General features: G+C 65.2%; 54 protein-coding genes and 1 tRNA gene (1 of these 55 cut by a window edge). 14 read left to right on the forward strand and 41 right to left on the reverse strand.

The features are described 5' to 3' along the window. The 10 genes from ABE546_RS15100 to ABE546_RS15145 all read right to left on the reverse strand — a co-directional run. On the reverse strand, positions 1–180 hold a 180-nt coding region (locus ABE546_RS15100), incomplete at its 3' end, for a transaldolase family protein (protein WP_346464316.1). A gap of 16 nt (positions 181–196) precedes the next feature. Continuing rightward, positions 197–1,387, reverse strand: a complete 1,191-nt coding sequence (locus tag ABE546_RS15105; RefSeq protein ID WP_102789147.1) for a CoA transferase — start codon at positions 1,385–1,387, stop codon at positions 197–199. A 137-nt stretch (positions 1,388–1,524) separates the two neighbouring features. Next, a complete protein-coding gene (locus tag ABE546_RS15110) occupies positions 1,525–3,390 on the reverse strand; it encodes a beta-L-arabinofuranosidase domain-containing protein (RefSeq protein WP_313217649.1) in 1,866 nt (621 codons plus the stop codon). Next, complete coding sequence (locus ABE546_RS15115) at positions 3,387–5,576, reverse strand: formylglycine-generating enzyme family protein (protein WP_346464317.1); 2,190 nt, start codon at positions 5,574–5,576, stop codon at positions 3,387–3,389. The genes ABE546_RS15110 and ABE546_RS15115 overlap by 4 nt, the downstream gene beginning before the upstream one ends. A 37-nt stretch (positions 5,577–5,613) precedes the next feature. After that, on the reverse strand, positions 5,614–6,567 hold the full coding sequence (locus tag ABE546_RS15120) for a ribokinase (RefSeq protein ID WP_346464318.1): 954 nt from the start codon (positions 6,565–6,567) through the stop codon (positions 5,614–5,616). After that, a complete protein-coding gene (locus tag ABE546_RS15125; RefSeq protein ID WP_346464319.1) occupies positions 6,564–7,883 on the reverse strand; it encodes a serine hydrolase domain-containing protein in 1,320 nt (439 codons plus the stop codon). Before ABE546_RS15125 ends, ABE546_RS15120 begins: the two co-directional genes overlap by 4 nt. Positions 7,884–7,982: 99 nt before the next feature. Further along, on the reverse strand, positions 7,983–10,157 hold the full coding sequence (locus ABE546_RS15130) for a TonB-dependent receptor (protein WP_313211116.1): 2,175 nt from the start codon (positions 10,155–10,157) through the stop codon (positions 7,983–7,985). A 245-nt stretch (positions 10,158–10,402) separates the two neighbouring features. Continuing rightward, positions 10,403–11,284, reverse strand: coding sequence for a LysR family transcriptional regulator (locus tag ABE546_RS15135; RefSeq protein ID WP_102789143.1), 882 nt, complete (start codon positions 11,282–11,284; stop codon positions 10,403–10,405). Between the two features lie 93 nt (positions 11,285–11,377). After that, complete coding sequence (locus ABE546_RS15140; protein WP_346464321.1) at positions 11,378–13,825, reverse strand: sodium:solute symporter; 2,448 nt, start codon at positions 13,823–13,825, stop codon at positions 11,378–11,380. Positions 13,826–13,910: 85 nt separating this feature from the next. Next, complete coding sequence (locus tag ABE546_RS15145) at positions 13,911–14,768, reverse strand: CoA ester lyase (RefSeq protein WP_346464323.1); 858 nt, start codon at positions 14,766–14,768, stop codon at positions 13,911–13,913. 311 nt (positions 14,769–15,079) lie between these two features. Here ABE546_RS15145 and ABE546_RS15150 point away from each other — a divergent pair, with 311 nt between their 5' ends. Continuing rightward, positions 15,080–15,475, forward strand: a complete 396-nt coding sequence (locus tag ABE546_RS15150) for a ribonuclease inhibitor (protein ID WP_346464324.1) — start codon at positions 15,080–15,082, stop codon at positions 15,473–15,475. 632 nt (positions 15,476–16,107) lie between these two features. On the opposite strand, the gene ABE546_RS15155 is transcribed toward ABE546_RS15150, so the two are convergent. Continuing rightward, positions 16,108–16,395, reverse strand: a complete 288-nt coding sequence (locus tag ABE546_RS15155; protein WP_313217637.1) for a hypothetical protein — start codon at positions 16,393–16,395, stop codon at positions 16,108–16,110. Between the two features lie 458 nt (positions 16,396–16,853). On the opposite strand from ABE546_RS15155, the gene mutS reads away from it, so the two are divergent. The 3 genes from mutS to katG all read left to right on the forward strand — a co-directional run bounded on the left by mutS (position 16,854) and on the right by katG (position 22,728). Further along, positions 16,854–19,475: a DNA mismatch repair protein MutS gene (mutS, locus tag ABE546_RS15160; RefSeq protein ID WP_313211111.1), complete on the forward strand. Its 2,622-nt coding sequence runs from the start codon at positions 16,854–16,856 to the stop codon at positions 19,473–19,475. A 203-nt stretch (positions 19,476–19,678) separates the two neighbouring features. Then, positions 19,679–20,293, forward strand: coding sequence for a DUF937 domain-containing protein (locus tag ABE546_RS15165; RefSeq protein WP_313211110.1), 615 nt, complete (start codon positions 19,679–19,681; stop codon positions 20,291–20,293). Positions 20,294–20,493: 200 nt separating this feature from the next. Continuing rightward, entirely contained in the window at positions 20,494–22,728 is a 2,235-nt protein-coding gene (katG, locus tag ABE546_RS15170; RefSeq protein ID WP_346464326.1) for a catalase/peroxidase HPI, read from the forward strand. 69 nt (positions 22,729–22,797) lie between these two features. Here the strand turns inward: katG and ABE546_RS15175 are convergent, their stop codons facing one another. Both ABE546_RS15175 and ABE546_RS15180 read right to left on the reverse strand, forming a co-directional pair. Beyond that, a complete protein-coding gene (locus ABE546_RS15175; RefSeq protein WP_313211108.1) occupies positions 22,798–23,202 on the reverse strand; it encodes a S4 domain-containing protein in 405 nt (134 codons plus the stop codon). Positions 23,203–23,211: 9 nt separating this feature from the next. Next, positions 23,212–23,460: a hypothetical protein gene (locus tag ABE546_RS15180; RefSeq protein ID WP_313211123.1), complete on the reverse strand. Its 249-nt coding sequence runs from the start codon at positions 23,458–23,460 to the stop codon at positions 23,212–23,214. 139 nt (positions 23,461–23,599) lie between these two features. On the opposite strand from ABE546_RS15180, the gene ABE546_RS15185 reads away from it, so the two are divergent. After that, the gene (locus ABE546_RS15185) at positions 23,600–25,087 is read left to right on the forward strand and encodes an MATE family efflux transporter (RefSeq protein ID WP_346464327.1); all 1,488 of its coding nucleotides are present in this window, start codon (positions 23,600–23,602) and stop codon (positions 25,085–25,087) included. On the opposite strand, the gene ABE546_RS15190 is transcribed toward ABE546_RS15185, so the two are convergent. The 8 genes from ABE546_RS15190 to ffh all read right to left on the reverse strand — a co-directional run bounded on the left by ABE546_RS15190 (position 25,084) and on the right by ffh (position 31,134). Beyond that, positions 25,084–25,461 (reverse strand): DUF6404 family protein, encoded by a 378-nt coding sequence (locus ABE546_RS15190; RefSeq protein ID WP_346464328.1) that lies wholly within the window; start codon positions 25,459–25,461, stop codon positions 25,084–25,086. The two genes, ABE546_RS15185 and ABE546_RS15190, sit on opposite strands and share 4 nt — an antisense overlap. Before the next feature lie 85 nt (positions 25,462–25,546). Further along, entirely contained in the window at positions 25,547–25,954 is a 408-nt protein-coding gene (gene rplS, locus ABE546_RS15195; RefSeq protein WP_019184486.1) for a 50S ribosomal protein L19, read from the reverse strand. Between the two features lie 155 nt (positions 25,955–26,109). Continuing rightward, on the reverse strand, positions 26,110–26,868 hold the full coding sequence (gene trmD, locus ABE546_RS15200; protein ID WP_346464331.1) for a tRNA (guanosine(37)-N1)-methyltransferase TrmD: 759 nt from the start codon (positions 26,866–26,868) through the stop codon (positions 26,110–26,112). A 5-nt stretch (positions 26,869–26,873) separates the two neighbouring features. Beyond that, positions 26,874–27,386: a ribosome maturation factor RimM gene (gene rimM / locus ABE546_RS15205; RefSeq protein ID WP_121043481.1), complete on the reverse strand. Its 513-nt coding sequence runs from the start codon at positions 27,384–27,386 to the stop codon at positions 26,874–26,876. A 42-nt stretch (positions 27,387–27,428) separates the two neighbouring features. After that, positions 27,429–27,689, reverse strand: a complete 261-nt coding sequence (rpsP, locus tag ABE546_RS15210; RefSeq protein ID WP_017356068.1) for a 30S ribosomal protein S16 — start codon at positions 27,687–27,689, stop codon at positions 27,429–27,431. 127 nt (positions 27,690–27,816) lie between these two features. After that, complete coding sequence (locus ABE546_RS15215; protein WP_346464333.1) at positions 27,817–28,605, reverse strand: aminotransferase class IV; 789 nt, start codon at positions 28,603–28,605, stop codon at positions 27,817–27,819. Then, a complete protein-coding gene (locus ABE546_RS15220) occupies positions 28,602–29,678 on the reverse strand; it encodes a nitronate monooxygenase (protein WP_313211103.1) in 1,077 nt (358 codons plus the stop codon). The genes ABE546_RS15215 and ABE546_RS15220 overlap by 4 nt, the downstream gene beginning before the upstream one ends. A gap of 76 nt (positions 29,679–29,754) precedes the next feature. Further along, a complete protein-coding gene (gene ffh, locus ABE546_RS15225) occupies positions 29,755–31,134 on the reverse strand; it encodes a signal recognition particle protein (RefSeq protein ID WP_265309386.1) in 1,380 nt (459 codons plus the stop codon). 130 nt (positions 31,135–31,264) lie between these two features. Between ffh and ccsA the strand changes: the two genes are divergently transcribed. Next, on the forward strand, positions 31,265–32,059 hold the full coding sequence (gene ccsA / locus ABE546_RS15230; protein WP_121043472.1) for a cytochrome c biogenesis protein CcsA: 795 nt from the start codon (positions 31,265–31,267) through the stop codon (positions 32,057–32,059). A 219-nt stretch (positions 32,060–32,278) separates the two neighbouring features. On the opposite strand, the gene radA is transcribed toward ccsA, so the two are convergent. Next, the gene (gene radA, locus ABE546_RS15235) at positions 32,279–33,658 is read right to left on the reverse strand and encodes a DNA repair protein RadA (RefSeq protein ID WP_121043463.1); all 1,380 of its coding nucleotides are present in this window, start codon (positions 33,656–33,658) and stop codon (positions 32,279–32,281) included. A gap of 148 nt (positions 33,659–33,806) precedes the next feature. On the opposite strand from radA, the gene ABE546_RS15240 reads away from it, so the two are divergent. Continuing rightward, positions 33,807–35,870 (forward strand): bifunctional diguanylate cyclase/phosphodiesterase, encoded by a 2,064-nt coding sequence (locus ABE546_RS15240; RefSeq protein WP_346464334.1) that lies wholly within the window; start codon positions 33,807–33,809, stop codon positions 35,868–35,870. Between the two features lie 84 nt (positions 35,871–35,954). Here the strand turns inward: ABE546_RS15240 and cyoD are convergent, their stop codons facing one another. The 5 genes from cyoD to ABE546_RS15265 all read right to left on the reverse strand — a co-directional run bounded on the left by cyoD (position 35,955) and on the right by ABE546_RS15265 (position 41,320). Next, positions 35,955–36,305 (reverse strand): cytochrome o ubiquinol oxidase subunit IV, encoded by a 351-nt coding sequence (cyoD, locus tag ABE546_RS15245; protein ID WP_121043457.1) that lies wholly within the window; start codon positions 36,303–36,305, stop codon positions 35,955–35,957. Then, positions 36,305–36,946: a cytochrome o ubiquinol oxidase subunit III gene (gene cyoC, locus ABE546_RS15250; RefSeq protein ID WP_183073819.1), complete on the reverse strand. Its 642-nt coding sequence runs from the start codon at positions 36,944–36,946 to the stop codon at positions 36,305–36,307. The genes cyoD and cyoC overlap by 1 nt, the downstream gene beginning before the upstream one ends. Next, entirely contained in the window at positions 36,943–38,940 is a 1,998-nt protein-coding gene (gene cyoB, locus ABE546_RS15255; protein ID WP_313211122.1) for a cytochrome o ubiquinol oxidase subunit I, read from the reverse strand. Before cyoB ends, cyoC begins: the two co-directional genes overlap by 4 nt. An 8-nt stretch (positions 38,941–38,948) precedes the next feature. Continuing rightward, a complete protein-coding gene (gene cyoA / locus ABE546_RS15260) occupies positions 38,949–40,013 on the reverse strand; it encodes a ubiquinol oxidase subunit II (RefSeq protein ID WP_313211101.1) in 1,065 nt (354 codons plus the stop codon). Positions 40,014–40,315: 302 nt separating this feature from the next. Continuing rightward, positions 40,316–41,320, reverse strand: a complete 1,005-nt coding sequence (locus ABE546_RS15265) for a 2-hydroxyacid dehydrogenase (protein WP_346464336.1) — start codon at positions 41,318–41,320, stop codon at positions 40,316–40,318. Between the two features lie 70 nt (positions 41,321–41,390). Here ABE546_RS15265 and ABE546_RS15270 point away from each other — a divergent pair, with 70 nt between their 5' ends. From ABE546_RS15270 to ABE546_RS15295, 6 genes are all read left to right on the forward strand, one after another. Next, positions 41,391–41,735 carry a hypothetical protein gene (locus ABE546_RS15270; RefSeq protein ID WP_346464337.1) on the forward strand — a complete coding sequence of 115 codons (345 nt, stop codon included), beginning with the start codon at positions 41,391–41,393 and terminating at the stop codon, positions 41,733–41,735. A 35-nt stretch (positions 41,736–41,770) separates the two neighbouring features. After that, positions 41,771–42,577, forward strand: a complete 807-nt coding sequence (locus ABE546_RS15275; protein WP_313211098.1) for an alpha/beta hydrolase — start codon at positions 41,771–41,773, stop codon at positions 42,575–42,577. After that, the gene (locus ABE546_RS15280) at positions 42,574–43,908 is read left to right on the forward strand and encodes a sensor domain-containing diguanylate cyclase (RefSeq protein WP_346464339.1); all 1,335 of its coding nucleotides are present in this window, start codon (positions 42,574–42,576) and stop codon (positions 43,906–43,908) included. The genes ABE546_RS15275 and ABE546_RS15280 overlap by 4 nt, the downstream gene beginning before the upstream one ends. A gap of 156 nt (positions 43,909–44,064) precedes the next feature. Next, entirely contained in the window at positions 44,065–44,697 is a 633-nt protein-coding gene (locus ABE546_RS15285; RefSeq protein ID WP_019184505.1) for a TetR/AcrR family transcriptional regulator C-terminal domain-containing protein, read from the forward strand. A gap of 49 nt (positions 44,698–44,746) precedes the next feature. Then, positions 44,747–45,847: an efflux RND transporter periplasmic adaptor subunit gene (locus tag ABE546_RS15290; protein ID WP_346464341.1), complete on the forward strand. Its 1,101-nt coding sequence runs from the start codon at positions 44,747–44,749 to the stop codon at positions 45,845–45,847. Continuing rightward, positions 45,844–48,921 (forward strand): efflux RND transporter permease subunit, encoded by a 3,078-nt coding sequence (locus tag ABE546_RS15295; protein ID WP_346464343.1) that lies wholly within the window; start codon positions 45,844–45,846, stop codon positions 48,919–48,921. Before ABE546_RS15290 ends, ABE546_RS15295 begins: the two co-directional genes overlap by 4 nt. Before the next feature lie 221 nt (positions 48,922–49,142). Here the strand turns inward: ABE546_RS15295 and ABE546_RS15300 are convergent, their stop codons facing one another. The 14 genes from ABE546_RS15300 to ABE546_RS15365 all read right to left on the reverse strand — a co-directional run bounded on the left by ABE546_RS15300 (position 49,143) and on the right by ABE546_RS15365 (position 57,047). Continuing rightward, positions 49,143–49,667 carry a hypothetical protein gene (locus ABE546_RS15300; RefSeq protein ID WP_346464345.1) on the reverse strand — a complete coding sequence of 175 codons (525 nt, stop codon included), beginning with the start codon at positions 49,665–49,667 and terminating at the stop codon, positions 49,143–49,145. A 315-nt stretch (positions 49,668–49,982) separates the two neighbouring features. Continuing rightward, positions 49,983–50,315 carry a hypothetical protein gene (locus ABE546_RS15305; protein ID WP_313211092.1) on the reverse strand — a complete coding sequence of 111 codons (333 nt, stop codon included), beginning with the start codon at positions 50,313–50,315 and terminating at the stop codon, positions 49,983–49,985. Positions 50,316–50,543: 228 nt separating this feature from the next. After that, complete coding sequence (locus ABE546_RS15310; protein ID WP_346464347.1) at positions 50,544–50,981, reverse strand: RHS repeat-associated core domain-containing protein; 438 nt, start codon at positions 50,979–50,981, stop codon at positions 50,544–50,546. Positions 50,982–51,145: 164 nt separating this feature from the next. Beyond that, positions 51,146–51,730 carry a hypothetical protein gene (locus ABE546_RS15315; protein ID WP_346464349.1) on the reverse strand — a complete coding sequence of 195 codons (585 nt, stop codon included), beginning with the start codon at positions 51,728–51,730 and terminating at the stop codon, positions 51,146–51,148. Beyond that, the gene (locus ABE546_RS15320) at positions 51,727–52,167 is read right to left on the reverse strand and encodes a D-Ala-D-Ala carboxypeptidase family metallohydrolase (RefSeq protein WP_346464351.1); all 441 of its coding nucleotides are present in this window, start codon (positions 52,165–52,167) and stop codon (positions 51,727–51,729) included. Before ABE546_RS15320 ends, ABE546_RS15315 begins: the two co-directional genes overlap by 4 nt. Before the next feature lie 286 nt (positions 52,168–52,453). Beyond that, positions 52,454–52,771, reverse strand: a complete 318-nt coding sequence (locus ABE546_RS15325) for a hypothetical protein (RefSeq protein WP_137188916.1) — start codon at positions 52,769–52,771, stop codon at positions 52,454–52,456. Between the two features lie 5 nt (positions 52,772–52,776). Then, complete coding sequence (locus ABE546_RS15330; RefSeq protein WP_346464353.1) at positions 52,777–53,688, reverse strand: RHS repeat-associated core domain-containing protein; 912 nt, start codon at positions 53,686–53,688, stop codon at positions 52,777–52,779. Positions 53,689–53,755: 67 nt separating this feature from the next. Continuing rightward, positions 53,756–54,097 (reverse strand): hypothetical protein, encoded by a 342-nt coding sequence (locus ABE546_RS15335; protein ID WP_346464355.1) that lies wholly within the window; start codon positions 54,095–54,097, stop codon positions 53,756–53,758. Beyond that, on the reverse strand, positions 54,094–54,720 hold the full coding sequence (locus ABE546_RS15340; RefSeq protein WP_346464357.1) for an RHS repeat-associated core domain-containing protein: 627 nt from the start codon (positions 54,718–54,720) through the stop codon (positions 54,094–54,096). Before ABE546_RS15340 ends, ABE546_RS15335 begins: the two co-directional genes overlap by 4 nt. 40 nt (positions 54,721–54,760) lie before the next feature. Continuing rightward, positions 54,761–55,330 carry an Arm DNA-binding domain-containing protein gene (locus ABE546_RS15345; RefSeq protein WP_346464376.1) on the reverse strand — a complete coding sequence of 190 codons (570 nt, stop codon included), beginning with the start codon at positions 55,328–55,330 and terminating at the stop codon, positions 54,761–54,763. A gap of 160 nt (positions 55,331–55,490) precedes the next feature. After that, complete coding sequence (locus ABE546_RS15350) at positions 55,491–55,757, reverse strand: hypothetical protein (protein ID WP_346464359.1); 267 nt, start codon at positions 55,755–55,757, stop codon at positions 55,491–55,493. Position 55,758: 1 nt separating this feature from the next. After that, on the reverse strand, positions 55,759–56,355 hold the full coding sequence (locus ABE546_RS15355) for an RHS repeat-associated core domain-containing protein (protein WP_346464361.1): 597 nt from the start codon (positions 56,353–56,355) through the stop codon (positions 55,759–55,761). A 20-nt stretch (positions 56,356–56,375) separates the two neighbouring features. Next, positions 56,376–56,738: a hypothetical protein gene (locus ABE546_RS15360; protein WP_346464363.1), complete on the reverse strand. Its 363-nt coding sequence runs from the start codon at positions 56,736–56,738 to the stop codon at positions 56,376–56,378. 233 nt (positions 56,739–56,971) lie between these two features. Beyond that, positions 56,972–57,047 (reverse strand) — tRNA-Thr (locus tag ABE546_RS15365). Positions 57,048–57,209: 162 nt separating this feature from the next. Here ABE546_RS15365 and treA point away from each other — a divergent pair. Then, on the forward strand, positions 57,210–57,304 hold the start of the coding sequence (gene treA, locus ABE546_RS15370) for an alpha,alpha-trehalase TreA (RefSeq protein WP_346464365.1). The gene runs 1,534 nt beyond the window's last position; 95 of the gene's 1,629 nt are visible here — the first part of the coding sequence; it begins with the start codon at positions 57,210–57,212; its stop codon lies off the right edge, out of view.

The following is a 57,304-nucleotide window of genomic DNA, read 5'->3' on the forward strand; positions in this document are numbered from 1 at the left end:
CCAGGCCAGCGCGCTCTCGATGAGATCGGCGTATACCGGCAGGTCCAGCGCTTTCTTCACCAGGGTGGGGTTGGTCGTGCAGTCGACCGGCTTCAAGCGCTTGATCGCCTCGTAGTCGCCGGTATCGGCAACCACCACGGACAGATCACGCAGCTGGGAGAGTTTGGACAGCGACGTCATGGAGAGCTCCTGGGCATCAGTCATCGGAGCACGCGTCGAGCAGCGCGCTGACCGCCGCCGTGTCCTGGTCGAACACCGGCGCGGCGAACGGCTCCGGGCCGGGTGTGCGGCCGAACACGATCGGCCGGGTGATGCCGCGGTAGCTGCCCAACAGCGGGTGCGGCAGCGACGTGACCATCTGCTCGGCCTGCACCTGTGGATGGTCGAACATGTCCTCGACCTGGCGCGCGGCCGCGCACGGCACCTCTTCGCCGAACAACGCCTCCCACGCCAGCGCACTGCGCGTGGCCAGCGCGGCGTGCAACTGCGGCAACAGTATCTCGGCCTCCGCAGCCCGCTTGCGCACCGTGTCGTAGCGCGCGTCGGCTGCCAGTTCCGGCCGCCCGATCCGCTCGCACAATGCCTGCCAGAAGCGCGGGGTATTGGCCGAGATGTACAGGTATCCATCCGCGGTGGGATGGATGCCGGTGACACCGCCTGAGCGCATATCGCGGCCCACTGCCGCCGGCTCGCCCTCGGCCCAGACCATCCGCGCCGACTGCATCGTCAGCGCACTGCGCAGCAGCGACACGCCCACGAACTGGCCTTCGCCGCTGCGTTCGCGCTCGTAAAGGGCCGATGACACACCGGCCGCCACCAGCGCGGCAGCGTAGTAATCGACCACCGAGCCGTACAGGATCTCCGGGGCGCCGCCCGCCTTGCCCTGCATCGTGCACATGCCGGTCATGGTCTGCAGCACCTGGTCGTACCCTGCCTTCTCCTTCAACGGCCCCTGCTCGCCGTAGCCGGTGACCGAGCAATACACCAGGCGCGGGTTGAGCTTGTGCAGGCTCTCGAAATCGATGCCCAGGCGTACCGGCACGCTCGGCCGGAAGTTGTGCACCAGCACGTCCGCCTCGCGCACCAGGCGCATCAGCACCGCACGCTGGTCAGGCTGTTTCAGGTCCAGCACCACGCCGCGCTTGGAGCGGTTCACGCCGAGGAATGCGCGGCTCTCGGCCTCCAGCGTGGAGGGATAGCGCCGCAGGTTGTCGCCGACCGGCGGCTCCACCTTGATCACCTCCGCGCCCTGGTCGGCCAGCAGCGTGCAGCCGTAGGGGCCGGCAATGTAGGCGCTCAGATCCAGCACCCGAATGCCGCTCAACGGCCCGGTGGCACCTTCCCGCTGTGCGATGGCGAATGGAGAACTGGGGTTGCTTCCGGTCATGGTCAATACACTCGATACCTTGATGGAAGTTTCCTCCTGGCCAACGGGAAGAAACAGATCGTGTGGGTATGTTCTGGGTGGACAAAAAGCACGCTGCGGCGTCGGCGGCGCCACCGCCGCCGAACACCGCCGGGACGTCAGCCCGACGGCGCCAGCGACAGCCAGCTCAACCGCCAGCTGCCGTGATCGCGCCCGCCACACCGGTAGTAGGGCTCGAACGTCAGCGGGCCGCGGCACTCCAGCTGCACGGTGATCGACGCGCCCTCGCCCGTGTCCTCACCCACCTGCAGCCACTGCGAGGGTGGCCGGTCCGGCAAGCGCACCGTCTCATCGGTTTTGTACCCGTCGATCAGGCCGGTGGCATACACCAGCGGCCCGTAGCTCAACCCCACGTACTCCCAGCGCAGGACCTCCTGCGCCACCGGCGCGCCATCCGGCGCGCGCGATTCCTGCACGTTGATGTTGGCCGCCCGGTGCAGGCGTGGCTGCATCGGCAGTTGCACGCAGATCGTGTCGCCGGACTGCCAGGTACGCTGCACGTGCACGAACCCGTCCGCGCCCGCCTCGGCCGCCTCGGGCTGTCCATTGACCTCGATCCGTGCGCCCGTCGCCCAGCCCGGTATCCGCACGCCGATGCTGAACTCGGCGACGCACTCGGGCAGCACGGTGAGGGTCACCGTACCCTCGAAGGGGAATCGGGTCGCCTGCAGCAGGGTCACCGCACCGGCCTGCGCGTGCAGCAACGTGGCCTCGCCCGGCCCGTACAGATTGACCCGCAGCCCACCATCGGCCGCGATTCCGTAGGCCACCTGTGGCAACTCTTCCACGGCCATCGCGCCGCTGGATTTGCAGCAGCGCCAGTACGTGGTGTGCACGCGCCGGCCGTTGGGATAGGTGTAGTAGCACCAGTCCTCGCCATTGGCGGCCATTGCCGCCAGCAGGTCGTTGTAGGCGGTGCGCTCCAGTTCATCGGCGTAGCGTGCGTGGCCGGTGATGGCCAGCAGCTCACGGTTGAGCTGCATCCACGCCAGTACCGAGCAGGTTTCCACATAGGCCTGCGGGAAGAAGGTGCGCGGCGCGTTGAATACCTCGCGCGACCGGTGCGCCACCCCACCCCACGGACCGCCGCCCAGCGTGAGGTGCTGCTCGCGGATGTTGTGCCAGAGATGATCCAGCGCCTGGCGATGGTCGTCATGCCCGGTGGCCTTGTACAGCTTGGCCAACCCGACCAGGTTCCAGCTGAGCTGATAGGCCTTGCCGGTTGCGATGAAGGCCGCGTCCTCACCAGCCAGCGCCTTGTCCAGCAGCGCCAGCCGCGGGTTGGCGTTGGCCTGCGCCAGGATGCATTCGGCCAGTGCCAGATAGCGCGGCTCGCCGGTGACCAGATAGAGATCGGCGGCAGGATCCAGCAGTACCGTGGCGGACATGCCGTGGTGGTTGCCCAGCGTGGTGATGTCGATGCCCGATTGCAGGGCCTGCCAGCACAGGTCGGCGATCCGGCACGCGGCCTGCAGGTAGGCTGCGTTGCCGAGCGCGCGCCACGTTTCCAGGAACCCGAGGATCAGGTAGCTGTGCGTCCAGATGTCCCAGGTGCGCAGCGCCGGCTCGCCGTTCCAGCTCTCCGGCTTGGGCGGCTGCGGCACGGTGAAGCGACGCTCAGGCGCATAGTTGCCCAGGTAGCCGTCATCGTCCTGCTGGCTGATCAACCAGTCGGCGACGCGGCGCAACGAGGCCTCCAGCTGCGGCTGCCCGCCCTGCGCCACCGCCCGCGCGGTGGCCGAGAGCCACTTGCCGGCGTGCTCGCCATACCAGTCGCCCTCGTGGTTCTGGTGCTTGTGCGCCTGGCTGAAGATGCTGATCGGCGCGCTGTGCTCATCCACGACGAACGTGCTCAGGCGCCCGCTGCGGTTGGCTGCCAGGGCATCGCCCAGTACGCCCTGCAAGGTGACCTGTTGCGGCGGGACCAGCGTCATGCCGCGGGCGGCGGGATGCAGACGGTTCATGCCGCATCCACCACGCAACGGAAGCCGACCGTACCGGCGCGATCCTTGGACGGACCCATCAGCAGGTACTTGCCGTGCTGATCCAGGCGGTAGGCCTGCGGGAAGTACCAGTGCGAGGTCTGCGGCTGATAGCTGCTGCCGCCACGCAGTACGGCCGCGCGGGTGTGCGCATCGCTGAATTCATCGGTCCATTGCCACACATTGCCGACCAGGTCCTCCACCCCGAACGGGCTGGCCCCCTGCGGATGTGCATCCACATCCGCCGGCGGGGTGAGGCGACGGCCACGATTGACCCGCGGCACGCGTGCGGCATCCCACGCGTTGCCCCACGGGTAGAGGCGCTCGTCGGTGCCCTGCGCGGCGTACTGCCATTCCCACGCATGCGGCAGCCGCTTGCCGGCCCACGCCGCGTACGCACGCGCGTCCTCGATCGAGACCCAGGTGACCGGCTTGTTGTCCCAGCCCGCACGCGGCGCGCCGTCCTTCCAGTCCGCCAGGAAGTTGTGGTCATCGGCCGGCCGGTAGCCGCTGGCATCGAGGAAGCGCTTGAACGCGGCGTTGGTGACCGGGTGGCGATCGATGTGGAACGCAGGCAGCGCCATGCGCCGGCGATGGTGGCGGCGCGCGCAGTCTTCCCACGGGTACTGCACATCCAGGCCGGCCCAGGTGAACCCTTCGATCTCGATACCGCCCACCTGGAACAGGAACTCGGCGGCCGGGATCGTGACCATGCCTGTCGGCGCCTCGGCCTGCGGGGGCGTGCTCGCGATCGCCAGCAGTTCCTGCGGAGCGGCCTTCCACGCGGCGGAGTAACAGTTGAGGGGCTGCTGTGCGCGCTCGGCGGTCGCCGCCAGGAATTCGTCCAGACCCTCGACCGCGGTACCTGCAGCCACACTCAGGATCGCCCCGAAGCCGCGCGCTTCCATCGGCAGCTCGATGTACGCCGCGCCGTCGATGATCCGCGGCGTCAACGCGCGGCCATGCCACGCATCGTAGTAACGCGTGCCTTGCGCATGCGCCAGCGCGATCTGCTCACCGTCCACGGCGTATTCGTTGCGGTTGATCAACGTGTGCAGCGCTACCCCCTCGCCCGGGAACCGGCTGGCGAAGATGCCGCCCTGCAGGCAGACCTGGTACGGCTCCCAGTCCATCGAGACCACCAGCTGCGGGAACTGCCGGTACAGCGTGGCAATCCGGCGCAGCGCTTCACCGTCGCGCGGGGTGAACTGGTTCCAGACGCCCCAGATGTTTTCCCAGGCGTTGTAGCCGATGCCGTTGAAGAAGCAGTACTGCAGGTCGTGATTGCGGTTGCGGCCCCAGCGGTTCTCGTAGTTCACCATGTGGCGTGGCTCCAGCCACTTCCATTTGGAGACGGGCGGCACCGGGCCATCGGGCGCCTTCTTGCCCCAGCTCTGCACGTTCCAGATCAACTGCTCTTCGGAACTGATGGTGGATTCGGGCTGCACCACCACTGGATTGCCGCGTGCATCACAGGCATCGAAGAACGCCCGCGGCACACCGTTGAAGGTATCGCCGTTGATGCCGTCGGCACCGACCGCCTTGACGATCTCGGCCAGCCCATCCCAGTGCGTCACGCCCGGGTCGCGGGTGCCGTGGTCCCACGGCTTGGCCGGCAGGAACACTTTGACGCCGCGCTTCTGGAAGGCCTGCACCGCGGCCTTCAATCCCGCCAGGCCGCCGGGCATGTCATGCGCCAGATCGAACTGGTTGCGGTCATCGATACCGATATTGGGGTAGATGTACCAGATCAGCACCGAATCCAGCCCGCCGAACCGTGCGGTCAGATCGTCCAGGTACCGGTCGACGGTGTACTGCCCGGTGGCCGCATCGAAGAAATAGCGATCCTCGACCATCATCTGTGCATGCACGAAGTTGCGCTGCGCCCACTGCAGCTCCGGACGACGGTAGTTCACATCGGTGTAGCCGATCCGGACCAGGTGCTCGCGGCGCCAGTCCTTCAGTTCTTCCAGCCAATCGCCCGCGCTGGCATTGGCATCGATCATCCAGCTGCCGATATCGGCGAAGGGCCACGCCGGCGCCTTGCCGGGCGTCGGCAGGTAACGCCCGGTGGTCACGTGCGAGAACTTGTACTCGGTGCGGATCGGCTCACGCCCGTAGTCGGCTGCATCGGTGTCGTAATCGGGGCTCTGATACGGCGTGGTCATGGGCAAGGCATCCAGCAGGAAACGGAAAGGAGGGACATCAGCGCGCGCACGCTGCCGCCAGCGCGGCATGGGCAGCGGCATCGGGAACGCGCGTGGGATCGCCCAGCAGCGCCTGCACCTCGGCGCGGGTGGGAATGCTCGCCTGTGCGCCCAGGCGGGTGCAGGCCAGCGCGGAAGCTGCGGTGGCGGCCAGCAACGCCTCGGCCATCGGTTGATGGTCGGCCAGCGCAGCGATCAGGGCGCCACAGAAAGTATCGCCGGCCGCGGTGGTGTCCAACGGGTCGATGCGGAACCCCGGCTGCAGCAGCACCTCGCCGTTCACCCGGGCCAGGCAGCCACGCGCACCCAGGGTCACGATCACGCAGGGCACCGGCACGCGCGCCAGCCCCGTGGCCAGGTCTGGGGGATGGCCGGCCACCACATCCAGCTCACCTTCGTTGACGATCAGCACATCCAGCAGCGCGAGCAGCGCATCGGACAGGACCTGTGCCGGCGCCGCGTTGAGCGCGACCTTGAGCCCGGCCGCACGGGCGCGGCGGGCATAGGCGGTGAGGGTGGGCACGGGGGTTTCCAGCTGCAGCAGCAGCCAGCCCACGCCCTCCAGTGCCGGCAGGTGCTCCTCGCGGAGCCCGAGGTTGGCACCCGGCGCGACCGTGATCGCGTTCTCGGCGGTGTCGGCCAGGCAGATGAAGGCGGTACCGGTGGGCAGCGCGGGATCGCGCACGGTCGACAGGGCCACACCCGCATCGCGCAGGGACGCCTCGATCGGCGCGGCGAAATCATCCTCGCCCACGGCCAGCAGCATCCGTGTCGGCGCACCGCCGGCCCGCGCGCAGGCCACGGCCTGGTTGGCGCCTTTGCCACCGGGGAACGTGCTGAAGCCACGGCCCAGCACCGTCTCACCGGGCGCCGGCACATGCGTGGCGCGCACCACGAAATCGAGATTGGCCGAGCCGGCGACAAGGACGGTGGAACGTGTCGCACTACTCATGGGTCTATCGCCTCATCAACGCGGTTGTAGAACGTCGTACTGATGCGCGGCAGATCGTCATTGCCGCCCGGAAGATGCTGCAGCATCAGAATCGCGACCAGGCGGCGTGCCGGGTCGATCGTGTAGTAGGTCGAGGCCGCGCCCGACCAGCCGAACGCGCCGACCGAAGCGGTGCGTCCTTTCAGGGCCGGATCCAGCAACACCGAACCGCCCAGGCCGAAGCCCTCGGCATCGCTGAACTCGGTCACCGGCCGGGGCAAGGCGGTGTGCACCAGCTGGTTCTGCATCATCAGGGCCACGGTGGAGGGTCGAAGCAACTGCACCTCGCCGTAGCGGCCGCCGTCCAGCAGCATCTGCGCGAACCGGCCATAGTCGCCGGCCGTGGAATACAGACCACCGGCACCGCTTGGATACGGCCGGAGCGCACTGCCGGGCACCCGCGCATGCACCTCATCGGCGAGCACCAGATCACCGTGCTCGCCCATGGTGGTCAGCGCCACCACCCGTGCGCGATCGCGCACCGGCACCACGAACCCGGTGTCGCGCATGTCCAGCGGCCCGAACACACGCTGTTGCAGGAACTGCTCGAACGGCAGCCCACCCACCACTTCCACCACGCGCGACAGAACCTCGATCGACGTGCTGTCGTAACGGAAGCGCGTGCCCGGCTCGGTCGCCAGTGGCACGCGGGCCAAGCGCGTGGTGTAGGCGGCCAGGCTGTCCGCGGCCTGCACCTGCTGGTGTTCCAGCAATGCGGTTACCGCCTCGAATCCCTCGCCACCCGCTGCGAAACCAGCGGTATGGGTGAGCAGATGCCGTACGGTCAGCGTCTGTGTCGCCGGCCGCAGCTGTGGCGCCGCGGCGGTGCCCCCGGCGAAGACCTGCAGACGCGAGAACTCAGGGAGATGGCGCGCCACCGGATCATCCAGATCCAGCCGACCCTCTTCCACCAGCATCAAGGCGGCCACCGAGGCCACCGTCTTGGTCATCGAGTAGATGCGAAAAATGCTGTCACGCTGCATGGGCGTGGCATGCGCCAGGTCCTGCCAACCGTAGGCGGCGTCATGCACGATGCGGCCATCGTGGATCACCAGCGCGACCGCGCCGGTATAGCCCTGGCGGCCCGTCGATTCGTGCAGGAAGGCATCGACTGCTGGCAAGCGCGCCGACGCAGCCGTCGTTTCCGTCTGGCTCGGCGGGTCCGGCAACGACGCCGCGGCCTGTCCCACCGCCAGCATCAGCAACGCGAACACGGCCAGGCGTGCCCGGGGGCGGCAATGACGGGCGTGGGCCGGTCCGTGCGATGGCCAGTACATCCGCTCTCCTGCTGTCGGTGGCGGTAACGTCATGACAGGGTAAGGCAATAAAAACGGACCGGCGCTGCAGTGCCTCGCAGCGCCGGTCCGCGGTGACGGTCAGAACGTGAAGGTATGGGTCAGCGACACCATGCGGCCACGGCCGGAGAAGAAGTTCTGCCAGCCCGGCAGCTGCGACCAGGTCAGCACGTACTGCTTGTCCAGCAGGTTCTCGATGCCCAGCGACAGCTTGCCGTAGGTGCCGGTGTCGTAGTTCATGCTGAGATCCCACAGCGCGTAGCCGTAGGTATCCTCGTCATTGCGATACACCGCACCGTTGGACGGATTGACGAAGGTCTCGCGCAGGTCACGGCTGAAGGTACGACTCACGCCCAGCGTCGCGTCGAAGCGATCGTTCGGCGTCCAGGTCAGCGAGGCATTGACCTTGTCCGGCGAGATATCGAGGATGCCCATCTCCTTGTTCAGGCCCGAGCCGTCGTAGTACTGGGTCTGGCCGCGGATCCGCGAGTACAGCAGCGTCGCCTTCCACTGGTCGTTGAAGGTCCAGGCGCTGTTCAGTTCAACGCCTTCGATCCGGGTCGGGGCGCGGGTGAGGATGAAGTCCTCGGTCACCTTGTCCACGGTCAGCGATGAGCCGAACTCGGACGTCGAGCGGTAAGCCGACATCCCGACCTGGGCCTGCTCGCCGCGCCAGTTGAAGCCCACTTCCTTGTTCTTGGTGATCAGCGGCTGCAGATCGGCGATGCATGCCACTGCCTTGCACGGGCTGTTGGCCTGGATGTTGCGCAACGGGATGCCCACGTTGGCGATACCGAAGCCTTCCGAGTAAGAGGCGAACACCGACCACGCATCGGTGATGCGCCAGATCGCACCGAAGTTGGGCAGGTTGGCCTTGTAGTCGAGCTTGCCGCCCTGCACCGGGGTGAAGTCGCGGTAGGCGGTGGTGGTGTAACCGTCGATTTCCAGCTCACCGTCTTCGCGGCGGATGCCGGCATCCAGCGTCACCGGGCCGATGTCCCAGCTCAGCTGCGCGTACGGCGCCAGGCTGGTGTACTTCATCGGCGGCACCCATACCCGGTCGGTCAACGCCAGGCGCTGTTCCGCCGTGTCTTCCACCAGGTCCAGGCCGGTGCGCAGGCGCAGGCCTTCCACCGCGAACAGGCCACTGTAGGCATACGCCGCGCGCAGCCCCTTTTTCTCGGAGTTGATCTCCGACTGGTCCCAGATGCGCTGGTCTTCCGGCGGGGCCGGCTTGACCAGCTGGCGGTCCGTACCGTTCTCCGGCACATAACGCATCGCCTGCTTGGCCCAGTACAGGTCCACGCTCAGGTCACCGCCGAAGAAATCGGCATGGGTGTACTTGGCAGCGAACTGTTCGAAATCGTTGAACTCGGCCAGCGAATCCTTGATCGAGCCCTTCTCGGCGGTATTGGTGCTCGGCACCGGGCACTCCACGGCGTCGTAGCGGCAGCCTTCGACCGGAATGTAGTTGTGCTTCCCACCGATATGGAAGTTGCTGTAACTGGCCTGGATGCGCTGCATCTGGCCCTCGCCGAAGTTGTAGCCGCCCTTCAGGAACAGGTTCTTGCTGTAGGAATCGGACAGCGAGCCGGAGGTGTTCAAGCCAACCCGGCGGCCGTCGCCGTCGTAGGCGATGCCGCGATCGATGTAGGCGCCGCTGATCAGGAAGTCGGCCGCATCGCCCTTGAAGGTGTGGGTGATGCCGATCTTGGACTGGCCGCTGTCATCCTTGAACTGGGTGCCGTAGCGCGTGCTCACCGTGGTCTGGTGGCCCTCCACTTCCGGATTCTTGGAGAGATAGTTGATGACGCCACCGGCACCGCCGATGCCTTCGGCGGCCGACGGGCCGTTGATGACCTCGATGCGGCCGATCACGCCCATGTCGGTGAACGTGCCGTTGCGGCTGCCTTCGCGCAGCGGGGAGCCCTGCGGCACACCATCGAACAGGCGCAGCGCGACGCGGCCGCGCAGGGTCTCGCCACTGTTGCTCATCGCCTGGGAGGATTCGGAGTAACCGGGCACCATGCGTGCCAGCACGGCCGTGGCGTCTTCGGTCAGGTTGAGGGTGCGCTGCACCTGTTCCTGGTTCACGACGGTCACTGCACCGGGAACCTTCTCGATCGAAATCGGGGTCCGGCTGCCGGTCACGATCACCTGGTCCAGATCGGTGGGCGTCGTGCTCTGCGCCATGGCAGGGCTGATGACACAGGCGAACAGTGCAGTGCTGATGGCCGCGGAAAGTGGCTTGATCATTCGTTTCTCCCCCCCAAAAAAAGGAAATGCGGGACAGCCGGCCGGGGAGCCGTCGCCACCGATGACGCGCGTGGGCTTTCGCCCTTCCGCCGGTCGATGCGGTCCCCTTGCGGGTCTCCACGTCCTGTCCGGCAACGAGGCGAGAGCCTAGGCGCGGCGTCATGGCGATAGAACTGCGCTCAGGTATGTTCAAAGCCTAGGATTTGTTTCGCTTCGCACCGCGCACCGCGCGAAAACCCGTGGTGTCAGCGTTGCGGCTCGGTCAATGCGACGCGCGCTTCCTCCAGCAACACGTTCACCAGGCGGATGCGCACCGACGAACGCGACCAGACCACGCCAATCCGGCGCGGTTCGCTGCACTGCGGCAAGGGAATGCGCACGACATTCAAGCCTTCCGGCCAGGGCTTGGCCCAATCCGGCACCAGTGACACGCCCAGCCCGCGGTCGACCATGACCGCGATGGCGTTGAGTGCATTGAGCTCGAACCGCTCGCGCGGCACGATCCCGGCCTGTCGCAGGTAGTCATCGGCGAGGCGACCGCCCCATTCGTGGCGGTCGTAGCGGATCAACGGCTGCTCGCGCAGCAGCTCGTGCGGGTCACGGCTGCCCAGATGGGCCGGCGCCAGCACCACCAGCGGTTCTTCGCGCAGCTGCTGCCACTTGCAGGTCTTGGGCAGCGCGAAGGGGGCCTGCAGCACCATCGCCGCATCCAGATCGCCAGCCTCCACCGCCCGGTACAGATCGGCCGAGTAGCCCGGCTTGATGAAGACGTTGATCTGCGGGAACGTCGCCACCATCCGCGACAGGATGTCCGGCAGCAGGCCGGCCAGCGCGGTCGGGCACGCGCCCAGCCGCAGCTCGCCGGCCAGGTCGTTTTCGTTGGCCACGCTGCGCAGGTCGGCCACCTGGCGCAGCAGGTCGCGCGCCCGCTGCAGGATGCGCGCGCCGTCCTCGGTGACGCTGACGGTGCGCCCGGCGCGGGCGATCAGCGGCGCGCCGAGTTCACGTTCCAGCGTGCGGATCTGCTGGGCGACCGCGGCCGGGGTGATATGCAGCGAGCGGGCCGCGGCAGCCATCGAGCCGCGGTCCACCACTGTTACGAACGTACTCAGGAACTGGGTTTCCACGGATTACCTCTCAGCGCGTGAGCAACCTACACGAGCCACTGGCGCAATGCGATTGGACCAATGGCCCGTGCGCCGGCGCCTCAACGGTGCTGGTCATGGGGCTGCCGCTTCGGCCGGGGTATCGCGGTAGATGGTCAGCCCCTTCAGCGAGCGGGTGGGCGCCGGGAAGAACAGGCTGGCCACGTAGCCGATCACGATGCACAGCAGGATCGAGATCGCCAGGTAGAAGTACGGGTGCACCAGGTCCATGGTCCAGCAGACCAGCGTGATCAGGATCGAGCCGGCCACACCGATCGCCACGCCCGGCGCGTTGGCGCGGCGGGTGAACATCCCCAACGTGTAGGCACCGGCAAAACCACCGCCGAGCAGACCGGCCAGTTCGATGGAAACATCGAACAGCGAATGGATGTCATAGCGGCTCATCACCAGCGCGATGCCGATGCCGATCAGGCCCACGCCCACGCCGGACCATTCGGCCACGCGCACGGCGGTTTTCTCGTTCGGGTCCTTGACCAGTTTCTGGTAGAAATCCACCGAGACCAGGGTCGAGATCGAGTTGATGATGCTCGACAGGGTCGACATCGCCGCGGCGAAGATGCCGGCGATGATCAGCCCGGTGACGCCGGCCGGCAGCTCGGCGGCGATGAACAGCGGGAAGGTCGCATCGATCGGCAGCAGCGGATTCAGGCGCTCGGGATTGTTGCGGTAGTACATCCACAGGGCCGTACCGATGCCGTAGAACACGAAGCCGCCGGGAATCATGATGGCGGCGAATGCCCAGATCGATCGCCCGGCTTCCTTGTCCGAACGCGTGGACAAGGTGCGCTGCATCAGCACCTGGTCCTTCGGGAAGGTCAGCACCACATCGAACACGACCAGGAAGATGAAGCCCCACACCGTGGCCTTGGTCAGGTCGAAGCTGAAATCAAACAGCTTGGTCTTGTCTTCCGCCGCAGCCGCACTGAGCAGCTGCGGCATGTCGCCACCGGTCTGCAGGAAGATGAAGCCGATCGCGAACAGCGCGCCGCCGAACATCACGATCACCTGCACCACGTCGGTCCAGATCACCGCCTTGGAACCGCCGACGGTGGAGTAGATGATGGTGAACACGCCCATCAGCATGATCGACCAGACCACGTCCACGCCGGTAATCGTGGAGATCGCCAGCGCCGGCAGGAACAGGATCACGCTCATGCGGCTACCGATCTGCATCACGATGCACAGTGCGCTGGACAGCATGCGGATCGCCGGGTGGAAGCGGGTTTCCAGGTAGGAGAACACGCTCATCAGGTCCAGCCGGCGCAGCAGCGGCACGATCCAGACCGCCACGAACATAAGGCCGACGACCGCGATCAGGTTGTTGGTCAGGTACTGCCAGTTGGTATCGAAGGCTTTGGCCGGGATGGCGATGAAGCTGATCGAACTGGTGTTGGTGGCATACAGGCTGATGCCGGCCGCCCAGAACGGAATCGAGCGCCCGCCGACGAAAAAGTCCGCCGTGGAAGCGTTCTGATCCTTGAGGTAGAAGTAGAAGCCCATGCCGAGCATGGCCAGCAGGTAGATGCCGATCACCGTCCAGTCCAGCCAGCGCAGCAGGTGCTTGCCGCCCTGCATTTCGGCGTACTGCAGCTGGCTGCCGGTGGCGCCCGCGGTGGCCCAGGCCAGTCCGTTACCCCACGCCGTGACGGCCTGCGGTGCTGCGGGAATCGGCGTGTCCAGTGTCGTCCATGCGTCGGTGATGGTGTGGAAGGTGCGCGCGTGGGTCACGCCGCTGCCGTCCTTCACCAGCATCAGCAGGTGCGCCTGGCCCAGCGCGCGCATCGAGCCGGCCACGATCGTGCCGTCCGGCGACGCGACCTGCTGCCAGCTGGCGTCGGCGTTGCGGCGCCACAGCTGATCGCTGCCCGCGCTGGTGGCCAGGCCCAGGTACAGCGCGCCTTTCTGCGCCTGCAATGCGCTGGCAACCCCCTGCTGCGGCAAGTCCTCCAGATGCTGCCAAGTGGCGGTGCCTGCCGCCGCGGGACGGCGGTAGAGCTGGGCGCTGCCAGCCGCATCGGTGCCCACCAGATACAGCGCGTCACCAAAGGTGGCCGCCCGCGCGTTGCGCAGCGGCTCAGGCAGCGCAATGGCCGCGCCGAAAACCAGCGCGCCGTTGTTCAGGACCACCGGCTGCAGGCGGTCGCCGAGCGCATCCCCGCCCTGCAGCAGATAGGTGCGCCCGGCCGCGCTGACACTGCCCTCAAGCCCGTCCAGCTGCCCGGCGGCCGGCGCCGGCAACGCATCCCACGCTTTGTTGTCGGCGCGCAGTTCCCAGGCACCGTCATGGCCGAGTGCCACCAGGCGCCCGTCCACATGTACCAGCCCGCCCGGTGCGATCTGCGTCGGCAATGCCGGCAGGTTGCCGGCCGCCACCGTAGTCAGGCTCTCGGCGGCCACGGCGCCACTGCCGGCAAGCAGGACAGCGGCGGCAACCAGCCGCACGCTGCGCGCGCAGCGCCGGAGCACAGTGGAAAGAAACGCGGACGGTGCAGGCTTGTGCATGAAATTACCCGGAAAAAGTGCGGCAACGCCGAAGCCGGCAAGAGCGCAGGTAAGAGACAGTGGTCGATGCATCCCGATACCGCAATCAGGTAACCGGGGGAGAAGACGCGGCAAGCAGGGCTTGAGCACGGCGCAGGTACGGCAGGTCGATCATCCGGCCTTCAAACAGGAACGCGCCGTGTCCCTGCCCTTCGGCACCGGCGGCGGCGGCAACAATCCGCTGCGCCTCCGCGAGCATCGCCGGCGGCACGCTGAAGGTGGCGTTGGCCAGGGCAACCTGGCGCGGGTGGATGCAGCTTTTGCCGATGAAGCCCAACTGCCGGGCCATCTGCGCCTCGGCCAGGAAGCCGTCGCTGTCAGCCACGTCCGGAAATGCGCCGTCGCAGGCGAACACCTGGGCTTCGGCGGCCGCCAACCGCAGCGCGAACAGCGTGGCATGCACATTGCTCGGCTCACGGTCGATGCCGTTGGGCGAAAACAGGTCGCCCAGTCCCAACTGCAATCCGGCCACGCGCGGGTGCGCGCCGGCCAGTTCGGCGGCGATGCGCAGGGCCTTGGGGGTTTCGATGTTGATCAGCAGCCCGATCGGGCGCGTCACGCCGTTGCGCTGCTCAGCCTGTTCCAGCCGGACGATGGCCGCCAGCAGCTGCGCCACCGATTCAATCTTGGGCAGGTTGAGCAAGTCCACACCGGGGAGCGCCACGGCATCCAGGTCCGCGCCGAAATGGGCGCTGTCGGTACCGTTGCTGCGCACGATCAACTGCTTGTCACCGGCGCCGCCCCGCACGCGGCGCAGGAAGCCGGCGACCTGGTCGCGGGCCTGGGCCTTGCCGGCCTCGGGCACCGAATCCTCCAGGTCGAAAGAGAGCGCATCGGCCTCGCCGGCCATGGCCTTGTCGAACAGTTCCGGTCGGGCGCCGGGGACGAACAGCTTGCTACGCATGGTTTTCCCTCATCAACCCGCGCAGTCTGCAGAATTGGAAGCCCTTTAAAAGTGCGGTCCCGGACATTCATTGGATAGCATTTGTTTTGACCGCCCACTGCGCTGCAGTGCACCACGAGCAGAACAGCGTCGAACATCACCGTGTTGCCCGCACAATCCATTGCTGGAACCTGCCGTGGTGACCGCCCACGTCGCGTCTCGGGCGGTCACCCACCAAACGCGTCACGAGGACTGCTGCCGATGCATGAACCCACCCTGCCGTCGACAACCATCGTCCGGTGCATGCAGCACCTGCACGCGCCGAGCTCGGCATGACCGGCCCCACCCTGGTGCTGGATGGAAGCGCCATCCACGACATCGCCGGCTTCTACGCCGAGATCAACCGCGTGTTCATGGCCAGCGAGGACTGGCAACTGGCCCCAAGCCTGGATGCGCTGGATGACCTGCTCTACGGCGGCTACGGCGCACTGGCCGGGCACGCATCCGCCACCGTGCACTGGACACACATCGCACACAGCCGCGCCGCGCTCGGGGTGGCGGCCACCCGCGCCTGGCTGCAGGAAAAACAGGCGCGGCCCGGCGTGTTCAATGCCGCGGGAATCGCCACCCAGCTGGACGCGCTGGAACGCGGCGTCGGCCAGACCTATTTCGACATCATCCTGGAGGTATTCGCCGCCCATCCCACCTTGCAGCTGCGCACGGACTGAGCGGCTGCGGGGCGCGCCCATCGAGCCGACGGGTAGTTGTGGCCCTGCTCGCCACCTTCTGGAGCCGGCTTGTCAGTCAAGTTGCTCGTAGCTACGATCATTCAAACGCGGAAAAGCACTCACCTTGGGTTGGCAGCCCCGTAGTGGATGGTCGGGCTGTGTTCTCATTGATGAGCCGTCGAGCTCTCCAATGCGAAGCCGATAGCGCTGGAAAGCCAGAATCCGTTCGGCAGGTGAAGGAGTATCTGCAATGAGTAAAGGAAACACGAGTGGCGGTGGCGCGAAGTCCGGGGGCGGTGGAAGCAAGGTAAGCGCCCCTGGTCCTGGTGGGCGCGGTCCGGGGAACGCCGGCGGCTGGCCCAGCACAACGGGAAAGCCTTCAGGCGGAAGCCGTAGCAACGCACCTCCCCGCGGCAAGTAACGGTGCTGAAGGGCGTCGACGCTGACGTCGACGCCCTTTCATTCGATCCCGCCTCCGGTTGCCGGCTGACAGGCGCCCCGGCCTATCAGGCGCGCGGCGCAAAAGGTTGCCAACGGTCTCCCAGTCCGATGTGAGGGTCAGGGGTCCGGATACTGGGACCGAAATGCCTTGAGACGTTCCCGGCACACGCCAAGCCGTCGGCATCGGCAAATCAGTCTTTTTCGACGACCATGGTCCAGAGAACGGTGACCATTCCGGGCTTGGCTGGATCCATGGTGCTCTGCGGGAACACCGACACAACCTTCCACCCTTTCGAATACAGCTGCGGAACGGTCACTTGGCCAACCGACTTGCATTGGAAGACGGTGCTGTCACTGAAGGGGGTCATGACCCCGGCCGGTGTGATTTGTTCAGTGGCGAGGCAAACCTCTCCTTGCGCGGCAGAAGCGGAGCCGGCCACGGCGAGCAGGGAGGCAAAAGCAAACGAAGTCCAGCGCATGAGCATTCCTTGGCGAGCCGACGTCGTGGCGGCGCTCAGACGATAGCGTATTGACACGGATGGGTGAAATGATTGGGCGCGGACCCCCTCTCCCTTGACCACTGCCCACCAGCCCGCCCTCACGGGGCGCCTTGGCTCCCGATCAGCACGCCATAAGCCTTGCCTCCCTTGTCCACCGCACGTTCGACGACCCTGGCGCGCTTGGCTGCGCCCCATGGACAGGGATACGACGTACCGAAAGCTCCATCACCTGCTGGCGGGTCAGACTAAACTTGGTGACCTCGCGCCGTGTGGCGCGGCCCGTCGCACCATTTTTTGGCATGATCGTCTGCGTCCCGATTGGCGTCGCAACACGATCTTTGGCTCCCGACGAGCCGTCGCAGCACCATCGCAACAAAAAATCCCGTTACTTGCCGCTTTCGGCGGCAACCCGCGTTCACCGACCGAGACGCACTCCATTGCAAGCCACTGATTCAAAACAAAAGAACAGCAGCACCAAGGCCTCGGCCGAGCACACCCCGCTCATGAAGCAGTTCTTCGCCGCCAAGTCCGACTACCCGGACCTGCTGCTGTTCTTCCGCATGGGCGACTTCTACGAGCTGTTCTACGACGACGCCCGCAAGGCGGCGCGGCTGCTGGACATCACCCTGACCCAGCGCGGCAGCTCCGGCGGCGCGCCGATCCCGATGGCCGGTGTGCCCGTGCATGCCTACGAAGGCTATCTGGCGCGCCTGGTCGCCCTGGGCGAGTCCGTGGCGATCTGCGAGCAGATCGGCGACCCGGCGCTGGCCAAAGGCCTGGTCGAGCGCAAGGTGGTGCGCATCGTCACCCCCGGCACCGTCACTGACGAAGCGTTGCTGGACGAGCGCCGCGACACCCTGCTGATGGCCCTCTCGCGGGGCAAGAATGGCTACGGCCTGGCCTGGGCCGATCTGGCCGGTGGCCGCTTCCTGGTCAACGAAGTCGATTCGGACGATGCGCTGGAAGCCGAGCTCGCGCGTCTGGAACCGGCCGAGCTGCTGGTGCCCGATGAAGAGAACTGGCCCGCCTTCCTGCAGTACCGCAATGGCATCCGCCGGCGCGCGCCCTGGCTGTTCGATGCCGACAGCGGCCGCCGCCAGCTGCTGAATTTCTTCAAGCTGCATGACCTGACCGGCTTCGGCATCGACGACAAGCCGCGCGCCACCGCGGCCGCCGGTGCCCTGCTGGGCTATGTCGAAGAGACCCAGAAGCAACGCCTGCCGCACCTCACCGCGATCGCCACCGAAACCGCGAGCGAAGCCATTGCCATGAACGCGGCCACGCGCCGCCATCTGGAGCTGGATACGCGCGTCGATGGCGATACCCGCAACACCCTGCTCGGCGTGCTCGATACCACGGTGACGCCGATGGGCGGTCGCCTGCTGCGGCGCTGGCTGCACCGCCCGCTGCGCCTGCGCGAAGTGCTGGTGCACCGCCACGATGCGGTCGCTACGCTGATCGATCGCGGCGCCGAGGGCGACGTACGCGATGCCTTCCGTGCACTGGGTGATCTGGAACGCATCCTCACCCGCGTGGCGCTGCGCTCGGCGCGCCCGCGCGATTTCTCCACGCTGCGCGATGGCCTGGGCCTGCTGCCCGAGGTGCGCGCAGTGCTCGCACCGCTGGATTCGCCGCGGCTGATCGCGCTGCACGATGCGCTGGGCTCGCATGACGAATGCGCGCATCTGCTGGCCAGCGCGATCGCTCCGACCCCGCCGCTGAAGCTCAGCGATGGCGGCGTCATCGCCGAAGGCTACGACGCCGAGCTCGACGAGCTGCGTCGCCTCTCCACGCATGCGGACCAGTTCCTGATCGATCTGGAACAGCGCGAGCGCATCAGCAGCGGCATCGCCACGCTGAAGGTCGGCTACAACCGCGTGCACGGCTACTACATCGAAATCAGCAAGGGGCAGTCGGAGAAGGCGCCGGTGCATTACACGCGCCGCCAGACGCTGACCAATGCCGAGCGCTACATCACCGAAGAACTGAAGTCCTTCGAAGACAAGGTGCTGTCCGCGCGGGAACGCTCGCTGACCCGCGAGAAGTTCCTGTACGAACAACTGCTGGACATCCTCGCCAGCGGGCTGGAGCCGCTCAAGCAGTGCGCCGCCGCGCTGAGCGAGCTGGATGTGCTGGCCGGCTTCGCCGAACGCGCGCAGGCCCTGGACTGGGCGCGACCGGAACTGGAGACCGGGCCGTGCCTGAAGATCGAGCGCGGGCGTCATCCGGTGGTCGAAGCGGTACGCGAGCAGCCGTTCGAACCGAACGACCTGGACCTGCATCCGGACCGCCGCATGCTGGTGATCACCGGCCCGAACATGGGCGGTAAATCCACCTACATGCGCCAGAACGCACTGATCGTGCTGCTGGCCCACATCGGCAGCTTCGTGCCGGCCAGCCGCGCGGTGATCGGCCCGATCGACCGCATCCTGACCCGTATCGGCGCCGGCGACGATCTGGCCCGTGGGCAGTCGACCTTCATGGTTGAAATGGCCGAGACCAGCTACATCCTGCATCACGCCAGCGCACAGTCACTGGTGCTGATGGACGAGATCGGCCGCGGTACGTCCACCTATGACGGCCTGGCACTGGCCGATGCGGTCGCACGGCATCTGGCCTACCAGAACCGCTGCTACACGCTGTTCGCCACGCACTATTTCGAACTGACCGCGCTGGCCGACGAACAACACGAAGGCGGCGCCAGCGGCATCGCCAACGTGCACCTGGATGCGGTGGAACACGGCGACGCACTGGTCTTCATGCACGCCGTGAAAGATGGCCCGGCCAACCGCAGCTTCGGCCTGCAGGTGGCCGCACTGGCCGGCCTGCCGAAATCGACCGTCGCCCAGGCGCGGCGCCGTTTGGCCGAGCTGGAGCAGCGCAGCCATGAGACGCAGTCCGCCGTGGTGGCCGCGCAGGCGCTGGATGCACCGCAGCAGTTCGGGCTGTTCAACGCACCCAATACCGCCGCACAGGATGCGCTGGCCGCGATCGATCCGGACGAGCTCACCCCGAAGCAGGCACTGGAAGCGCTGTACCGGTTGAAGACGCTGCTCTGAGGGAGCGTCCGGGCTGGCCACGACCAACGGTCGTGGCCTACCGCCACAGTGCGGTAGTGCCGGCCGCTGGCCGGCTCCCCGCAGAGCGGGTAGCACCCGACCGTTGGTCGGGTGTCCGCGCGGGCCCGCGTGAATTCTTCGCATTCCCGTAGTGAACGCAGCGCTATGCTCGGGCGGTTCCCATCCCTGCCCTGGAGTCCGCCGTGAATACCGAATCACTTGCCGCGTCCCTCTTCCAGCAACTGCAGCAGGGCCAAGGCCTGCAGCAGGTATCCCAGCAGCTGGGCATCGACCCCAACCAGGCCAGCACCGCGGTCGGCGCCGCCCTGCCCCTGCTGCTCGGCGCGATGGGCCGCAATGCGCAGGAACCTCAAGGCGCACAGGCACTGCTGGGCGCGCTGCAGCGTGATCATGCGCCGGCCGGTGCCGGGAGCGGCGTCGATCTGGGCGGGCTGCTCGGCAGCGTGCTGGGCGGCGGTGGCGGCAATGCCACCAACGGTGCCGGGATACTCGGCCACATCTTCGGCGGCAACACTGACCGTGCCACCCAGGGCCTGAGCCAGGCCACCGGGCTGGACAGCAGCAAGACCAGCCAGCTGCTCGCGATCCTTGCGCCGATCGTGATGTCCTATTTGGCCCAGCGCTTCGCCAGCGGCGGCAACGCCAGCCCCGGCCAGCTCAGCCAGGCCCTCGGCCAGGAAGCCCAGAGCGCCAACAGCGGTGGCCTGCTGACCTCCGTGCTGGACCAGGACGGAGATGGGCAGCTGGGCGTCGGCGATCTGCTCAAGCTCGGCGGCGGTCTGTTCGGCAAGCGCTGAAGGCAATCGCTCGAAATAGCCTGCGACTATCGCATTGGTTGATTCATTCGAATGTACCGAATGAACGGCAGTGATTACCGTGTGGGCACGCCTTCACATCGCGGTGCTTTACGGCCAGGTGTGCGGGCAACCTTCCCGACGTCGCCATCGCCTCCCCACGCCGATGGTGGCCACGTTCGCCAGTACACAGGTAGATACCCATGAAAAGCGAAGCCAAGTGCCCGTTCAACCACGCCCTCGTCGGCGACGCCACCACCAACCGCGACTGGTGGCCCAAGCAGCTTCGGGTGGACCTGCTCAACCAGCACTCGACCCGCTCGCATCCGCTGGATGAGGCATTCGATTACGCCGAGGCCTTCAAGGGCCTGGATTACGCCGCACTCAAGGCCGACCTCAAGGCCTTGATGACCGATTCGCAGGATTGGTGGCCGGCCGACTTCGGCCACTACGGCGGCCTGTTCGTGCGCATGGCCTGGCACAGCGCCGGCACCTACCGCATCGGCGATGGCCGTGGCGGCGCCGGCCGTGGTCAGCAGCGCTTCGCCCCGCTCAACAGCTGGCCGGACAACGTTAGCCTGGACAAGGCACGCCGCCTGCTGTGGCCGATCAAGCAGAAGTACGGCCAGGCGATCTCCTGGGCTGACCTGCTGGTGCTCACCGGCAACGTCGCGCTCGAATCGATGGGCTTCAAGACACTCGGCTTCGCGGGCGGCCGTCCGGATACCTGGGAACCCGACCAGGATGTGTACTGGGGCCGCGAAACCACCTGGCTCGGCGGCGATGTTCGCTATGCGCATGGCTCCGAAGGCGTGCAGGAAGACCACGGCGTGCTGGTCTCCGATGATGACGCGGATGGCGACATCCACTCGCGTGATCTGGAGAACCCGCTGGCCGCCGTGCAGATGGGCCTGATCTACGTCAATCCGGAAGGCCCGGACGGCAATCCCGATCCGCTCAAGGCGGCCTTCGACATCCGCGATACGTTCGGCCGGATGGCCATGGACGATGAGGAAACCGTCGCGCTGATCGCTGGTGGCCACAGCTTCGGCAAGACCCACGGCGCCGGCCCGGCCGACAACGTCGATGTGGAACCGGAAGCGGCGGGCCTGGAAAGCCAGGGCCTGGGCTGGGCCAACCGATTCGGCACCGGCAAGGGTGGCGACACCATCACCAGTGGCCTGGAAGTGACCTGGACGCGCACGCCGGCGCAGTGGAGCCATGACTTCTTCGAGATCCTGTTCGGCCACGAGTGGGAGCTGACCAAGAGCCCGGCCGGTGCGCACCAGTGGGTGGCCAAGGACAGCGAGGCGATCATTCCCGACGCGCACGATCCGTCGAAAAAGCACCGCCCGACCATGCTCACCACCGATCTGTCGCTGCGTGTGGACCCGGCCTACGAGAAGATCTCGCGCCGCTTCCTGGCCGATCCGCAGGCCTTCGCCGATGCCTTTGCCCGTGCGTGGTTCAAGCTGACCCATCGCGACATGGGCCCGCGTGCACGCTACCTCGGCCCGGAAATTCCCGCCGAAGAATTCGTCTGGCAGGACCCGGTGCCGGCGGCCCCGCAGACCCCGCTCAGCGCGCAGGACATCGCCGCGCTGAAGCAGCAGATCGCCGCGACCGGCCTGGGCGCGGGCGAGCTGGTCGCCACCGCGTGGGCATCAGCCTCGACCTTCCGCGGTTCTGACAAGCGTGGCGGCGCCAACGGCGCGCGTGTGCGCCTGGCTCCGCAGAAAGACTGGGCCGTCAACCAGCCGCAGCAGCTGGGCAAGGTGCTGGCCGCACTGGAGAAGATCCAGGCCGGCTTCAAAGGCGACGGCGGTGCGCCGGTATCGCTGGCCGACCTGATCGTGCTGGCCGGCAATGTCGGCGTCGAGCAGGCGGCCAGGGCCGGTGGCCATGAGGTCAGCGTGCCGTTCAACTCCGGCCGTACCGATGCCAGCCAGGACCAGACCGATGTGGCGTCCTTCGCCGTGCTGGAGCCGTATGCCGACGGGTTCCGCAACTACGTCAAGGGCCGCTACAACGTGCCTGCCGAAGCGCTGCTGATCGACCGTGCGCAGCTGCTCACACTGACCGCGCCGGAGATGACCGCGCTGGTCGGTGGTCTGCGGGTGATCGGCACCAACGTCGGCGGCGGCCAGGAGGGCGTGTTCACCGATCGCGTCGGCACGTTGAGCAACGACTTCTTCGTCAACCTGCTCGACATGCGCACGCAATGGGTGGCCAATGGCGACAACTACAGCGGCCGTGACCGCGCCACCGGCGCGCAGCGCTGGAGCGGTAGCCGCGTGGACCTGGTGTTCGGCTCGAACTCGGTGCTGCGTGCACTGGCCGAGGTCTACGCCAGCGCGGACGGCGAGAAGAAGTTCGTCCGCGACTTCGTCGCCGCCTGGGCGCGGGTGATGGAGCTGGATCGTTACGACCTGCGTTGATTCACCACCGTAGCCATACACAACGACCGGGCCGCATGGCCCGGTCTTTTCATGCGTGCGGTGCGCGGCTCACAGCGCGTCCAGATCACCCAGCGCACGGATCAACCGGCGCGCGCGTTTGTCCGGCTTGTGCTCCGGCGGCTGGTAACCGTTCTTCGCCGCGGCACGCTGCAGGCGCAGCTCCGCGCGGCGTGCAAGCGAGGCCTCGCTCTCGGCGTACAACTGCTGGGCCACCGGGGCCGGGCCGCGCATCTCGCTGAGCCCAAGCACCTGGATATCGAACACTTCATCGCCACGGCTGATCTGCAGCGCTTCGCCCACGCGCACCGCGCGCGAGGATTTCGGGCGTTGCCCGGCCACATCCACCTTGCCGGTTTCCACCGCCTGTTTGGCCAGGCTGCGGGTTCGATAGAACCGTGCGGCCCAGAGCCACACATCCAGCCGCACGGCGGCCAATGGGGTTGCTTCGATCATGCGGGTGATTCAACTCCCCGGCTCAGCCGGTCGTCGGTTCAGCGGTTGCGGTGCCGATGGATCGCCACGGCAGCCAGTGCCACCGATCAGCGTGGGAACCCCCGCATCCAGATCGCGTCGCTGGCTGCCGACCTGGCATTCCGGTCGGTCCATGGGCCGTACCTGTGCGTCGCGCAGGCGGTCGTCCGTACTCGAACATGCGGCCAGCGAGGCGCCAATCAAGAGCGCCAGCGCGGTGGGGATGAACCGGTCATCCAGAAGGATCTGCAGCCGGCCAGCGGCCGGCACTACCGGGGCAGCCGCTGACGTGCGTTGAGACGCGGAAGTACGCATCGCGATATCCCCTTGATGGGCTTGGTGCTAGTGTGCCGCTCTCTGAGCTCGATCTCCAGCGCACATGGCCAAAGCGCCGCTTGACCTGACCACGGGCCCGATCGGGCGCAATCTGTTCCTGTTCGCCCTGCCGATCCTGGCCGGCAACATCGCCCAGTCGATGAACGGCTCGGTGAACGCGATCTGGGTCGGCCGCTTCCTCGGCGAGGCGGCGCTGACCGCCACCGCGAACGCCAACAACATCATGTTCTTCCTGATCGGCTCGGTGTTCGGGATCGGCATGGCCGCCTCGATCCTGATCGGCCAGTCGATGGGTGCCCGCGACCTGCCCCAGGCCCGGCGCGTGATGGGCACCAGCGCCACCTTCTTCATCGGCCTGTCGGTGGTGATCGCGATCGCCGGCTGGTGGCTGTCGCATCCATTGCTGGCGGCGATGGGCACACCGGCCGAATCACTGCCGCTGGCCGAGGCCTACCTGCGCATCATCTTCCTGGCGATGCCGACGCTGTATGCCTTCGCCTTCCTGAGCTCTGCGCTGCGCGGCGTGGGCGACTCCCGCACGCCGTTCCGCTTCCTGCTGCTGTCGGTGGTGCTGGATATCGGCTTCAACCCGCTGCTGATCTTCGGCATCGGCCCGTTCCCACAGCTGGGCATCGCCGGCGCGGCGTGGGCCACGTTGATCGCGCAGACCCTCTCACTGCTCGGCCTGCTCTGGTACATGCGCAACAAGCGGCATGTGCTGTGGTTGGGGCGCAAGGACATGGCGCTGTTCAAGATCGATGGCGAGATCCTGCGCGCCTTGGTGGTCAAGGGCGTGCCGATGGGCCTGCAGATGGTGCTGATCTCGCTGTCGATGATCCTGATGATGACCATGGTCAACAGCTACGGCACCGACACCGCCGCCGCGTATGGCGCCTCACTGCAGCTGTGGACCTACGTGCAGATGCCGGCGATGGCGATCGGTGCGGCGTGCTCGACCATGGCCGCGCAGAACGTCGGCGCGCAGCGCTGGGACCGCGTGCGCGGCACCGCCCGCAGCGGCGTGCTCTACAACTTCCTGCTGACCGGCGTGCTGATCCTGCCGCTGATCCTGCTCGACCGATACACGCTTGCCCTGTTCCTGCCCGAAGGCAGCCAGGCGCTGGAGGTGGCGCGCCACCTCAACCACATCGCGGTGTGGTCGTTCCTGTTCTTCGGGGTGAACTTCGTGATCTCCGGCGTGGTGCGTTCGACCGGCGCGGTGATCCCCCCGCTGCTGATCCTGGCCGCCTCGCTGTGGGGCATCCGCGTGCCCTTCGCCGAGCTGCTGCAGGACCGCTGGGGCGCCGACGCGGTGTGGTGGAGTTTCCCGGTCAGCTCGTTCTGCGCGATGCTGATGTCGCTGGCGTATTACCGCTGGGGTGGCTGGCGCAAGGCGCGGATGCTGCCCAGCCATCACGAGGAACTGGCCGCCCCGGCCGAGGTCCCCGCGTCGCCGCCGTCGCCGGTGGCGGACCCGAATCCGACCACGCCGCTCCAGCCCGCCCGCGTGGGCACCGCACGGCCGGATTAAGCCATGCGCCCCTGCAGCAGCGTCTTCCAGGCAGGCAGTTGGTAGCGTCGCCGCTGGTACCGCATCAGCAGCGCCATCATCACGCCGAACAACAGCCCGGCCATGACAGCACTGCCAATGGTGATGCCGAGCGTGAGCGAGCCAAGGTCCAGGACCAGCCCCATCAAGCCGCGCCACAACACGCCCCACAACACGCCAAACAGCCCGCCCATCACGAACAGATTGGCACCGAAGCTGGCGAGCAGCGGTGGCGGCACGCGCAGCCCCATGCGCCACAACAGCCGATGCAGTGGCGGTGCGCGCATGCCGGCAGGCACGTTGGCGTCGGCCATGGCCTGCAGCGCGTGACGAACATCAGCGGGATAACGGTCCATGTGCTTCTCCATCACGCGGCCACAAATGCAAACGGCCACCCGAAGGTGGCCGTTTGAGGCGACAACCGAAGTTGTCGGCCGGGAATTACTGGGCAGCCTTGGCAGCCAGGCGCGCGGCCTTGGCCTGCGCAGCAGCAGCCAGATCTTCCTTGATGCGGGCAGCCTTGCCTTCCAGACCACGCAGGTAGTACAGCTTGCCGGCGCGGACCTTACCACGACGCTTCACTTCGACCGAGTCGATGATGGCGCTGTGGGTCTGGAAGACGCGCTCGACGCCGTAGCCGTGCGAGATCTTGCGGACGGTGAACGCGGAGTTCAGGCCGGCGTTCTTGGTGCCGATGACGACGCCTTCGTAAGCCTGCACGCGCTCACGGTTGCCTTCCTTCACCTTCACGTTGACGACGACGGTGTCACCCTGGCTGAACTTCGGCAGCTCGCGGGTGATCTGGGCGGATTCGAAGTCCGAGAGGATGGATTTGTTCAGCTTGCTCATGGGTGCACCGATAATGTTCGGGTGATCGTGTCGTTCGACAACGTGGGCTCATGCAGTCACCGGACTGTGCTGCACGTTTTTTGTAGGGGTTCCTGCCAACGGGCCCCAAAAGGCCGATGGCAATCCCGAATTATAAACAAGATCCCGCCCCCGCGCTAGGGGGTTGGATCCTTGGCAACGGCCTGCCGTGCCTGCTCCAGCAGGAGGCGGTCGGCCTTGGACAACTGGCCTTCGTCAAGCAGGTCCGGCCGCCGCAGCGCGGTGCGCAGCAGCGACTGCTGCCGGCGCCAGCGGGCGATGGCGGCATGGTTGCCCGAGCGCAGTACGTCCGGGACAGTGCCCCATTCATGCTGGGCCGGATGGCTGTAATGCGGGCAGTCCAGCAGCCCCTGCGGGCCTTCGAAACTGTCCTGGGCGGCCGATTCGGCATCGCCGAGAGCCCCCTCCTGCAGGCGGGTCACCGCATCGACGATCACCGCCGCGCCCAGCTCACCGCCGGACAGCACGTAATCGCCGAGGGAGATTTCCTCGGTGACCTCGGCCTCGAGGAAGCGCTCGTCGATGCCCTCATAGCGGCCGCAGAGCAGGATCATGCGCGGCAGTGCCGCCAGTTCCCGCACCTTGGCCTGGGTCAGCGGCTTGCCCTGCGGGCTGAGGTAGATCACCGGCGCGAGCGCCGGATCAGCGGCTTTCGCGGCCGCCAGACACGCCCGCAGCGGCTCGATCAACATGACCATGCCCGGGCCACCCCCGAATGGACGGTCGTCCACCCGGCGGTAGTTGCCTTCGGCATAGTCACGCGGATTCCAGCCGTGCAGTTCCAGCAGACCGCGCTCGGCAGCACGGCCGACCACGCCCAGCGCGGCCGACTGCGCCATGAACTCGGGGAACAACGTGACGACGTCGATACGCATCCGGCTTAGAACTCCGGATCCCAGTCGACCACGATCAGGTTGGCCTCGAAATCCACCGAGACGACGAATTCGGGCTGCACGAACGGAATCATCCGCTCACGATCCCCCTGCACCACGAGCACGTCGTTGGAGCCGGTCGAGAACAGGTGTGACGCCCGCCCAAGTTCGACACCCTCGACGGTACGCACCTGCAAGCCCTCCAGATCGACCCAGTAATACTCATCGGGCTTCGGGGGCGGCAGCGCGCTGCGCGCGACATAGACTTCGGTCCCGTACATCGCCTCGACCACATCGCGGTCGGTGATATCGGGAAACACGGCGACCAGATGCTTGCCGGACTGACGTCCGCGTGCACCGGTGAGCGTGCTCTCCTGGCCGGCGGGGGTCCGCAGGATCCAGGGCTGGTAATGGAAAATGGCGGTACGCGGCTCGGTCCAGGACTCGAGCTTGATCTCGCCTCGCACACCAAAAGCGCCGACAATCCTGCCCAGCAGGATGCGGCGCTCGGTATCTTTCATCTGTATAGACCGATGGGCCGCGGCAGGCGCGGCCCTTCAGGATCAGGCCGCGGAGGCCTGGGCCTTGGTCGCTTCCTTGTACAGGTTGCGAACCTTGTCGGTCATCTGGGCGCCGTTGGCGACCCACTTGTCGACCAGCGGCAGGTCCAGCACGATGCGGGACTCGGCACCCTGGGCAACCGGGTTGTAGTAACCGACGCGCTCGATGTTGCGGCCATCACGGGCGCTGCGCGAATCGGTCACGATGATGTGGTAGAAGGGACGCTTCTTGGCGCCGCCGCGGGTCAGTCGAATCTTGACCATGGTGTTGTTTCCTCAATTGCCCAGTCGCCAGGATGGCGCGGTAAGCCGGCGATTATAGCGGCGGCCTCCGGTCATTCCAAGCCTGTGAAGGCCGGGAAAGATGAACAGGGCCTGCCGATCAGGTGGTTCAGGCCACCAACGGCTGCCAGGGCACCGCCGCCAGCACCTGCCGGGCCTTGGCGCACAGTGCCGCCGAGTTCGCCAGTACGCCCCCATCGATCACCGCGATCGGCCAGAGGCCGGCAGCGTTGCAGGCAATGGCCGCGTCGAACCCGGCCAGGTCCGCCAGCGCGACCGGCCGCACCTGCTGATCGCTGCCCCACCCCGCCTGTAGCAGGCGCTCATGGGTACCGCGCAGCGCGGGCGCCTGCGGCCAGATCAACGTGTCACCCGAGGCGAAGGCGATGTTCCAGGTGGTGCCTTCGCTGACCAGGCCGTCGTCGCCGACGAACAGCGCGTCATCCACGCCTGCCAGCAAGGCCTCGCGGCGATGCTGGAACAGCGCGAACGTACCGACATGCTTCACCTGCGGCAGTTCGCGCTGGTAGCGCACCGTCCGCAGCCGCCGCGCTATCGCCGGCAGATCGACCGCTGGCGCGACGGCGACCAGTACGTCGACGGCGACGGGTTGCAGCGGCCGCCGGAAATCGAACTGCCGCGAAAACACGGTCACCCGCAGCGAGGCATCGACCGCACCTTCGGCCTGCAGCGCATCGTGCATCCAGGCGCGCACCTGCAGCGGCTCCAGCGCGGTGCCGAACAACGCCACCGTGCCCTCCAGCAGACGCTGCAGATGCAGATCCAGCCCCTGCACCGCGCCATTGCGCACCTGCAGCGAGGTGAAATGACCGTAGTTGGTCAATGCGCCCGCCAGGTCGTCGGCACTGGCAGGGCGGCCATTGCAGTACAGCGTCATCCGAGCAACGCCTTCGCATCAGCCCACATCTGCTGCAGCACCTCGGCCGCCGGGCGCGCCGGCGCCATCCACGCGGACTGCCCCGCCCAGGCCTGCATTGCATCGAGGCTGTTGTCGCGCCCGGCCTGCGCGCGCATCGGCGCGGTCAGCCCACGCTGCACCGGATACGGCCGCGGCGGTGGTGCGTCAGCAGACGCCGCGGCGCGCACATACGCGGTGGCCAGGCCACGGCCGAGGCGACCACTAAAGGCGCGCGTCGGCCACGTGTCTTCCGGTTCGGCGTTCGCCAATGCCTGTGACCATGCCGGATTCAACTGGCACTCCGGGGTGCGCAGGAACGCGGTGCCCACCTGCACCGCACTGGCACCGAGCGTCAGGGCTGCCGCGATGCCGCGCCCATCAGCGATGCCACCGGCCGCGATGACCGGGATATCCAGATGATCGGCCAGCCGCGGCAGCAGCGCGAACAATCCGACCAGTTGGCGCTCGGCCGCCTCCGGATCGAAGGCGCCGCGATGGCCGCCCGCTTCGAACCCCTGCGCGACCACCGCGTCAGCGCCGGCCGCCTGCGCGGCACGCGCTTCGGCCAAGGTCGTCGCACACGCGATCCAGGCAATGCCCACGTCTTTCAGGCGCTGCACCTGTGCCGGAGAAAACACGCCCATGATGGTGGAGGCCACCGCCGGGCGCGCCTCGATCAAGGCATCGAACTGCGCATCGAGATCGGCCGGCCCCGCATCGGCGGCACTGGCCGGCACCTCCGGGCCCCACTTCGCCAGAAAGCGGCGTGTCGCGGCTTCAGCATCGGCATCGCGCGATGGCAGCGGATCGGGTATCCAGACGTTGACCTGCGCCGGCCCGGCGGACTGCGCACGGAAATCGGTCATCCACGCCACGATGTCCTGCGGCTGCGACAACACCGCGCCCATCGCGCCCATGCTGCCGGCATTGGCCAGCGCGGCCGACAGCGGCACGGGGCAGGCGCCGGCCATCGGTGCGAGCAGGATCGGGGCCTGCAATGCAAAACGCCGACAGAAGTTGTCGGCGCGTTCGAGAAGCGGGGAACCATTCACGCGCGGCGCACCTGTGGAAGGAGACGGTGCCAGCATACGCCGCACCGCCCCTGCCCGGAATGCGCCTGCGCAGGACTCAGCGGAACGGCATGCCGCCGCGGCCGCCCATGGCACCCATCATCCCCTTCATGCTGCGCATCATGCCCTTCATGCCGCCACCGGCCATCTTGCTCATCATCTTTTCCATCTGCTGGAACTGCTTCATGAGCTTGTTGACGTCGGCCGGGGTCAGGCCGGACCCGCGCGCGATACGGGCACGGCGCGAGCCGTTGAGCAGGCCCGGGTTGCGGCGCTCCTTCTTGGTCATCGAGTTGATGATCGCGATCATGCGCGGCACGTCCTTGCCCTGGCTGACCTGCTGCTTGAGGTGATCAGGGATCTGGCCCAGGCCCGGCAGCTTGTCCATCAGGCCGCCGATGCCGCCCATGTTCTGCATCTGCTCCAGCTGGTCGCGCATGTCGTTCAGATCGAACTTCTTGCCCTTGGCGACCTTCTCGGCCAGCTTCTGGGCCTTGTCCTTGTCGACCTGCTGCTCAACCTGCTCCACCAGCGACAGCACGTCGCCCATGTCCAGGATGCGGCTGGCGATACGGTCCGGGTGGAACACATCCAGACCGTCCGGCTTTTCGCTCACACCGACGAACTTGATCGGCTTGCCGGTGATGTAGCGCACGCTCAGCGCGGCACCGCCGCGGGCGTCACCGTCGGTCTTGGTCAGCACCACGCCGGTCAGCGGCAGCGCATCGCCGAAGGCCTTGGCGGTATTGGCGGCATCCTGGCCGGTCATGGCATCGACCACGAACAGCGTTTCGGCCGGGTTGACCGCGGCGTGCAGCGCCTTGATCTCGGCCATCATCGCTTCGTCGATGGCCAGGCGACCGGCGGTATCGACGATCAGCACATCCACGAACGACTTGCGGGCGTCATCGATGGCGGCGCGGACGATGGCTTCCGGCTTCTGGTCGGCGGTGGACGGGAAGAACAGCACACCGACCTGGTCAGCCAGGGTCTTGAGCTGCTCGATCGCGGCCGGACGGTAGACGTCGGCCGAGACCACCATCACCTTCTTCTTGCGCTTTTCCTTGAGGTGCTTGGCCAGCTTGCCCACCGTGGTGGTCTTGCCCGCACCCTGCAGGCCGGCCATCAGGATGATCGCCGGCGCCGGCACGTTGAGGTTCAGGTCCGAGGCGGCCGAGCCCATGACCGCGGTCAGCTCGTCGCGCACGACCTTGATCAGCGCCTGACCCGGGGTCAGCGACTTGAGCACTTCCTGGCCGACCGCACGCACCTTGATGCGTTCGACCAGCGCCTGCACCACGGGCAGCGCGACGTCGGCTTCAAGCAGCGCGATGCGGACTTCGCGGGTGGCCTCGCGGATGTTTTCCTCGGTCAGGCGACCGCGGCCGCGCAGCCGCTCGATGGTGCCGGAGAGGCGCTGGGTCAGGGACTCGAACATGGAAGCGACCTGTTCAGAACAAAAGACAATGAGACCGCCAGTATAACGGTTCCGCCCCGGCTCCCGGACCGGCCCTGACGGCGGCGCTGCGGGCATCGCCAGCACCCCGGGGGTATGCGAAACTGACACGATGACAATCGTTCTCATCGCGACCCTGCTGTACCTGACCGCCACCGGCCTGCTGGTGCGTGCGGTCGTCCGCGATGACGCGGTGACCTCCCCGGCCTGGCTGTGGCCGGCGCTGCCGGCGATGCTGCTGCACGGCGGCTATCACGTGCTGGTGGCGATGCGTACCAGCGGCGGGCCGGACATGCACTTCTTCGCCGCCCTGTCGCTGGTCGGGCTGGGCATGGCGTGGCTGACCTCGCTGGTCGCTGCGCGCGGGCGCATGGCGGCACTTGGCGTCCTGGTGTTCCCGATGGCCGCCGTGGTGCTGTGGATCTATCACGCCTACGGCCACGAGCCGAGCAAGCCGCTGGGCTGGCAATTGGCCACGCACGCGTGGATGGCGCTGCTCGCCTACGCCACCCTGAGCGTGGCCGCGTTGCTGGCGATCATGCTGTGGCTGCAGGAACGCGCCCTGCGCCGCCGTGATTTCCGCCCGTGGCTGCGCGCCCTGCCCCCGCTGGCCGACCTGGAAGCCCTGCTGTTCCGGGTGATCGCGGTCGGCTTTGCGCTGCTCACGCTGACCCTGGTCACCGGCGTGCTGTTCGTCGATGACCTGCTGGCGCAGAAGCTGGTGCACAAGACCGTGCTCAGCATCCTGTCCTGGATCGTGTTTGGCACGCTGCTGATCGGGCGCCGCCGTTACGGCTGGCGCGGCGCGAAGGCGGTGCATTGGACCCTGACCGCGATGGCGTTGCTGCTGCTGGCGTTCTTCGGCAGCCAGTTCGTGATCGAGCTGGTGTTCGGGCGCACGCGATAGAAGCGTGCCGACCAACGGTCGGCACCTACCCGTGCACCGCATGCCGATCGGTGGTCGGCACCTACCCGTGCACCGCATGCCGATCGTTGGTCGGCACCCACCGGTGCACCGCGTACCGATCGTTGGTCGGCACCCACCGGTGCACCGCGTACCGATCGCTGGTCGGCACGCGGCCCCGAACATCGCAGGTAGATGCCGACCGTTGGTCGGCATGCCGCGTTACAGCGCGTCGATCGCCTCGGACAACCGCTCCACCGCGATCACTTCCATGCCCTTCACGCTGCCGGTCTTCGGCGCGTTCGCCTTGGGCACAATCGCGCGCTTGAAGCCATGCGTCGCTGCTTCGCGCAGGCGGTCTTCACCGTTGGGCACGGGGCGGATCTCGCCGGACAGGCCCACCTCGCCGAAGGCGATCGTCTTCTCGGCCAGCGGCCGGTCCTGCAGCGAGGACAGCACCGCCAGCAGCACCGGCAGATCGGCGGCGGTCTCCTGCACGCGGATGCCACCCACTACGTTGACGAACACGTCCTGGTCGCCCACCAGCACGCCGCCATGACGGTGCAGCACCGCCAGCAGCATCGCCAGGCGGTTCTGCTCCAGACCCACCGCCACCCGGCGCGGGTTGGACAGCGGTGAGGCATCCACCAGTGCCTGTACTTCCACCAGCAGCGGGCGCGTGCCCTCGCGGGTCACCATCACGCAGCTGCCCGGCTGCTGGGTGCTGCCGCCGGAGAGGAAGATCGCCGAGGGGTTGGAGACCTCTTTGAGGCCCTTCTCGCCCATCGCGAACACGCCCAGCTCGTTGACCGCGCCGAAGCGGTTCTTGAACGCCCGCAGCAGGCGGAATCGGCTGCCGCTCTCGCCTTCGAAGTACAGCACCGCGTCGACCATGTGTTCGAGCACGCGCGGGCCGGCGATGCCGCCCTCCTTGGTCACGTGACCGACCAGGAACACGGCGGTGCCGGTTTCCTTGGCAAAGCGCACCAGGCGTGCGGCGCTCTCACGCACCTGGCTGACCGAGCCGGGCGCGGCGGTCAGCGATTCGGTCCACAGCGTCTGCACCGAATCGGCCACGATCAGCCGCGGCTTGGCCACGCTGGCATGCTGCAGGATCGCCTCGACCTGGGTTTCGGCCAGCGCGTTGACGTTGTCCAGCGGCAGATCCAGGCGGACCGCACGGCCAGCGACCTGCGAGAGCGATTCCTCACCGGTGATGTACAGCACCGGCAAGCTGGCAGCCATCTTCGCCACCGCCTGCAGCAGCAGGGTGGATTTGCCGATGCCCGGATCGCCACCGACCAGCACCACCGCGCCTTCGACCAGGCCACCGCCGAGCACGCGGTCGAACTCGCCGATGCCGGTGCTCACCCGCAGGTGTTCGGTCTGCTGTACGTCCTTGAGCGCCATGATCTTCGGCGCATCGACCTTGCCGGCCCAGCCGGAACGTCGCGAGGCCGGCGAGGACTTGGTGGGCGTCGCGCTTTCCAGCGTGATTTCGCTGAGCGTGTTCCAGACCCCGCACTCGGTGCACTGGCCCTGCCACTTGCTGTATTCGGCGCCGCATTCACTGCAGACGTAAGCGGTGAGTCGCTTGGCCATGTCCACTTCCGCTTCAGAATCGATGGGGCAGGATAGCCGAGCCGCGTCGCAGCAACCGAGACGCCGAGCGCCCCCGCTCAAGATTCCGGCCCCGATGCCGATACTCCGGCGGGCCACTGCCCTCCTTCAACCTTTTCCAGGCTTCTCCATGACCGGCACCTACAGCCAGAGTCTTGTCGTGTTCTCGCTGCTGGTCGCCATCCTCGCCTCGTACACCGCGCTGGACATGGCCGGTCGCCTGGCCAGTACCCGCGGCCGGGTCGCCCGCTGGTGGCTCGCCGGTGGCGCCGGTGCGATGGGCCTGGGCATCTGGTCGATGCACTTCATCGGCATGCTCGCCTTCCACCTGCCGATCCCGGTCGGCTATGACCTGGCCATTACCCTGTACTCGCTGGCCGTGTCGGTGGGCGCCTCGGCGTATGCGCTGTGGCTGGTCTCGCGTGCAGAGCTGCCGTGGTCGCGACTGTGCGCAGGCGCGGTGCTGATGGGGCTGGGCATCGCCGCCATGCACTACCTGGGCATGGCCGCGCTGGAGATGCAGCCGGGCATCGACTACGACCCGTTGTGGTTTGCCGCCTCGATCCTGATCGCGATCGGTGCGGCCGGTGCGGCGCTGTGGATCGCCTTCCGGCTGCGCCTGGAGCAGCGCCGGCCGTTCCTGCTGCGCGGGCTGGCCTCGCTGGTGATGGGCCTGGCCATCGTCGGCATGCACTACACCGGGATGGCCGCCGCCCACTTCCCCGAGGGCGCGCTGTGCGGCGCGGCGTACGGCCAGGGCATCGATACCAAATGGCTGGCCGTGCTGGTGATCGTGACGACACTGGCCACGCTGGGGATCGCGTTGATCGCCTCGGTGTTCGATCGCCAGATGCGTACCCGCACCGGCCTGCTCGCCGATTCGCTGGCGCAGGCCAACGAGAAGCTGATGCAGGCCGCCCTGCACGACCCGCTGACCCAGCTGCCCAACCGCATGCTGCTGCAGGACCGGATCGAGCAGGCCATCGAGAAGGCACAACGCCGGCAGTTCAGCTTCGCGGTCATGTTCTGCGACCTCGATGGTTTCAAGGCGATCAACGATGCCTACGGCCACCAGCTCGGCGACAAACTCCTGATCCAGGTCAGCGAGCGGATCACCGCGCTGCTGCGTGCGCAGGACACGTTCGCGCGGCTGGGCGGGGACGAGTTCGTCATCGTGTTCCAGGTGGAAGATCCGGAAGACGCGGCGGTGGTCGCCGAACGGATCATCGCCAGCGTGGCCGAACCGTTCGAGATCGATGCGCTGGAACTGCAGGTCAGCGCCAGCCTGGGCATCGCGCTGTACCCGGCCGATGCCACCACCGAGCGCGACCTGATGGCCCACGCCGATGCGGCGATGTACCACACCAAGGATTCGGGCCGGAACGGCTATACCTTCTTTACCCAGTCACTCAACGTCAGCGCCAACCGCCAGCTGAAACTGCTGCAGGAGCTGCGCAAGGCGGTCAGCCGCAGCGAGCTGGTGCTGCACTATCAGCCCAAGTTCCAGGCCAACGGCAACGCGCTGATCGGGGCCGAGGCGCTGGTGCGCTGGCAGCACCCGGAACTGGGCCTGCTGTCGCCGGATGCGTTCATCCCGATCGCGGAGCGCAGTGGGCTGATCCTGTCCATCGGCGACTGGGTGCTCGACCGGGCCTGCGCGCAGCTGCGCCACTGGCACGATGCCGGGCATCCGGACTGGACGATGGCGGTGAACCTCTCGCCCCTGCAGTTCGGCTCGAGCACGCTGCTGGAGACCGTGCGCCGCACGCTGGAGAAACACGGGCTGGACCCGAAGCGGCTGACGCTGGAGGTGACCGAAACTACTGCGATGCGCGATGTGGAAGCGAGCCTGCTGATCCTGCATGGGCTGACCGCGATGGGCGTGAACATCTCCATCGATGACTTCGGCACCGGCTACTCCAGCCTGCTCTACCTCAAGCGCATGCCGGCCACCGAGCTGAAGATCGATCGGGCCTTCGTGCACGATCTGGAAGACAACGCCGAGGATGCGGCGATCGTCTCCTCGATCATCGCACTGGGCCGCTCGCTGCAGCTGCAGATCGTCGCCGAGGGCGTGGAGACCGCGGGCCAACGCCAGTACCTGAGCGACATGGGGTGCGATCAGCTGCAGGGGTACCACCTCGGGCGGCCGGTGGATGCCGTGGAGTTCATGCGACTGGCGAAGGCGGCGTAACGCGCGGCACCACCGCCATCACATCACCCAACAAAAAGGCCGCCCGAGGGCGGCCTTTCTGCGTGTGGCAACGTCGCGAAGACGTCAGTGCATCATGTGCACGTTCATGTTGTGCATGACCCACAGCGAACCGGCGACGATGATGCCGATCACCACGACGGTGAAGGCCGCCGCGCTGACGTTCCAGCGCTGTTCCGAGGAGCGGTCCAGGTGCAGGAAGAACACCAGGTGCACCAGGATCTGCAGCACCGCGGCAACGACGATGATGACGCCGGTGGTGAAGCGCGGCAGGTCGCCATGCATGACCGCCCAGAACGGGATGATGGTCAGCACGGCGGCCAGGACGAAGCCGATCAGGTAGGACTTGACGCTGCCATGGCTTTCGCCGGCAGCGCTGTGGCCATGATCGTGTGCGTGATTGTCATGTGCGGCCATTACAGCGCTCCATTCAGATAGACGACGGAGAACACGCCGATCCAGATCAGATCCAGGAAGTGCCAGAACAGGCTCAGGCACGCCATGCGGGTCTTGTTGGTCTGGGTCAGGCCGTTCTGCTTGATCTGGATGAACATGATCAGCAGCCACAGCAGACCCGCGCTCACGTGCAGACCGTGGGTACCGACCAGCGCGAAGAACGCCGACAGGAACGCACTATGGTCCGGACCGTAGCCCTGATGGATCAGGTGGTTGAACTCCCACACTTCCATGCACATGAAGCCGAAGCCCAGCAGCCAGGTCAGGGCCAGCCATGCGTACATCTGGCCCACCTTCTGCTTGTGCATGGCGATCATGCCCAGGCCGAAGGTCAGCGAGGAGACCAGCAGCAGCGTGGTTTCCCAGGCGACGAAGGACAGTTCGAACAGGTCCTTCGGGCCGGGGCCGCCGTCGGTGCCGCCAGACAGCACGATGTAGGTCGCAAACAGCGTGGCGAAGATGAGGCAATCGCTCATCAGGTACACCCAGAAACCGAAGACGGTATTGCCGCCGGTGTCGTGGTGCTCGTGGTCGTCATGGCCGTGGGCCGCCGCGTGCGCGGCGTGCCCAGGGTTCATGGTGTTGGGGATAGTGGTGCTCATGCCTTCAGCTCCGATTTCACCAGGCCCTGCGCCACGAGGTGGCGACGGTGCTCATTTTCGATCCGCTCCACTTCCGCGGCCGGCACGTAGTAATCCACGTCCTTGTCGAAGGTGCGCCAGATGAAGGTGCCGATCATGCCGACCAGACCCACGATGGCCAGCCACCAGATGTGCCAGATCATCGCAAAGCCGAACACCAGGCTGAAGGCGCCGATCACCACACCGGTGCCGGTGTTGCGCGGCATGTGGATGTCGGTGTACTTGGCCGGGCGTTCCCACGCCTCACCGCGCTGCTTGCGCTCCCAGAACTCGTCCAGTTCGTTGACGCGCGGCAGCGAACCGAAGTTGTAGAACGACGGCGGCGAAGAGGTTTCCCACTCCAGCGTACGGGCGTCCCACGGATCGCCGGTCAGGTCGGCGGTCTTCTTGCGGTCACGGATCGACACGGCGATCTGGATGATCTGGCACAGGATGCCGGCACCGATGATGAAGGCACCACACATGGCGATGATCAGCAGCGGCTGATATTCCATGTTCGGGTAGCTCTGCATGCGGCGGGTCATGCCCATGAAGCCCAGGATGTACAGCGGCATGAAGGCCACATAGAAGCCGATGAACCAGCACCAGAACGCGCGCTTGCCCCAGGTTTCATTGAGGCGGAAGCCGAACATCTTCGGCCACCAGTAGGTGATGCCGGCGAACATGCCGAACACCACGCCGCCGATGATGACGTTGTGGAAGTGGGCAATCAGGAACAGGCTGTTGTGCAGCACGAAATCGATGGCCGGGATCGCCAGCATCACGCCGGTCATGCCGCCGATGGTGAAGGTGACCATGAAGCCGATCGTCCACAGCACCGGGGTCGTGAACTGCACGCGACCGCGGAACATGGTGAACAGCCAGTTGAAGATTTTCACGCCGGTCGGGATCGAGATGATCATCGTCGTGATGCCGAAGAAGGCATTGACGTTGGCACCCGAGCCCATGGTGAAGAAGTGGTGCAGCCAGACCAGGAACGACAGCACGCCGATGCAGGCGGTGGCGTAGACCATGCCCTTGTAGCCGAACAGCGCCTTGCGCGAGAACGTGGCGATGACCTCGGAGAACACGCCGAAGGCCGGCAGGACCAGGATATAGACTTCCGGGTGACCCCAGATCCAGATCAGGTTTATGTACAGCATGGCGTTGCCGCCACCGTCATTGGTGAAGAAATGCGTGCCCAGGTAACGATCCAGGGTCAGCAGCACCAGGGTGATGGTCAGCACCGGGAAGGCGGCGATGATCAGCACGTTGGTGACCAGCGCGGTCCAGGTGAAGATCGGCATCTGCATCAGCTTCATGCCGGGGGTGCGCATCTTCAAGATGGTGATGAAGAAGTTGATGCCGCTCAGCGTCGTACCCAGGCCGGCGACCTGCAGGCCCCAGATGTAGTAATCGACACCTACCCCTGGACTGTATTCCTTGCCTGACAACGGCGGGAAGGCCAGCCAGCCGGTCTGCGCGAACTCACCAACACCCAGCGAGATCATCACCAGGCCCGCGCCCGCCACGAACAGCCAGAAGCTGAGCGAGTTGACGAACGGGAAGGCCACGTCGCGTGCGCCGATCTGCAGCGGCACGACAACGTTCATCAGGCCGGTGATCAGCGGCATCGCCACGAAGAAGATCATGATCACGCCGTGGGCGGTGAAGATCTGGTCGTAGTGATGCGGAGGCAGGATGCCCTCGTTGCCGCCAGCGGCCATGGCCTGCTGGACACGCATCATGATCGCGTCGGCGAAGCCGCGCAGCAGCATGACGAAGGCGACGATGAGGTACATCACGCCGATCTTCTTGTGGTCGACCGAGGTGAACCACTCTTTCCAGAGATAGCCCCACAGCTTGAACTTGGTGATCAGGGCCAACACCAGCAGGCCGCCGATACCAGCACCGATCAACGTGGTGATGATGATCGGGTCATGCGGGATGTCGGCAAAGGTCAATTTACCCAACAGATTCATGGTCATTCTCCCGAGCCGCCGTGACCGGTGTGACCGGCTGCGGCGTGCTCGTCTGCAGTGTGTTCGGCGTGTGCAGCAGCATCGCCTTCAGCCATCGCGTGGCCGTCGTGCGATTCACCGGCGGCCGGCATGGTGTGGCCTTCGTGGCTTTCGCCCTCGGCGCCGTCATGCTTCATGGCCTTGTGGTCGTGCTTCATGCCGTAGTGCTGGTTGTCGCCCATGTGCTTGGCGATGACCCAGTCGAACAGGCCGGCCTCGGTGGTACCGAAGTAGGTCACCGGGTGCCAGTCATGGTTCTTTTCGGCCGTCAGCGCAGCAAAGGCGGTCTTGTCCAGGGTCGCGCTTTCGGCACGCACCTTGGTCAGCCACTGCTGGTACTCCGCCTCGGTCACCGAGTGCGCGGAGAAATGCATCTTGCTGAAGCCCGCGCCGCTGTAATGCGAGGACATGCCCGGGAACTCACCGGTCTCGTTGGCGATCAGGTGGAGTTTGGTCTCCATGGCCGTCATCGAGTAGATCATGCTGCCCAGGTGCGGAATGAAGAACGCATTCATCACCGTATCGGACGTGATCTTGAAGTTCAGCGGGGTATCCACCGGGAAGGTGATCTCGTTGACGGTGGCGATGTTCTCTTCGGGATAGATGAAGAGCCACTTCCAGTCCAGCGAGATGGCTTCGATCACCACCGGCTTCTTGTCCGAGTCCAGCGGACGATACGGATCCAGCGCGTGCGAGGAACGCCAGGTCAGCACGGCCAGCACCAGCACGATCATGCACGGGATCGACCAGACCACCACTTCGATGGCCGTGGAATGCGACCACTTCGGCTCATAGCGGGCCTTGGTGTTGGTCGCACGGTACTTCCACGCGAAGGTGAGGGTCATGATGATGACCGGCACGACAACCAGCAGCATCAGCACGGTCGCCGTGATGAGCAGGGTCTTCTCGTCGTGGCCGATCTGGCCCTTGGGGTTGAGGATGGCCGAGTTGCAGCCCGTCAGGAACACGGACAACGCAAACAGCAGGCCCGGACGCAGGAAGCGTCCAAGGGGTTTCAACGGAATCATCGGTCGATCCAATTGCGTAGGGAATGCCAGTTCAAGCCCGCCTCCGTCCCAGCCAAAGCCGGTGGTGCCGGTCCAAGGGGACAGGCACGAAGGACGATCATGTCAGCCTTCCAATTTTAGGCCGTCACGCATCATTTAAGAAAGGCATTGACAATGATCCAGCGCAGGAAAGGCCTGTTTTGGGCTGCGACACGTTGTCGCAGTGCCGGGCAATGACCCGATTCGGCAACATTTCGGCCCTTGTATAGACATGAACGGGTCAGCTCCGGGGCTGCAACTGCCGGCCTCGCCGGCGGCGGCGCTCAGGGGGGCAGTACCTGATTGGCGCAGCTTGCGCCACTGACGAAGTCCGCCAGGTTGCGCAGCGTGATCGCCGAGATCTCCTGCAGCGCCTCCACCGTGAAGAAGCCCTGGTGCCCGGTCACCAGCACATTGGGGAAGGTCATCAGGCGCTGGAACGCGTCATCGTCGATGATTTCGCCGGACCGGTCCTGGAAGAACAGCCCGCTCTCCTGCTCGTACACATCGATGGCCAGATGCCCCAGGCGCCGTGACTTCAGCGCGCGGATCACCGCATGGGTATCCACCAGCCCACCGCGCGAGGTATTGACCAGCATCGCCCCGGGCTTCATCCCGGCAAGTGACGCATCGTCGATCAGGTGATGGGTGTCCGGCGTCAGCGGGCAGTGCAGCGAGACGACATCCGCGCGGGCGAGCAGCTCGTCCAGCGCGACCGACGTGCCGATCGCAGCGAACGCCGCCGACGGATACGGATCGTGGCCCAGCACGGTGCAGCCCATGCCCTTGAAGATGCGGGCCGTGGCCAGGCCGATCTGCCCGGTGCCGACGATGCCCACTGTTTTGCCATGCAATGTACGGCCCAGCAGGCCATCAAGCATGAAGTTGCCCTCGCGCACCCGGTTGTAGGCGCGGTGGGTCCGGCGGTTGAGCGTCATCACCAGCGCCAGCGCGTGTTCGGCCACGGCCTCCGGCGAATACGCGGGCACACGGGCCACGAACAGGCCCAGCTGCTCCGCCGCTGCGAGGTCGACATTATTGAAGCCGGCGCAGCGCAGCAGGACCGCGCGCACGCCCATTGCCTGCAGCGCCTGCAGTACCGGGGCATCCAGCCGGTCATTCACGAACACGCAGACCGCCTCGCAATCCTGCGCCAGCGCCGCGGTATGCAGATCCAGCGCGGCATCGAAGTACAGAAACTCGAACGGCTGCCCTGCCCCGCGGCGCTGGCTGGCCTCATCGAGAAACTGCTGGTCGTACGGGCGGGCGCTGAATACTGCGATCTTCATGAGGGTGATCCCCGGGAGTTCGAGCATGACCATACCGCAGTACACTCCGGCCAACTGCCTGGAGCCTGCCGTGTCCCTGACTGCCCGCCTTCTCCGCTGGACCGCCATGCCGGTGGGCCGACGCGCCCTGTTCGCAATCACTGCCGCGATCGTGACCCTGATGGCCTGCAATCCATTGCTTGCACCACTGCTGCCGGTGGTGGATGCGCTGGGGCTGGATGTGCTGATCCTGCTGATCGGTGCCCAGGCGATGACCTTGTTGCCGTGGGTGCGGCTGCATGCCAGCCGTATCGCCCGCGCCGCGGCCCGTTTACTGCTGGATACGCTCGCAGGGGCCATCGCAGGTTTCATCGGCGGTTATCTGCGGCAACTGGTATTCAGCACGGGGGCGCGTTGGACCCACGCGCGCCCGTGACCTAGTATTCGGCCCTTGCAAGACGCCATGGGTGGATGTGCGTGAAGAGTTTCGAGCGGTTCAACGGGCGCCGAAGCGGTGCGGGTAAAGCGGTCGCGATCCTGTCACACGGCTTTGGTACCGATCAGACCGCATGGAACGCCCTGCGCCCCTGGTTTGAAGCACGCTTTGATGTGATCTCCTTCGATCTTGCCGGCTGCGGTCCGCAAGGTGCGCAGACCTACGATTTCGAACGGCACGGTTCGCTGTTCGGCTATGCCGACGATCTGATCGACATTCTGGACGAGCTGGACGTGCATGACTGCACCTACATCGGCCACTCGATGAGCGGCATGATCGGCGCGGCCGCCGCCGTTGCACGCCCAGAGCTGTTCGAGCGCCTGGTCATCATCGGTGCGTCGCCGCGTTATCTCGACGACGACGGCTACACCGGCGGCTTCCAGCCGCAGGACCTGGAGCAGCTGTTCGAGAGCATGCGCGCCAACTACCAGGCCTGGATCGCCGGCTTCGCCCCGATGGTCGTCGGCGTGGAGGACAGCGCGGTTGTCGCCGATTTCTCCAATACGCTGTTCCAGATGCGCCCGGATATCGCCCTCAATACGTCGCGCACGATCTTCACCTCCGATCTGCGCAGCCTGGCTGCGCGGGTTTCCACGCCGGTCCACCTCATCCAGACCGCGCACGACGTGGCGGTACCGGTCGCCGTCGGCCACTGGCTGGCCAACGCGATCGATGGCGCCACCCTGGATGTGATCGATGCCTCGGGTCATCTTCCGCACATGACCGCGCCGGATGACGTCATGCGCATCCTTGAACAGCGACTGGCGGGCACCGCGTTGTGACGACGTCCGACAGTGACGCGCTGGCGGCCCTGTGCCAGTTCGCCCGCCTCGCCTCCCACGCTGACCTGGTGATGGCGGTGGAGGTGGACGTCGGCGGCAGGGCGACCTGGGCGGTGTCAGCCCCGGCACTGCCCTCGCCGAGCTTCAACCTGGCGCGCAGCGGCATCCTCGAGGCGCGCTGGACCGGCGAGGCCATGGACGCAGCGGACTTCCGGCTGCCGACGGCGATCATCCATGCCCTGGAAGGCCGCCCCGCCCGCCTGCTGTACGTTCCGGCCCCCTCCCACGGCGCGCCGCTGAGTGGCCTGCTGCTGCTTTGGCGAAGCCCCCCTGCCCCGGCAGCCTTGACGGCACAGGTGCCACTGCTGGCCACGAGCGTGGCCCGGCTGCTGTCCGCACGGCGCGAAGCCGCACGCGGCACGATCGTCCGCAATCAGTTCCTGGATCTGTTTGAAAGCGTGCCGGCGGGCATCGTGCTGATCGACGGCGATGGCGTCGGGGCGGCTGTCAACGAGCACGCCGCGGAGCTGCTGGGCTGCACGGCAGGCAATCACCGCGCGGCGGATCTGGCCGGCCCGATGCGCGCCCTGCGTCAACGCTGCGACAACCACGCCGAGCTGGAAGTGGCCTACAGCGCCCAGATGAACAACGACCAGTTCGCCGCCAAGCAGAACTGGACCCTGGGCGAGCGCACCTTCGAAGTGGACACCCATCCGGTGCGCGGCAACGGCGCACACGGGCGCATCTGGCTGTTCACCGATGTCACCGCCGATCTGCTGATGGCCGCCGAGCTGCGCCGCCTCGCCTCCTCCGATCCCTTGACCGGCGCCCCCAACCGCCGTCATTTCGAAGAATGCTCGGTCCAGATCATCGCCGCCCGCGAAGCCAACGGCCGCGCTGTCGCGGTGCTGATGGTGGACGTGGATCACTTCAAGAAGATCAACGATACCTACGGCCATCCGGTCGGCGATGAAGTCCTCAAGGTGGTCGCCAAGCGCTGCCGCGACGCCCTGCGGGAGCGCGATCTGTTCGCCCGCTTCGGCGGCGAAGAGTTCATCGCCCTGCTGGCGGCGTCCGCCGTCGATGAGATTCCCGCCGCCGCCGAACGGTTGCGCAGTGCGGTGGCGGCTGAACCCATCCTCGTGGGCGGCGAGCGCATCACTGTCTCTGTCAGCGTCGGGGGCGCGATCGGCGAGGCGCTGCCGGGCGGCGACCAGCGGCTGTTGGAGGCGCTGATCGCCCGGGCGGATGAGGCGCTGTACGACGCCAAGACCAGCGGGCGCAACCGGGTCCGGATGGCGGTCCTGCAGCCTGACCTGATCGACCTCTGAGCCAACCGGGCGCCTGGGGCCCCCTCCCCCCCCTGGGCGCGCCTGAACCCATCAGCCACGTCCCTCGGGCCCCATTGGGGATCTGTGCACGGGCACTTGTCGGCGCGAACCTAACACTGTTAGATTCGCCCCCTAACAGCGTTAGGCCAGAGCACAGTGCGCCAACCCATCGCGCGGGAAGACATCGTCAAGGCGGCCTTCCGGATCCTCGACGAGGCCGGCCTGGAGGGCATTACCCTGCGCAAAGTGGCCTGCTCGCTGGGCATCCGGGCGCCGTCGTTGTACTGGCACTTCAAGAGCAAGCAGGCGCTGATCGACGCCATGGCCGACGCCATGATCTGCGACGTCGCTCGCGTGATTCCCGACGGACAGCCATGGCGGCAGACGCTGCTGCAGATCGGGCGTGAGTTCCGCCTGGCGTTCAAAGCGCGCCGCGATGGTGCGCGGGTGTATGCGGGCACCTTCCTGGCCACCGAGAACGTGCTGCGGGTAGGTGAGGCCAGCATCGCCGCGCTGATGGGCGCCGGCGCGCCGGCACGCTTTGCCGCGACCGCGGCGATGGACCTGGTGTACTACACGATGGGCTTCGTGATCGAGGAGCAGTCCTGGCCCGGCGACGGCAGCATGGAAGCGCTGGGTGAGGCCTTCATGGCGCTGGCCGAGGCGCGCTTCCCCCATTGCTGGCAGGCCCGTGATGCATGGAGCGAGGTCGATTTCGACGCCCGCTTCGAGCAGGGGCTGGGCCTGATGCTCGATGGCATCGAACGACGCCTGTCGCGCGAATCCTGATTTCCCGATTCCTTTCTTTTCCCGCTGTTCCGACCCGGAAAGCCTCTCGATGCGTGCACCCTACCTCCGCAGTTTTTCCCTGATCCTGGCTGTCGCGCTGCTGTCCGCCTGCGGCGGCAAGGACGACAAGGCCGCGGCCGACGCCACGGCCGCCAGCTCCGCGCTGCCGGTCTCGCTGGCGCCCGCGCAGCAGCAGACCATGGCCCGCACGGTGCTGGTCTCCGGGCCGGTGACCGCCTATGAAGAAATGCAGCTGGGCGTGGAGATCAGCGGCCAGCGCGTGACCGCGTTGCTGGTGGACGTGGGGCAATGGGTCAAGCAGGGCCAGGTGCTGCTGCAGGTGGACCACCGCACCCTGGACAGCGAGCTGGCGCAGGCCGACGCCTCGTTGCGACAGGCGCAGGCCTCCCAGGAACTGGCCCGCATGAACTACGAGCGCAGCGCCAAGCTGGCCGCCCAGCAACTGATCAGCGAAAGCAGCCTGGATGAGCTGCGCGCCTCACGCATCAATGCCGAAGCGCAGACCTCCACCGCACGTGCCGCGCGCGACGCGGCCAAGCTGCGCCGCGATTTCGCCGACCTGCGCGCACCCGCCGACGGCCTGATTTCCAAGCGCCTGGTGCAACCGGGCCAGGTGGTCTCCGCCGGTACCGAGCTGCTGCGCCTGATCCGCGATGGCCGCCTGGAGTGGCGTGCGGAGCTGCCGGAAAACCAGCTGGCCGATGTCGCCGTCGGCAACACGGTTGAGCTGCCGTATGCGGGCCAGGTGGTCAGTGGCCGCATCCGCGCGGTCACCCCGGGTGTCGATGGACAGACCCGCACCGGCACGATCTATGCCGACCTGCCAGCCCCCGGCCCACTCAAGCAGGGCATCTACGTGGATGGCCGCATCGTCACCGGCGACGGCCCGGTGCTGACCATCCCGACCGCGGCGATCGTGCAGCGCGACGGCCACAACTATGTGTTCACCGTGAACGACAAGCAGCAGGCCACCCGCCACCGCGTCAGCACCGGCCAGGCCGTGCAGGGCCGCACTGCGATCCTTGAAGGCCTGAAGGCCGGTGACCAGGTCGTGGTGGATGGCGCCGGCTTCCTCGGTGAGGGCGACCGCGTGCGTGTGGTCGCTGCGACCAAGGCCGCCGCACGATGAACATCTCCGCCTGGGCGATCAAACGCCCGTTGCCTGCGCTGCTGATCTTCTTCGTGCTGTGCGTGGCCGGCCTGTGGGGTTTCCATCAGTTGCCGGTGGCGCGCTTCCCGGACATCGCCTTCCCGATGACCACCGTCACCGTCACCCAGCCCGGCGCCTCGCCCAGCCAGCTGGAGGCCGAGGTGACCCGCAAGGTCGAGGACTCGGTGGCGACGGTCAACAACGTCAAGCGCGTGATGTCTTCGGTCAGCGAAGGCGTCAGCACCACCACCATCGAGTTCCAGCTGGAAGCCGATCTGGCCACCGCGCTGGACGACACCCGCGACGCGGTCACCCGCATCCGCACCGATCTGCCGCAGGACATCCAGGAGCCGGTGATCTCCAAGGTCGATATCGGCGGTTCGCTGATGACCTATGCGCTGGTCGCCCCGCACATGACCACCGATGAGGCCAGCTGGTTCGTCGACCGTGACATCTCGCGTGCGATGTACGGCGTGCCCGGTGTGGCGCGCGTCACCCGCGTAGGCGGCGTGCAGCGCCAGGTGCGGGTGGACCTGGATCCCAATGCGCTGATCGCGATGGGCATCACCGCCGGCGATGTATCGCAGCAGCTGGCCCGCATCCAGGTTGAGCGTGCCGGCGGCAAGACCGAGGTCGAAGGCGCGCAGCAGACCATCCGCACGCTGGGTACCGTCGGTGACGCACAGGCACTGCGCGACTACTCCATCGCCCTGCCGGACGGGCGCGCCGTGCGGCTCTCCACGCTGGCCACGGTGACCGATGGCGCTGCCGATCCCACCGAGGCCGCCCTGCTGGACGGCAAGGGCGTGGTGGCCTTCTCGATGTCGCGTACGCGCGGCTCCAGCGAGGTCAAGGTGGAAGCCGGCGTGCATGACGCGCTGGACAAGATCAAGGCCGAGCATCCCGGCATCGACTTCCGCCTGGTCACCACGGCGATCGACGAGACCCACCGCTCCTACGATTCCTCGATGACCATGCTCTGGGAAGGCGCGCTGTTGGCGCTGCTGGTGGTGTGGTTGTTCCTGCGCGACTGGCGCGCAACCTGGGTGTCGGCGCTGGCGCTGCCGCTGTCGATCATTCCGACGTTCGCGGTGATGTACTTCTTCGGCTTCACCCTCAACATCATCACGCTGCTGGCGTTGTCGGTGGTGGTCGGCATCCTGGTGGACGATGCGATCGTGGAGATCGAGAACATCGTGCGCCACCTGCGCATGGGCAAGCCGCCGCTGGAAGCTGCACGCGAAGCGGCCGGCGAGATCGGCAACGCGGTGATCGCCACCTCGCTGACCTTGGCGGCGGTGTTTGTGCCGGTCGCCTTCATGCCCGGGATCGCCGGCAAGTTCTTCCGCGAATTCGGCTGGACCGCCGCCACCGCCGTGCTGTTTTCGCTGCTGGTGGCCCGCCTGCTCACCCCGATGATGGCCGCCTACCTGCTCAAGCCGCATGGCGAGGAGAAGCCGGAATCCAGGCTGATGACGTGGTACCTGGGCTGGGTGGACGCCGCACTGCGCTATCGCGGCCGCACCCTGTGGCTGGCCACCGGGTTGTTCGTCGCGTCGCTCGCGCTGGTGCCGTTCATCCCGGCCACCTTCATCCCGCAGTCCGATCTGGGCCGCAGCAACCTCAATCTCGAACTGCCGCCGGGCACGCGCCTGCAGGAGACCGTGGCCGTCGCCGAACACGCGCGCGGACTGCTCAAGGACATGCCCGAACTCAAGCAGGTCTATACCGCGGTCGGCAGCGTGCTCGACCTGGGCGACCCGGGTGCGACCGGCGTCGGTGAGCCGCGCAAGGCGACCCTGGTGCTGGACTGGGGCAGCGCCGACGGGCGCGACCGCGACCAGCGCGTGCTGGAACGTGAGGCGCGTGAGCGTCTGGCCGATCTGCCCGGCGTGCGCGTCAGCTATGTCAGCTCCGAGCCCGGCAACCTGCTGCAGCTGGTGCTCTCCGGTGACGACCCGCAACGCCTGCAGGATGCCGCCACCGCGCTGGAGCGCGACCTGCGCGGCATCCAGGGCCTGGGCAGCGTCACCTCCACCGCCTCTCTGCTGCGCCCGGAACTTCAGATCGTGCCGAACCCCGCTCGCGCCGCGGACCTGGGCGTAGCGACGGCCGATATCGCCGAGGCCGCCCGCATCGCCACGGCTGGCGATTACGAGCAGCGCCTGGCCAAGCTCAACCTGCCCGACCGGCAGGTACCGATCCGGGTCGGCTTTGCCGAAGCCACCCTTGCCAACCCGGGCCTGATCAGCCAGCTGCGCGTGCCCGGCCGAAATGGCCCGGTGCCGCTGGCGGCTGTCGCCGATATCCAGCAAGGCAGTGGTCCCTCACAGATCTCGCGCTACCAACGCCAGCGCAACGTGACCCTCACCGCCGAGCTCAACGGTCGCCCTCTGGGCGATGTGATGACCGAAGTGCAGGCGTTGCCGGGCGTCAAACAGCTGCCACCGGGCGTGACCTTCCTCAACACCGGCGATGCGGAAGTGTTCGTCGAGCTGTTCATCGGCTTCATGCTGGCGATGGCCGCCGGACTGATCTGCATTTACATGGTGCTGTTGCTGCTGTTCAACCACGCGCTGATGCCGGTCACCATTCTGGCGGCGGTGCCGCTGTCGGCCGGCGGTGCGTTCGGCGCGTTGCTGATCACGCAGAACATGCTCTCGCTGCCGGCGCTGATCGGCCTGCTGATGCTGATCGGCATCGCCACCAAGAACTCCATCCTGCTGGTGGACTACGCGGTGATGGCCGAAGACGAGCACGGCATGAGCCAGCACGACGCGCTGATCGATGCCTGCCGCAAGCGTGCACAGCCGATCATCATGACCACCCTGGCGATGGGCGCGGGCATGATGCCGATCGCACTGGGCTTTGCCGGGGATTCAAGCTTCCGTGCGCCGATGGCGATCGCCGTGATCGGCGGATTGATCACCTCCACGCTGCTGAGCCTGATCGTGATTCCGGCGGCCTTCACCGTGGTGGATGATGCGGGGGATTGGCTGTCGCGGAAGTTCCGGCGGCGGTCTGCGCATCCGGCGGGGAGTGGTGCGGAGTGAGGTGACTGTCGGCTTCGCCACAAACAAAAAGCCCCGGCCAATGCCGGGGCTTTTTGCTGCATGTGGTGTCCGGAGCAGAAATTGAGCCTGCTGCCAAGCTGACGCTGGCTGCATCACCTGCTGCATAGATACGGTTGCACTTCAAAATGCAGCATGTACAGATGCGCCATCCGCCATCGAAGTCTCATCGACAAAGTTATGGCAAGGCACTTACGAACATGTCAACGGCGCAGCTCATCTGTGATGTCAGACAGAAATCTTCGCAACCCAACCGGATCGTCTTCTCCAGGGTCAAAATCCTCGACCATTCGCTCCATGACACCGCTCAAACCATGAAGACGGTCGATCACCTCGCGCATGAAATCTCGCTCTGCCGCAAACAGGGTCACGTCCTGATCGAGGCGAACCACCCAGTTGAACGAGGACGAAAACAGGTAGTGATCGCGCAGAAACCGCTCACCTTCCATCCAATACCGGCGCAGCGAGTCAAGATCGGGCTCCACGCTGCATTCTTCTTTGCCGGCAGCCAGGTCTTCAAAGGACGCAATCCCTATTGCGCTAGATGAGCGGGACTGCCGTATATGCACATCCAACCAGGCATTCCAAACGTCTGTCGGGGCAAGATCCGCATAGCAATTTCTGTCAAATGCAATCCCCGCCCAGCCATTAGCAATAATCGGATTGTCTGGCGGTTGCGCATCCGACAGAACCGAGAGCAACTTCAGCTTCCGCAAACAACCAGTCATCATATCTAGTCCCACCCCACCCCCCGTGATGAGTCTTCGTTTTGCTGGATGTTCCCGCCACGATTATCTAAAGGCAAAGTGATAATGCAAGGGATAGGCATCTTAAGTGCCTGCCGCCCATCCGGATCAGTGAACCTGTAAGGATTGCCATTCGCATACCGATAGCGATTGAACTGATCAACCGGCTTCTGATAAGCCGTCACCGCGCCCACGCACGGGCAAGTTCACTGAAACCGCATGCAGCTAAGATGCGTTCGTCCTTGCCCTTCATTATCTTCAGAAATGCGCTATTCATCATTATCTGAAGAAGCAGGCTCAGCCCCAGATAACGATGCTACCGTCGGGCCCGTTCAGCTGCATGGCCTCCGGCCCGGAGTATCCGTCGTCCGTCAAGTCGACGGTGAGAAATTTATCGCCCGAAAACATCATGGTCATTTTGACGTCATCGACCAGGCAATCGACCAATTTCAATCGGAGCGACGCATGTGTCAGTGCGCCCATCCGCACGCCGCAGGAGAGCGTGTATCCGTTATAAATATGAAGCGACCATCCATCATCAGTTCCAACCCGAAGCTGCTCATCCTCGACGGTCAACGTTACATACTTGCCTTTTAGATGTTGAAAAGTGTCTGATCGATGCTCGTTCATGTGACGTTTCTCCCGCTACTTGATTGGAAAATGCGACTTGGAATTGGGCAGGGTCTTTCCTGAATATGGATCAACACCTTGCTTACCTGCGTTCTCATATTTGATGTAGCCCGCCGGCGACAATACCCGCCCCCACGTTGCCTTGGCTAAAGCGCTGATCGTACTCGTCGCGATGTTGGCAATGTCCCATACGATCTCGACAATGCGACCGTCAGGGTCTTTGAACTTTTACAGATTGCCATTCGCATACCGATAGCGATTGAACTGATCAACCGGCTTCTGATAAGCCGTCACCGGATCAACCGACAGGAACATCCCTAGCTGCGGATCCATGTACCGCTGCTGCATGTAAACCAGACCTGTTGCCGAATCGCTCACATGCCCGGTGTAGCCAGGCCCATCCTTGACCTGCCCACCCAACTCGGCACCATACGGCTCAATCCGGCCGCGCTCGACAACGCTGCCTGTGCGATCCGTGACAGCGACCGGGCTGCCCAACGCATCCACATGCGTCCAGCTAACACCTGTCGAGCTGCGGGTCGCCAGCAGTCGACCACCTACATAGATGTACTCCGAGGCGCCCTTTCCTCGTCGCTCTTCGTGCACCACCTTTCCGGCCAACGAATACATCGCGCGCAGGCGTTGCCCCTGGGCATCGTGCGCCACCGCACTCCGCCTATAGGAATCGTAGGCCTAGCGCTCCGCCTCCTCCTTCACTTCACGCAGCCTATTGCCAAAGTTGAAGTCGGACTTCCGCCCATTGCGTAGCTGGAGATTGCCTTGAACATCCCAGGCCAATCCAGTCACCAGACTTGCCTGGAACACCTGCCCTACGTGCTTGGACCGGAATACAGGACAACGCCATGCACACGCAAGTTCGGATGCACCTCGCATTCCTTGCTTTCATCGTGGAAACACGCTTGTGGAAGCCCAGCCATGTCCATCTCGAAGACCACTCTGGAGCGGTTGACGAAGTTCGCATAGCGCCTGCCGTCTTCATTTCCCGTGACAAGACGACCGTCCGGATAGGCAGCCTTCAGCGCCACCAACGTGGAGCCAACACCAACTCCCTTCTCATCTAACAATCCCTCGGAGGTGGTCCGCAGCTTCTCTATCCTGCCTTGGTCGAACCAGCATTCGACAACCAGACCGTCGGGTAACGAGACATCCATGACTATGTACTCGTCTCCTTCCTGCATAACCGAACGTTCAATGATGGGATTGCCGGCTGCGAAAAGCTGGTCCTTGGTCATCCCAATACGCAGGCCCGCAAGGGAGCCACTGCTGGCATCAATGCCTGCCACCAAGGGGACAGCTTCAGTAGGCGTCTGCTTGGCCAGATCCCTTACGTCGGAGGGAGCAGGGCTGCATGCCACTAGCATCATGAGCCAAGCTCCGCCGGAGATGATCTTCATTTTTTGGGTTTCCAGTCAGTGAAACGTCCCTGCGTTCCATCCTGCTTAAGATCCACATGAACGCCGCGGCCATCAGTATATTGATTGACCCGGTTGAATTCGCCGGAACCATGGCCCGCATCAGCGGTCCGCTTAGCTGTGCTCCCATTGATCCGTGCGTCTGCCGCGTTGTCCTGTAAGTGCTGGCTCCGACTAGCGCCACCCACCGTTCGGTTTTGCTCCACCGTTCTTCGGCCACTAGTCGCTTCGACATTCTTGCCGGATTTATCACTGAAGTTGAGCAGTTTGGTCGTCACTTCAGATCCGGCAAAGGCCGGGTCCACAACTGATAGCCCATTGCTGCTTTCTCCAATCGCCTGGCGACTAAAGGCGAGTCTAGGGGATTGATGCCGCACTTTGCTGCATTCGCTCTTGCAAACTAAAGCTCCAAGCTTCATGTCTTCGAGCTATTTGGTCAGGGTCCGACCCTGCTCAGTCATAAGTGCTCTGGAAGCCAGGCTTCCGAATGCGCCCCTCAACACCCATACGGATGCAAACCTTCCGCAACGAGCAGCATTGATGCTTGCGACGATCGGCTCGCAACGAATCCCTCACCAATCAATGAGTTCCACGCCGCCCCAAACAAAAAGCCCCGACCAAGGCCGGGGCTTTCTGCTGTATCTGGTGCCGGAAATAGGAATCGAACCTACGACCTACCACATGCGCACCAGGTACAAAGCGTACCTAGGCTCGTTCAAGGTTGATCTCGAATATTTCGCCATCTTCAATGTACAGCACGACATTTCTGTCGGAAGCCAAGCGAATGTCAAGGATCCAGACCTGGGGAGCACCTTCCAAAGCCTCGCATAACCCTGCGGTAGAAATGCGAGAACCTTGTTCAGAGAGCTTTTCTCTTAGTACATCGAGCGACGGAGCTTTCAATTCTCCAGATGGAACATCCAAGGAGGACAGCTCCCAGATATCCTCCGGGCTGAAGTGCCCTCTGAGCACCTGGCTGACTTTTGATCCGGTTATCGGAAAACCCCATTCGTCAGTATTCATCGCGATCAGCCTCCATTGAGTGGCCGGGCCTTCGCCCGGGATGGTGTCCCACCAGTACCGTTAGACTCGTAAGGATGCTCATGGGGACTTGTATGGCTTCCAGGTCTCCCATGGTCAGTAAAGTCGATTGTCTTGACCGGCCTGCCCTGCCCATCGAACTCACGGGCCTGGTCATACTTTCCGTTTCTGCCTTCTTTCTGTCCCAATTGAGTATGGGGCCCGCCCGCATCAGGATCAGGCGCTGGCTCGCCACTAGGCTTGGTTGGCAGCGCTCGATCAGGAAATCGATTCCCCGAGGCGCCCTCAGACGCTATCGATCCATCGCCCTGAAGAGCTGGTTGCTGCGGGGTCGACTCGGACTTCTGGAACACCCCCCTTACAGCGCTTTCCAATTTATTGCCGAGATCTGCACGCTGTTCTGAACTTGTCGTAGCGTAATAGGTGGTTGCGACTACGATCGGGATAACCACGATAGGGATGAGAAGCGTGGCACTCTGCCCGTCTGGATCCGTGAACTTGTAAGGGTTCGAGTTCGCATACCGGTATCGGTTGAACTGACCCACCGGCTGCTCATACGCCGTCACAGGGTCGATCGAGAGGAACATCCCCAGCTGCGGATCCATGTACCGCTGCTGCATCTGGCTTAGTCCAGTAGCAGCATCACTCACATGCCCCGTATACCCAGGGCCATCAGCAACCGGCGCACCTACGACAGCGCCATAAGGCTCGTAACTGATGCGCTCGATCACGTTGCCACTGGCATCGCTCTCGGCCACAACCGAGCCCAGGGCATCGGTATGGATGTAGGTAACCGTTTGTCCCTGCGCCTGTAGCGACGCTATTGCGAGCCCACACAAAACCAGCGCCTTCAGCCCAGTCAGCCTCAGCGGCCGGTGCAATATCGCTCCCCGCATCATGGGATCACCTCGCCCGGCTTACGTGGCGGCTGTCCCGGATCGCCGCCGCCAATCTCCCGCACCTCCCTCACGCTGACCAGCAGTACAACGGACTTCCAAAAACGCCGTGAGCTCCAAGCTGCTCGGGCCTTGCCCCCCAAAACGCGTAGAACAGATCCTCCTTCGCCCGGTAGACCAGCCAGCGCCCACCCTCCTTGGCGACGCACACCCCAGTGATCTCTTCACCATCGTCAAATCCCGGAATACCTGGCGCCATTACCACCGCAGACAGTTCAAAAGGCTGACATGCATTCCGCCTGATGTCATTCGCAAGCCCTTCAAGATACTCGCTCGGATTCACGCCCGAATCGATATAGACATCGGAGCCATCGGCCAGGCGCGACTCCAACAGATAGTTAAGATCGCTCACAGGTCCGACCTCTCTCGCAGCGGAGTCGGCTTGGGGTAATGTAGCGTCTCATGAGGCTTTTCACCATTTGCCGGAATATCGACTCGAGGGCCAGAACCAGTGTTTCCTGGTCGATAGATTACACCGTTCTCACCAACCTGCGTCCCCTCTGGCAATCGTGAACCTTCAGGTGCTGGACCGAACTTCCCGCCGGTTAAAGTACCGAAATCTTTCAGCCCATCCCCCGCCCCACCATTTTCCGGCGCCAGCGGGCCGTTATTGACACGCCCTCCCTGCTGCCTGCTTCCCTTATCTTCACTTCCTACCAATCCTCCAGGCAACGCAGGAGCATCACCTTTGGGTGATTGAGACTGCTGAATAAGTGGCAGAATCGACTCGACCGCATTCCGAAGCAGCCGCCCTCCATACACTGTCCCCACGTATACATAGTCTACGGCGCACGTAAATCCGCTGGTACATTCGATTGTGCATGACATTTCACCACATGTGGCGGACCTTCCATCAGGATCTTTGAACTTGTACGGATTACCATTCGCATAACCGTATCGATTGAACTGCCCAACCGGCTGGTCATACGCAGTCACCGGATCCACAGACAGGAAAACACCCAACTGCGGATCCATGTACCGTTGCTGCATATAGCTCAGCCCGGTGGCCGAATCCTCACATGCCCGGTGTACGCCGGGCCATCACCTTGCGGCTAGCTGCTGATCGCTGACGCATGCCCATGAGGGGATTGGTCTCGATCAACTTCCACTCCACAGCCCGCGAAAGCGCTGACCGCAGGCAAGCAAAGTCGCGCGCTGCGGTAGCCTTTGTGACGGCATCAGGGCCAGTGACACGCCCGCGCCACCACCGTTCCATGGTCGGAACGTCAATCTCAATGATCTGACGGCGTAACAGCCACGGGAAGACTGATCGGATGCGATCCGGATACTGACGACCACCCTTGAGCTCAGCAACCGCCCAGGGTTCGAAATGATCATTGAGCAGCGTCTCGAGCGTGCAACTTTTGGGCTTGGTCTTCGCGAGCGTCGGCAATCCCGACTGAACGTACTCAGCAACGGCTTGACGGGCTTGGTCGCGGGCTTGATCGAGTGTCAGATGTTCGAGCGACCCCAGTGTGCGACGTTTTCCGTGCGCCCAGGTGACGATCCATGCCTTGTGTCCAGAGGGCTGCACGCGAAGAATCAGACCACGAACCTGGGCGTCCCTGAGCTCATAGGGGGCGATCTCGGGGCACCGACGTGAGAACGATGCGCTTGGTGAGGACGGATGACATTGGGCAGACTGTCAGTAAGTGGCTTCAAGGCCAACTTAGGACAGGATGCGAGGCGGTGCTTGGATGCGGATCGTCCGCAGCGCTCTACTCCTCCAATTAACGCGTTTAAGCTCACTGATTCATCAGACCTGTGCCAGAGTCCGGCCCGATAAAATCAATCAAAGCTTCGATTTCCAACCCACGCTCATTGGGTTCATCGTCCAATTTCAGGCCAGTGTCGGAGAGCTCTCGAACAAGCGCATCAACCAACCACTCCCGTTCATTGCCATCGAATAAACACTCGTCGCCCTCCAGCTTCTCAAATGACAGATCACGGCCATTTTTGGCGCAAATCTCCACAAGTAGCATGCGCAAATGCAACGGCATCTTTCCACTCATTTCACTTCACCTTTGGGTCTCTCACACCATTACTATTTCGAGGAATTGTAGTTATCACTTTTCCATCACCGTTCAGAACAACCTTGGCATCCCTCCCCGTGTATACCGTCTTGCCTCCGGCCTGCTCCGCTACCTTTAAGGGCTCTCTAACTGCCGACAAAATTGCTTTTGGAGATACACCCCTGCCGCCATCACGTGAAATCGCCTGATTCAGACCGTGCTTGGTGTACCCTGTTATCCTCCCAGCAACTGCGCCGGTCCCTGTCACTCCCGCAGCGCCAGCCCCGATTTCGGTCGCGGTAGCTACAGCAGCAGGATTGGCTAGCGCTGCCATGCCCACCTCAGCTACCACGGGGGCAAGCATTACACCTGTTACGGCAATCGCAAAGGGCTGTAACGGCTTGTACACGTCGCCATTGCCAGCCTCCATGTCCTTACGATGCTGTTCGACAAAACGCTCTGCTGCTTGTCGCCCATCCGGATCACTAAAGCGATACGGATTCCCGTTCGCGTAACGATATCGATTGAACTGCCCTACCGGCTGACCATACGCCGTGACCGGGTCGACGGACAGGAACACCCCCAACTGCGGATCCATGTACCGCTGCTGCATGTAGCTCAGCCCAGTTCCGCATCACTCACATGCCCCGTATACCCCGGGCCATCAGCAACCGGCGCACCTACGACAGCGCCATAAGGCTCGTAAGTGATGCGCTCGATCACGTTGCCATTGGCATCACTTTTGGCTACAACCGAGCCTAGGGCATCGGTATGGATGTAGGTGACCGTTTGTGCGCTTGCGGTTGGCACAGCAGCCAGACCCAGCAACAGCACAAAGCATAGCCATGCGCCTACGGAACCAAGCTTCCGAACTGGATCCTTTAATCTCCCGAAGCGGGTGGACACGCCGCTTGCAGTTTCCCCGATCCTGCGCATCCTTCCAATCCCTGAAAGAGCCTTGAAGCAAGGCAGGGTATTCATAGCACAGGAATAACCCGCCATGAATCCAACGGGGCGATTGAGGCCGACCACACCATCCTGACGTGAGCAACGCCCTTGGCGCTAAGCGCCAGCGAAGCCGAACCGGATCGAGGTGCCGATGTCAGTCCGGGGTGCGTCGAACGGACCTGGGGTTGCCGGCCGCTGGCCGGCACTACCACCAAGCGAGCCACAAACAAAAAGCCCCGGCCAAGGCCGGGGCTTTCTGCTGTATCTGGTGCCGGAAATAGGAATCGAACCTACGACCTACGCATTACGAATGCGCCGCTCTACCAACTGAGCTATTCCGGCGAGGTCGTGAATTCTAGGGGGTGCGGACCACTTTGGTCAATCAGGGAAGCGGCCGCATCGGCAAAGGGCCGCGCCCCAATGACCTCGAGCGACCTGCCCCGGAAGTACCAGCCCTTGACGCACCAGCCTCTACAGTGAATCCCCCACCTCCGGAGGCATCCCATGCGCCCCTGTCCCCGCTTGGCCGGTCTGCTGCTGTCGTCCCTGCTGCTGAGTGCCACTGCGCTGGCACGCGACACGCTACCGACGCCGCAGAC

It is taken from the genome of Stenotrophomonas sp. TWI377 (genome assembly GCF_039674525.1).
In the GTDB taxonomy this organism is placed as follows: domain Bacteria; phylum Pseudomonadota; class Gammaproteobacteria; order Xanthomonadales; family Xanthomonadaceae; genus Stenotrophomonas.

What these genes read in the sequence shown, in the direction of transcription:
- ABE546_RS15105 (WP_102789147.1), bottom strand. Translation starts at nt 1,387, where the DNA reads ATGACCGGAAGCAACCCCAGTTCTCCATTCGCCATCGCACAGCGGGAA.
- ABE546_RS15110 (WP_313217649.1), bottom strand. Translation starts at nt 3,390, where the DNA reads ATGAACCGTCTGCATCCCGCCGCCCGCGGCATGACGCTGGTCCCGCCG.
- ABE546_RS15115 (WP_346464317.1), bottom strand. Translation starts at nt 5,576, where the DNA reads ATGACCACGCCGTATCAGAGCCCCGATTACGACACCGATGCAGCCGAC.
- ABE546_RS15120 (WP_346464318.1), bottom strand. Translation starts at nt 6,567, where the DNA reads ATGAGTAGTGCGACACGTTCCACCGTCCTTGTCGCCGGCTCGGCCAAT.
- ABE546_RS15125 (WP_346464319.1), bottom strand. Translation starts at nt 7,883, where the DNA reads ATGTACTGGCCATCGCACGGACCGGCCCACGCCCGTCATTGCCGCCCC.
- ABE546_RS15130 (WP_313211116.1), bottom strand. Translation starts at nt 10,157, where the DNA reads ATGATCAAGCCACTTTCCGCGGCCATCAGCACTGCACTGTTCGCCTGT.
- ABE546_RS15140 (WP_346464321.1), bottom strand. Translation starts at nt 13,825, where the DNA reads ATGCACAAGCCTGCACCGTCCGCGTTTCTTTCCACTGTGCTCCGGCGC.
- ABE546_RS15145 (WP_346464323.1), bottom strand. Translation starts at nt 14,768, where the DNA reads ATGCGTAGCAAGCTGTTCGTCCCCGGCGCCCGACCGGAACTGTTCGAC.
- ABE546_RS15150 (WP_346464324.1), top strand. Translation starts at nt 15,080, where the DNA reads ATGACCGGCCCCACCCTGGTGCTGGATGGAAGCGCCATCCACGACATC.
- ABE546_RS15155 (WP_313217637.1), bottom strand. Translation starts at nt 16,395, where the DNA reads ATGCGCTGGACTTCGTTTGCTTTTGCCTCCCTGCTCGCCGTGGCCGGC.
- katG (WP_346464326.1), top strand. Translation starts at nt 20,494, where the DNA reads ATGAAAAGCGAAGCCAAGTGCCCGTTCAACCACGCCCTCGTCGGCGAC.
- ABE546_RS15175 (WP_313211108.1), bottom strand. Translation starts at nt 23,202, where the DNA reads ATGATCGAAGCAACCCCATTGGCCGCCGTGCGGCTGGATGTGTGGCTC.
- ABE546_RS15185 (WP_346464327.1), top strand. Translation starts at nt 23,600, where the DNA reads ATGGCCAAAGCGCCGCTTGACCTGACCACGGGCCCGATCGGGCGCAAT.
- ABE546_RS15190 (WP_346464328.1), bottom strand. Translation starts at nt 25,461, where the DNA reads ATGGACCGTTATCCCGCTGATGTTCGTCACGCGCTGCAGGCCATGGCC.
- rplS (WP_019184486.1), bottom strand. Translation starts at nt 25,954, where the DNA reads ATGAGCAAGCTGAACAAATCCATCCTCTCGGACTTCGAATCCGCCCAG.
- trmD (WP_346464331.1), bottom strand. Translation starts at nt 26,868, where the DNA reads ATGCGTATCGACGTCGTCACGTTGTTCCCCGAGTTCATGGCGCAGTCG.
- rimM (WP_121043481.1), bottom strand. Translation starts at nt 27,386, where the DNA reads ATGAAAGATACCGAGCGCCGCATCCTGCTGGGCAGGATTGTCGGCGCT.
- rpsP (WP_017356068.1), bottom strand. Translation starts at nt 27,689, where the DNA reads ATGGTCAAGATTCGACTGACCCGCGGCGGCGCCAAGAAGCGTCCCTTC.
- ABE546_RS15215 (WP_346464333.1), bottom strand. Translation starts at nt 28,605, where the DNA reads ATGACGCTGTACTGCAATGGCCGCCCTGCCAGTGCCGACGACCTGGCG.
- ffh (WP_265309386.1), bottom strand. Translation starts at nt 31,134, where the DNA reads ATGTTCGAGTCCCTGACCCAGCGCCTCTCCGGCACCATCGAGCGGCTG.
- ccsA (WP_121043472.1), top strand. Translation starts at nt 31,265, where the DNA reads ATGACAATCGTTCTCATCGCGACCCTGCTGTACCTGACCGCCACCGGC.
- radA (WP_121043463.1), bottom strand. Translation starts at nt 33,658, where the DNA reads ATGGCCAAGCGACTCACCGCTTACGTCTGCAGTGAATGCGGCGCCGAA.
- ABE546_RS15240 (WP_346464334.1), top strand. Translation starts at nt 33,807, where the DNA reads ATGACCGGCACCTACAGCCAGAGTCTTGTCGTGTTCTCGCTGCTGGTC.
- cyoD (WP_121043457.1), bottom strand. Translation starts at nt 36,305, where the DNA reads ATGGCCGCACATGACAATCACGCACACGATCATGGCCACAGCGCTGCC.
- cyoC (WP_183073819.1), bottom strand. Translation starts at nt 36,946, where the DNA reads ATGAGCACCACTATCCCCAACACCATGAACCCTGGGCACGCCGCGCAC.
- cyoA (WP_313211101.1), bottom strand. Translation starts at nt 40,013, where the DNA reads ATGATTCCGTTGAAACCCCTTGGACGCTTCCTGCGTCCGGGCCTGCTG.
- ABE546_RS15265 (WP_346464336.1), bottom strand. Translation starts at nt 41,320, where the DNA reads ATGAAGATCGCAGTATTCAGCGCCCGCCCGTACGACCAGCAGTTTCTC.
- ABE546_RS15275 (WP_313211098.1), top strand. Translation starts at nt 41,771, where the DNA reads ATGTGCGTGAAGAGTTTCGAGCGGTTCAACGGGCGCCGAAGCGGTGCG.
- ABE546_RS15290 (WP_346464341.1), top strand. Translation starts at nt 44,747, where the DNA reads ATGCGTGCACCCTACCTCCGCAGTTTTTCCCTGATCCTGGCTGTCGCG.
- ABE546_RS15295 (WP_346464343.1), top strand. Translation starts at nt 45,844, where the DNA reads ATGAACATCTCCGCCTGGGCGATCAAACGCCCGTTGCCTGCGCTGCTG.
- ABE546_RS15300 (WP_346464345.1), bottom strand. Translation starts at nt 49,667, where the DNA reads ATGACTGGTTGTTTGCGGAAGCTGAAGTTGCTCTCGGTTCTGTCGGAT.
- ABE546_RS15305 (WP_313211092.1), bottom strand. Translation starts at nt 50,315, where the DNA reads ATGAACGAGCATCGATCAGACACTTTTCAACATCTAAAAGGCAAGTAT.
- ABE546_RS15315 (WP_346464349.1), bottom strand. Translation starts at nt 51,730, where the DNA reads ATGAAGATCATCTCCGGCGGAGCTTGGCTCATGATGCTAGTGGCATGC.
- ABE546_RS15320 (WP_346464351.1), bottom strand. Translation starts at nt 52,167, where the DNA reads ATGAAGCTTGGAGCTTTAGTTTGCAAGAGCGAATGCAGCAAAGTGCGG.
- ABE546_RS15325 (WP_137188916.1), bottom strand. Translation starts at nt 52,771, where the DNA reads ATGAATACTGACGAATGGGGTTTTCCGATAACCGGATCAAAAGTCAGC.
- ABE546_RS15330 (WP_346464353.1), bottom strand. Translation starts at nt 53,688, where the DNA reads ATGATGCGGGGAGCGATATTGCACCGGCCGCTGAGGCTGACTGGGCTG.
- ABE546_RS15340 (WP_346464357.1), bottom strand. Translation starts at nt 54,720, where the DNA reads ATGGATCCGCAGTTGGGTGTTTTCCTGTCTGTGGATCCGGTGACTGCG.
- ABE546_RS15350 (WP_346464359.1), bottom strand. Translation starts at nt 55,757, where the DNA reads ATGAGTGGAAAGATGCCGTTGCATTTGCGCATGCTACTTGTGGAGATT.
- ABE546_RS15355 (WP_346464361.1), bottom strand. Translation starts at nt 56,355, where the DNA reads ATGGATCCGCAGTTGGGGGTGTTCCTGTCCGTCGACCCGGTCACGGCG.
- ABE546_RS15360 (WP_346464363.1), bottom strand. Translation starts at nt 56,738, where the DNA reads ATGAATACCCTGCCTTGCTTCAAGGCTCTTTCAGGGATTGGAAGGATG.